This is a genomic window from Herbaspirillum sp. 1173 (assembly GCF_031455335.1).
In the GTDB taxonomy this organism is placed as follows: Bacteria; Pseudomonadota; Gammaproteobacteria; order Burkholderiales; family Burkholderiaceae_D; genus Herbaspirillum; species Herbaspirillum huttiense.
On record NZ_JAVDSP010000007.1, the window covers coordinates 1 to 57671 of the forward strand.

The 57671-nt window shown below is 61.3% G+C and carries 51 protein-coding genes and 1 riboswitch (1 of these 52 running past the window's edge); of the genes, 19 read left to right on the plus strand and 32 right to left on the minus strand.

All coding sequences use genetic code 11. The features are described from left to right. Positions 1-664 precede the first annotated feature (664 nt). Positions 665-910 (plus strand): integrase core domain-containing protein, encoded by a 246-nt coding sequence (locus tag J2X56_RS20240; RefSeq protein ID WP_310162097.1) that lies wholly within the window; start codon positions 665-667, stop codon positions 908-910. Positions 911-1096: 186 nt separating this feature from the next. Here J2X56_RS20240 and J2X56_RS20245 read toward each other — a convergent pair whose 3' ends face one another. The 8 genes from J2X56_RS20245 to J2X56_RS20280 form a co-directional block, all read right to left on the minus strand. Beyond that, on the minus strand, positions 1097-1645 hold the full coding sequence (locus J2X56_RS20245; protein WP_310162099.1) for a TIGR00730 family Rossman fold protein: 549 nt from the start codon (positions 1643-1645) through the stop codon (positions 1097-1099). A gap of 49 nt (positions 1646-1694) precedes the next feature. Continuing rightward, positions 1695-3044, minus strand: a complete 1350-nt coding sequence (locus tag J2X56_RS20250; RefSeq protein ID WP_310162102.1) for a dCTP deaminase domain-containing protein — start codon at positions 3042-3044, stop codon at positions 1695-1697. Between the two features lie 18 nt (positions 3045-3062). Beyond that, entirely contained in the window at positions 3063-4337 is a 1275-nt protein-coding gene (locus J2X56_RS20255; RefSeq protein ID WP_310162105.1) for a DNA methyltransferase, read from the minus strand. After that, complete coding sequence (locus J2X56_RS20260; protein WP_310162108.1) at positions 4334-5656, minus strand: HD domain-containing protein; 1323 nt, start codon at positions 5654-5656, stop codon at positions 4334-4336. Before J2X56_RS20260 ends, J2X56_RS20255 begins: the two co-directional genes overlap by 4 nt. Beyond that, positions 5640-6857: an FAD-binding protein gene (locus J2X56_RS20265; protein WP_310162111.1), complete on the minus strand. Its 1218-nt coding sequence runs from the start codon at positions 6855-6857 to the stop codon at positions 5640-5642. Before J2X56_RS20265 ends, J2X56_RS20260 begins: the two co-directional genes overlap by 17 nt. A 501-nt stretch (positions 6858-7358) precedes the next feature. Continuing rightward, positions 7359-7526 (minus strand): hypothetical protein, encoded by a 168-nt coding sequence (locus J2X56_RS20270; RefSeq protein ID WP_166675557.1) that lies wholly within the window; start codon positions 7524-7526, stop codon positions 7359-7361. An 83-nt stretch (positions 7527-7609) separates the two neighbouring features. Further along, positions 7610-8389: a substrate-binding domain-containing protein gene (locus tag J2X56_RS20275; RefSeq protein WP_310162114.1), complete on the minus strand. Its 780-nt coding sequence runs from the start codon at positions 8387-8389 to the stop codon at positions 7610-7612. Positions 8390-8576: 187 nt separating this feature from the next. After that, positions 8577-9236: a hypothetical protein gene (locus J2X56_RS20280; protein ID WP_310162117.1), complete on the minus strand. Its 660-nt coding sequence runs from the start codon at positions 9234-9236 to the stop codon at positions 8577-8579. A gap of 389 nt (positions 9237-9625) precedes the next feature. On the opposite strand from J2X56_RS20280, the gene J2X56_RS20285 reads away from it, so the two are divergent. Continuing rightward, positions 9626-10729 (plus strand): SDR family oxidoreductase, encoded by a 1104-nt coding sequence (locus tag J2X56_RS20285; protein WP_310162119.1) that lies wholly within the window; start codon positions 9626-9628, stop codon positions 10727-10729. Positions 10730-10787: 58 nt separating this feature from the next. Here the strand turns inward: J2X56_RS20285 and J2X56_RS20290 are convergent, their stop codons facing one another. Together J2X56_RS20290 and J2X56_RS20295 are read right to left on the minus strand one after the other, a co-directional pair. Next, on the minus strand, positions 10788-11435 hold the full coding sequence (locus J2X56_RS20290) for an alanyl-tRNA editing protein (protein ID WP_310162121.1): 648 nt from the start codon (positions 11433-11435) through the stop codon (positions 10788-10790). 130 nt (positions 11436-11565) lie between these two features. Continuing rightward, positions 11566-14502 carry an HD domain-containing phosphohydrolase gene (locus J2X56_RS20295; RefSeq protein WP_310162123.1) on the minus strand — a complete coding sequence of 979 codons (2937 nt, stop codon included), beginning with the start codon at positions 14500-14502 and terminating at the stop codon, positions 11566-11568. Between the two features lie 479 nt (positions 14503-14981). Between J2X56_RS20295 and J2X56_RS20300 the strand changes: the two genes are divergently transcribed. Further along, positions 14982-15191: a cold-shock protein gene (locus tag J2X56_RS20300; protein ID WP_006461922.1), complete on the plus strand. Its 210-nt coding sequence runs from the start codon at positions 14982-14984 to the stop codon at positions 15189-15191. A 530-nt stretch (positions 15192-15721) separates the two neighbouring features. On the opposite strand, the gene tkt is transcribed toward J2X56_RS20300, so the two are convergent. Beyond that, entirely contained in the window at positions 15722-17725 is a 2004-nt protein-coding gene (gene tkt, locus J2X56_RS20305; RefSeq protein ID WP_310162124.1) for a transketolase, read from the minus strand. 130 nt (positions 17726-17855) lie between these two features. Then, a complete protein-coding gene (locus J2X56_RS20310; RefSeq protein WP_310162126.1) occupies positions 17856-18743 on the minus strand; it encodes a LysR substrate-binding domain-containing protein in 888 nt (295 codons plus the stop codon). A gap of 284 nt (positions 18744-19027) precedes the next feature. On the opposite strand from J2X56_RS20310, the gene J2X56_RS20315 reads away from it, so the two are divergent. Further along, complete coding sequence (locus J2X56_RS20315; protein ID WP_310162128.1) at positions 19028-19777, plus strand: SDR family NAD(P)-dependent oxidoreductase; 750 nt, start codon at positions 19028-19030, stop codon at positions 19775-19777. Between the two features lie 79 nt (positions 19778-19856). Then, the gene (locus tag J2X56_RS20320; protein ID WP_121042824.1) at positions 19857-20894 is read left to right on the plus strand and encodes a TRAP transporter substrate-binding protein; all 1038 of its coding nucleotides are present in this window, start codon (positions 19857-19859) and stop codon (positions 20892-20894) included. Positions 20895-21016: 122 nt separating this feature from the next. On the opposite strand, the gene J2X56_RS20325 is transcribed toward J2X56_RS20320, so the two are convergent. The 5 genes from J2X56_RS20325 to J2X56_RS20345 form a co-directional block, all read right to left on the minus strand. Beyond that, positions 21017-21169 (minus strand): hypothetical protein, encoded by a 153-nt coding sequence (locus J2X56_RS20325; protein ID WP_166675556.1) that lies wholly within the window; start codon positions 21167-21169, stop codon positions 21017-21019. A 123-nt stretch (positions 21170-21292) separates the two neighbouring features. Next, entirely contained in the window at positions 21293-21919 is a 627-nt protein-coding gene (locus J2X56_RS20330) for a trimeric intracellular cation channel family protein (protein WP_034331895.1), read from the minus strand. 81 nt (positions 21920-22000) lie between these two features. Then, positions 22001-22210 (minus strand): hypothetical protein, encoded by a 210-nt coding sequence (locus J2X56_RS20335; RefSeq protein ID WP_034331894.1) that lies wholly within the window; start codon positions 22208-22210, stop codon positions 22001-22003. A 184-nt stretch (positions 22211-22394) separates the two neighbouring features. Next, the gene (locus J2X56_RS20340; protein ID WP_121042826.1) at positions 22395-24047 is read right to left on the minus strand and encodes a PAS domain-containing methyl-accepting chemotaxis protein; all 1653 of its coding nucleotides are present in this window, start codon (positions 24045-24047) and stop codon (positions 22395-22397) included. Positions 24048-24443: 396 nt separating this feature from the next. Continuing rightward, positions 24444-25037, minus strand: a complete 594-nt coding sequence (locus J2X56_RS20345) for an attG domain containing protein (RefSeq protein WP_134135580.1) — start codon at positions 25035-25037, stop codon at positions 24444-24446. A 159-nt stretch (positions 25038-25196) separates the two neighbouring features. On the opposite strand from J2X56_RS20345, the gene J2X56_RS20350 reads away from it, so the two are divergent. The 3 genes from J2X56_RS20350 (at position 25197) to J2X56_RS20360 (ending at position 28329) form a co-directional block, all read left to right on the plus strand. Beyond that, on the plus strand, positions 25197-25631 hold the full coding sequence (locus J2X56_RS20350) for a nucleotide pyrophosphohydrolase (protein WP_121042830.1): 435 nt from the start codon (positions 25197-25199) through the stop codon (positions 25629-25631). 54 nt (positions 25632-25685) lie between these two features. Beyond that, positions 25686-27254: a methyltransferase regulatory domain-containing protein gene (locus J2X56_RS20355; protein WP_209568112.1), complete on the plus strand. Its 1569-nt coding sequence runs from the start codon at positions 25686-25688 to the stop codon at positions 27252-27254. Between the two features lie 250 nt (positions 27255-27504). Continuing rightward, positions 27505-28329, plus strand: a complete 825-nt coding sequence (locus tag J2X56_RS20360) for a diguanylate cyclase (protein WP_121042834.1) — start codon at positions 27505-27507, stop codon at positions 28327-28329. Positions 28330-28427: 98 nt separating this feature from the next. Here J2X56_RS20360 and J2X56_RS20365 read toward each other — a convergent pair whose 3' ends face one another. The 5 genes from J2X56_RS20365 to J2X56_RS20385 all read right to left on the minus strand — a co-directional run bounded on the left by J2X56_RS20365 (position 28428) and on the right by J2X56_RS20385 (position 32004). Then, positions 28428-28949: a hypothetical protein gene (locus tag J2X56_RS20365; RefSeq protein ID WP_034331888.1), complete on the minus strand. Its 522-nt coding sequence runs from the start codon at positions 28947-28949 to the stop codon at positions 28428-28430. Positions 28950-29080: 131 nt separating this feature from the next. Further along, positions 29081-29503 carry a DUF2325 domain-containing protein gene (locus tag J2X56_RS20370; RefSeq protein WP_034331887.1) on the minus strand — a complete coding sequence of 141 codons (423 nt, stop codon included), beginning with the start codon at positions 29501-29503 and terminating at the stop codon, positions 29081-29083. 115 nt (positions 29504-29618) lie between these two features. Then, positions 29619-30368 (minus strand): YafY family protein, encoded by a 750-nt coding sequence (locus J2X56_RS20375; protein WP_166675034.1) that lies wholly within the window; start codon positions 30366-30368, stop codon positions 29619-29621. Positions 30369-30491: 123 nt separating this feature from the next. Beyond that, complete coding sequence (locus J2X56_RS20380; protein WP_121042838.1) at positions 30492-30863, minus strand: VOC family protein; 372 nt, start codon at positions 30861-30863, stop codon at positions 30492-30494. A 127-nt stretch (positions 30864-30990) separates the two neighbouring features. Next, the gene (locus tag J2X56_RS20385) at positions 30991-32004 is read right to left on the minus strand and encodes a bile acid:sodium symporter family protein (protein WP_204726113.1); all 1014 of its coding nucleotides are present in this window, start codon (positions 32002-32004) and stop codon (positions 30991-30993) included. Positions 32005-32128: 124 nt separating this feature from the next. Between J2X56_RS20385 and J2X56_RS20390 the strand changes: the two genes are divergently transcribed. Beyond that, a complete protein-coding gene (locus J2X56_RS20390; RefSeq protein ID WP_034331884.1) occupies positions 32129-32977 on the plus strand; it encodes a LysR family transcriptional regulator in 849 nt (282 codons plus the stop codon). A gap of 21 nt (positions 32978-32998) precedes the next feature. On the opposite strand, the gene J2X56_RS20395 is transcribed toward J2X56_RS20390, so the two are convergent. Both J2X56_RS20395 and J2X56_RS20400 read right to left on the minus strand, forming a co-directional pair. Continuing rightward, positions 32999-33397, minus strand: coding sequence for a hypothetical protein (locus tag J2X56_RS20395; protein WP_121042840.1), 399 nt, complete (start codon positions 33395-33397; stop codon positions 32999-33001). Between the two features lie 111 nt (positions 33398-33508). Further along, positions 33509-35146: a DUF342 domain-containing protein gene (locus J2X56_RS20400; RefSeq protein WP_121042842.1), complete on the minus strand. Its 1638-nt coding sequence runs from the start codon at positions 35144-35146 to the stop codon at positions 33509-33511. A gap of 267 nt (positions 35147-35413) precedes the next feature. Between J2X56_RS20400 and J2X56_RS20405 the strand changes: the two genes are divergently transcribed. From J2X56_RS20405 to mntP, 4 genes are all read left to right on the plus strand, one after another. Then, positions 35414-36343 carry a cation diffusion facilitator family transporter gene (locus J2X56_RS20405; RefSeq protein WP_134135572.1) on the plus strand — a complete coding sequence of 310 codons (930 nt, stop codon included), beginning with the start codon at positions 35414-35416 and terminating at the stop codon, positions 36341-36343. A 190-nt stretch (positions 36344-36533) separates the two neighbouring features. Then, positions 36534-37886, plus strand: a complete 1353-nt coding sequence (locus J2X56_RS20410) for a DUF6402 family protein (RefSeq protein WP_134040273.1) — start codon at positions 36534-36536, stop codon at positions 37884-37886. After that, entirely contained in the window at positions 37862-38563 is a 702-nt protein-coding gene (locus tag J2X56_RS20415) for a hypothetical protein (RefSeq protein WP_121042848.1), read from the plus strand. The genes J2X56_RS20410 and J2X56_RS20415 overlap by 25 nt, the downstream gene beginning before the upstream one ends. 151 nt (positions 38564-38714) lie before the next feature. Further along, positions 38715-38895: riboswitch (yybP-ykoY riboswitch) on the plus strand. 8 nt (positions 38896-38903) lie between these two features. Beyond that, positions 38904-39485, plus strand: coding sequence for a manganese efflux pump MntP (gene mntP, locus J2X56_RS20420; RefSeq protein WP_121042850.1), 582 nt, complete (start codon positions 38904-38906; stop codon positions 39483-39485). A 2-nt stretch (positions 39486-39487) separates the two neighbouring features. Here mntP and J2X56_RS20425 read toward each other — a convergent pair whose 3' ends face one another. Both J2X56_RS20425 and J2X56_RS20430 read right to left on the minus strand, forming a co-directional pair. Beyond that, positions 39488-40408 (minus strand): LysR family transcriptional regulator, encoded by a 921-nt coding sequence (locus J2X56_RS20425; RefSeq protein ID WP_121042852.1) that lies wholly within the window; start codon positions 40406-40408, stop codon positions 39488-39490. A gap of 68 nt (positions 40409-40476) precedes the next feature. Beyond that, the gene (locus J2X56_RS20430) at positions 40477-41430 is read right to left on the minus strand and encodes a 2-hydroxyacid dehydrogenase (protein ID WP_121042854.1); all 954 of its coding nucleotides are present in this window, start codon (positions 41428-41430) and stop codon (positions 40477-40479) included. A gap of 409 nt (positions 41431-41839) precedes the next feature. Between J2X56_RS20430 and J2X56_RS20435 the strand changes: the two genes are divergently transcribed. Further along, positions 41840-43282 (plus strand): MFS transporter, encoded by a 1443-nt coding sequence (locus tag J2X56_RS20435; RefSeq protein WP_209568106.1) that lies wholly within the window; start codon positions 41840-41842, stop codon positions 43280-43282. A gap of 198 nt (positions 43283-43480) precedes the next feature. Continuing rightward, a complete protein-coding gene (gene ilvD / locus J2X56_RS20440; protein ID WP_121042856.1) occupies positions 43481-45343 on the plus strand; it encodes a dihydroxy-acid dehydratase in 1863 nt (620 codons plus the stop codon). A 104-nt stretch (positions 45344-45447) separates the two neighbouring features. On the opposite strand, the gene J2X56_RS20445 is transcribed toward ilvD, so the two are convergent. The 3 genes from J2X56_RS20445 to J2X56_RS20455 form a co-directional block, all read right to left on the minus strand. After that, entirely contained in the window at positions 45448-47331 is a 1884-nt protein-coding gene (locus J2X56_RS20445) for an AI-2E family transporter (protein ID WP_121042858.1), read from the minus strand. A gap of 145 nt (positions 47332-47476) precedes the next feature. Beyond that, positions 47477-47869 carry a VOC family protein gene (locus J2X56_RS20450; protein WP_310162158.1) on the minus strand — a complete coding sequence of 131 codons (393 nt, stop codon included), beginning with the start codon at positions 47867-47869 and terminating at the stop codon, positions 47477-47479. Between the two features lie 22 nt (positions 47870-47891). Further along, positions 47892-48848: a LysR family transcriptional regulator gene (locus tag J2X56_RS20455; protein WP_134135565.1), complete on the minus strand. Its 957-nt coding sequence runs from the start codon at positions 48846-48848 to the stop codon at positions 47892-47894. 129 nt (positions 48849-48977) lie between these two features. Here J2X56_RS20455 and J2X56_RS20460 point away from each other — a divergent pair, with 129 nt between their 5' ends. Beyond that, a complete protein-coding gene (locus J2X56_RS20460; RefSeq protein WP_310162163.1) occupies positions 48978-50432 on the plus strand; it encodes an MFS transporter in 1455 nt (484 codons plus the stop codon). A 327-nt stretch (positions 50433-50759) separates the two neighbouring features. Continuing rightward, on the plus strand, positions 50760-52406 hold the full coding sequence (locus J2X56_RS20465) for a methyl-accepting chemotaxis protein (protein ID WP_209579987.1): 1647 nt from the start codon (positions 50760-50762) through the stop codon (positions 52404-52406). 51 nt (positions 52407-52457) lie between these two features. Here J2X56_RS20465 and J2X56_RS20470 read toward each other — a convergent pair whose 3' ends face one another. After that, complete coding sequence (locus tag J2X56_RS20470) at positions 52458-53801, minus strand: nitrate/sulfonate/bicarbonate ABC transporter ATP-binding protein (RefSeq protein ID WP_121042868.1); 1344 nt, start codon at positions 53799-53801, stop codon at positions 52458-52460. 14 nt (positions 53802-53815) lie between these two features. After that, complete coding sequence (locus J2X56_RS20475; RefSeq protein WP_039789481.1) at positions 53816-55561, minus strand: ABC transporter permease subunit; 1746 nt, start codon at positions 55559-55561, stop codon at positions 53816-53818. A gap of 312 nt (positions 55562-55873) precedes the next feature. Between J2X56_RS20475 and J2X56_RS20480 the strand changes: the two genes are divergently transcribed. Then, the gene (locus tag J2X56_RS20480) at positions 55874-56125 is read left to right on the plus strand and encodes an AbrB/MazE/SpoVT family DNA-binding domain-containing protein (RefSeq protein ID WP_204726104.1); all 252 of its coding nucleotides are present in this window, start codon (positions 55874-55876) and stop codon (positions 56123-56125) included. Next, entirely contained in the window at positions 56119-56469 is a 351-nt protein-coding gene (locus J2X56_RS20485) for a type II toxin-antitoxin system ChpB family toxin (protein ID WP_204726103.1), read from the plus strand. The genes J2X56_RS20480 and J2X56_RS20485 overlap by 7 nt, the downstream gene beginning before the upstream one ends. A gap of 77 nt (positions 56470-56546) precedes the next feature. Here J2X56_RS20485 and J2X56_RS20490 read toward each other — a convergent pair whose 3' ends face one another. Then, on the minus strand, positions 56547-57671 hold the 3' portion of the coding sequence (locus J2X56_RS20490; protein WP_204726102.1) for an MFS transporter. It continues 225 nt past the right edge of the window; the window shows 1125 of its 1350 coding nt (coding positions 226-1350); its start codon lies off the right edge, out of view; its stop codon occupies positions 56547-56549.

Consider the following 57671-nt stretch of genomic DNA (forward strand, 5'->3'; position numbering starts at 1 on the left):
GCTCGCTGTCATGAGCAGGATTGTGGTCTAAACATGGGTCAACTTAGGATGCAAATTTCCTGAGAAAGTGGGTCAGATTTCAATGCAATTCAACATGGGTCAATTTGCATGCAATTGACCCACGTGCAAGTCGCCGGAGAATACCGGGCGTAGATCTCCGAGGGGAGGTATGTCCTTCGGAGATGGGAGTACTAACCTAAGGGAAGAGAGTGACTTGCCCCCTTGAAGTGATTTTGATGAGGACCATATTGTTACCTACATCGCTCCTCACAATTTCGGAGCGGATGATGTCGGCTGCAAGTGGCCTGCCGGAATGCTGTCCCAAGATTAAGTGTCTACGAGGACAGTCTTCGAGGACCGTACATAAGATTAGAACGTTCTTGTCTAGTGTGAATACTAAGATGGTAATTTGATTCGGCCAGACGCCCCAGTCCGCGGAGAAATCTTGGGAGGACGCGCAAATACGAGCGTAGAAGCCGCTTGCAAGCCAAGAGAATGAAATTGGGAAGCTTCTGCTCTACCATTGAGCTACACCCGCGGGACCAAGTATTTTACGCGGGATTAGCATAGGTGGGCAAACAGATGGCTTCATGCCTAGCGGCATATTTTCGATGGATAGCCATATGGCCCTTATGCAGGTGCATTGCGTTCTGAGCGCAGGGTTATGTCTGCGGTCAACAGCCGTTTCGCATTGTTTAATCACATCACGCCGCATTGGCCGCAGCAGAATGGTATGGTCGAGCGCGTCCTGAGAACTCTGAAGGAGCAATGCGCTCATCGGCATCTCTTCGAAACATTGCAGCATGCCAGTTGCATCATCGGCGACTGGATCAGCTTCTATAACCACCGCCGACAGCATCAGGCGCTGGGGATGGAGACGCCGGCTGAGGCGTTTGCTTTAGCCGCATAGTGTGAACAGGTCTGGCTGGGTCATTTCAATTCGGGGCAGATCAAGGCCGGTCAAGCCGCTTCTTTGCCGCATTGGTGAGTTGAGGCATTTCGAAAATATGATGTGATTTTTCGAAAAGCATCATTCTATCTTCCGTCGGAAGGCAACTGCCCTAACACTGTTCTCGAGGGGGAAAACGCTATCATTTTACTCTTGGAGACTATGGATAATGTCGCTTAACAGTTTCGTCGGATCATCACAAAACGATATCAAAGCCATATGCTTCTCCTTGATGAAATTTTGAGAAACCATGTTGTTTAGCATCGCAGCAATAGGCGAAAAAAAACTGTTCGTATTCAATAGAGCAATTGGTTTGGCGTGAACGCCCAACTTCGCCTGAGAATAAACATAAAAGAATTCATCCATCATCCCAACGCCCCCGGGTAGCACTAAGAAACCATCCGCCATTTCTTGGATCTTTCTTTTCCGATCACTGATAGTGGGCACGATTTGTACTTGGGTAACCCCTTTATTGACAGCTTCCTTGCCTTCCATTTCTTCAGGGACCACAGCTAAAACATTCCCTCCGCTTTCTAATACAGCGTCCGCAAGAGTCTTCATCAAACCAGTATCACCGCCACCGCAAATCAAACGAATTTTTAACTTCGCGAGTGCCCGGCCCAGTTCTCGTGCGCTTTCCCCATAACTCGGATCGAGGCCTGAAGATGACCCTGAAAATACCGCAATGGAAAGCATAAAGTCCCTCAACATAATGTGAAAATCATACCTAGACTGCCGTTTGATATTACTTTGCTCGACTCTTGCGAACGTCCATCGCGGAAATTTTTTCTTCGGCGGCCTTTAATGTTGCTTCAAATTTTTCGCTTTGTTTGGTTGCTGTCTCAACTACAGCTGCTGCTTTATCTGCGGCACTGCTAGCCTTATCAGCCATGAAATACGCATAACCTGCCGCAGAAATGGCAATTGTCAATAATCCACCCGTAAGCATCGTTGCCCATAGAGATGCAAATTTATGGAGTTCATCTCTCCCTTCCTTTGCTGTTTTAGTGACCTCATCTCGTAGTCCACCAAACATGCCTGTCAGTTTGGAATCAAGGTCGGTCATTCGCTCTAGAATCTTCCCGCCTGGACTATTTGCAGCCCTCGCTGTGACAAAATCGCGGAAGGTCTTTTTGTTTTGATACTGTCCGTCATAACCTTGCGCAATGCTCGCCGTCGTGCAGAATTGGATGGTGGCAAATCTTTTTCCTGGTGTGATTGGCACCACATTATCGCTAGTGTTGTAAAGCATGCAAAATAGAGCACCTCGGTAGCCTGGATCAACTTGCGGTCCATTAGACAGAATTACTCCATCGAGAAACATGGAAACCGCAAGGTCAAAATTGGCGGCGATAAAACGAGGGAGGCATGCTTCTTCTACGGATTGCGCCAGTACGAATGAATAGGGGGGAATAAGCACTGCGCCATTGGTATTTTTTACATCCAGATATTTTCCTTGGCACCAGTAAACGTCAGCAATACTGAGGTCGTAACTGGCGGTCTCCGCGCCGCTTAACTCGGCGTTTCTCAATAAGGTGCCGGCAGAAATCAATCGCTTGATCGACTCTTTTTCTAGCAAACCACCTCGTCCACAGACTGTTCGAATAACCGCATCGAGACCATCTTCGATTTGCACCATGTCGCCGGTTAAAACAACATCGCAATTGAGTACTACTTTGCGCTCAAGGTCGAATGTCCTTTGGTCTCTAGCAATCCTATTAGAGTCTTTGTTGACGCGAGTTTTTTGATCGTCCCAGTTTTCTAATGTATCTAATCCGATTGTAATAACCTCAAAGGCCAAAGTCGCTCTTAGTGACTCTAACTTTCCAATGCTGCCGGGATCAAAAACTGTGATGCCCGCCTCCCTAATTTGATCGAGTTCGGTTTGGCGCATTCCATATTTATTCACCCCTCGATCTATGGACCAAGCCATGTCGGTTGCTTGCCATTTACTTTCGAAATGGTATTCATCCGTTTCTCCCGCTCTTTTCGGCCTGGAGGTTGATGGCCGCAGAACCTGGATATTCTTCACTGACTTTAATGCCGTGGTCTTCCCCGCACCTTGTAAACCAACGAGTATTAGCAATTTTCTCATCGCAGCTCTGTTAAGTTTTTAATAGCTGTAAATTTGAATTATTTCTTTCTTGATGGAAGTCCACGATTGCCTTGCACGACCTTGAATAATTGATCGTTCAATTTCCATTATCTTCGGGCAATTTTTTGAATCCAAGAATTCCTCAATATTGGAAGGGCCGATTTCACGTCCAGAATCTTTATGTGGCAGGACGAATGCAAACGATCCGTCCTCGGACATGTAAGATGCTTGTTGTTCTAACGCCTCCACGAGATCATTCGCCCAATCATTTTTTGACGTTGCCAAAAATCGCTTGCGTCTTGCGCCAATCTCCAGGCCGCAAAGTTTCTTAACTTCTTCTTCTGTATAGCCAAGTAAGTAGAGCGATAGCCGCTGAGACAAAGTGTAGTCAATTGCGCCTGCATATGGAGGAGAGGTGATCAGAACACTGGCAGGTACACTTGGAGAAACTCTGGGCTTCTTGCCTTTCTGCCAGCAATGAGAGGAAAGCCAGAATACGATACCGCTTTGCGACTTTCCGGGATGATTGTCTATCACCGTTTTTTTTATAATCCCCTCAGTACGGCTCAACCAATTAAGACACAATTTATAAAAGTCTTTCTTCTCAAATTTTTTAGGCCAAACGTTGTCGGCAATGTGCCCCCAACTTTGAGTTTGCGAAGATGCTGGCCGAAGTACCGCTGAAATCATCGTCAGCGCAAGGAGTTGGCCAAAGCTACCTAAAGACTTGCTGTTAAGCGTATCAGTAAGCTTTCTTATGTCAGTAATGGTCTCTCTGGCGATCCAATTCTCCAAACTCTTCCAGTTGATCTCTCTATTTTGCGCCCTTAAAAATCGAGCTGGCGAGGGCTCTACAGTTTGAGTAAGAAAGCGATCAGAAATCTTAGGTATGTGCTCGTCAGTAGCTATTCGATCCGGTACCTCCGAGCTGTTGATGCAAGCAGTTATTTTCGTTCGTAACAGTTCGAAAAGAATCGACGGAATAGATTCTTCTTGTGATTTCAATAAAATTAGGCCGCATGCGGTGTATGCAATCAGACATCCCACCGGATTCGCTTCGACCAGCCACGCCTTTCTTCCTTGACGAAGGGCCTCTAGAGCAGTCGTTCCTACGCCACCATATGGGTCGAAGACTAGCTCGCCTTTTACAGAAAGAGCTTGAATTAAGGTTGTAGGTATCTCAGAAGGGAAGGTTCCAGGGTACCAATGTATTGCTTTGCTAGTGCCTTGCAGGTGTTCAGAAAAGTCCCAATCCAAGGTCTCTAGTTGCCGTTTGATTCTTGCAGAGATCATAGAAGGTCAAGTTGGCCTTTATCCAGTTTTTCGATGATCGGCTCACCCATCGGATCTGCGATGGGGGTAATGTTTCTTACTTCATAAGCTGCTAGTAGCTCCAAAATTTTTTGATTGAGCATATTCATTGCCTTTTCGGATAGGCCTTTTTTTGAAACGAAGACGCCGATAAGTAGCCTTTTACTCTCGCCGCCAATTTCTACAATGCCGTCGTGCGAGTCTCTGATTTTTACCTTGACAGAACGCCGAGTTTTTCCAACATCTAAAATCAAATGGAAAATAACGCGGATATTGATGCCAAGAATGTTTTTTCCAAACTCGATAAGAGCGGTTTCAACCCTCGCTTTTTCTTCAGCAGCGGAAAGAACTTTGTATTTATCTACTGACTCACTTTCTAGAAGGCAGATAGGTTCAAATAGGTCCCCTAGGCGAATCCTCTTAATAAGTTCTCCGACGAATTGATATTCCCCGATTCCTTTTTTTTCGAGGATAGATAAGAGTTCCGCATCCGTATGCACCCAGCTATTAGCACCTAATAGATGATCTTTTATCGCAAGTTCAACTGCTCTTGTAAACATCGCCTTTGCTGAGAATTCAGCCCAGTCCAGTAAGAGCAAGTTGTACAAATTCTTCCTTATCTCCTGCCATCGCTCAATTTTTTCTACGCTTGACATCGAGAATGTCAGAATTCCATCTGCCACATCAATGTCACCCGCGAGATGACGTGCGAGATTCGCATCAGCTTGTGTCGCAACGCCCACGTGATATGCCAATCGAACGACATTATCAATATTGTCCAGATCCATAGTTCCCGCAATCAACGGACCTAAGCGACCTTTCCCTTTTATTAGGGAGCTTACATTCACTAGGACGCTGCCTAAAAGCTCATTGGCGCCGAAGGTGCGTCCTGCAAAGGTCGCACCAGCACTTAAGTCTTGGTGAAATGAGTTGCGGCGGCCATGATCGATATCATCATGGATAAAATCACCATCGATTTCATTATCTTCAAGGACATATTGCAGCGAATGTCCGAATGGCCCAGTTTGCATGTCATGCAAAACTGCGGCCGCCCTGAAGGCAGCGCCGTCCTCATCTGATACATGGTGTTTTTTCAGCCATTCATTAGCTAGGTGAAGTACTCCGATCGTGTGTTCAAACCTAGATATCTCAGATGCCCCGGTTACCAGTAAAGAGTTTATATTGCACATCCGAACGTTACGTAGCCTTTGGACCTCCGGGAGCATGATCAATTTATATTCGTATCTTGAGAAATCAATTCGACCATATAACGGATCCCAAACCCTAGTTGGTATTTGCATTTAAATGCTCCTCTGCAGCAATCCATCCTGATAAGGCCGCCTGCATGAGACCGCGTGCATGTCCTGCGCTATCGCCAAGTGCAAAGACTCCCTCTAAGGTCGTGCGGTGTGAGCCCGGATGGCAAAAAACGTCCCAATGCCAATCAATGAGAGGCAGATGTATCTTATAGGGAACGGACCAATCAAGCATTCTTGATCTTTCAAGTTCAGCGGCGAAATCTTGCAGCTGGGAGGAAATTTCCCCGCCATATATTTGAGCGAGAAAATTTTTATCCTCGGGAGGAGGGCCTGTCCGCCACTGGTCCGAGTATGTAAGCAGTTCCATATAGGATCTTTCACACTTCTTTGCGACGTCTCCTAAGATCGCTTTGTCAGACACACGAGCCAATAATCCGACGTTCGCTTTCGTTTCTAGTTTGCCTGCGACCACTCCGCCAGGAATAGTTATGTTCCCGTACGGATAACGGTAGACTGAGCCCGGCACATTCAGACAGAAAGTTCTGCATTTGCCACTGATTAATTTGGCGTCTGGTCCTAACGTTCGCAAATTTGATAGAGCGCGAGAGTCGGCGAATTCGATCCTCATACCTAGATCGAGCCCTTTGCCGGATACGGTTGATGCGCCCGCGGCCCTCAGGATCGCAGAAGAATGGCGTCCTCCCGCATAAAAAACTGTGGAGGTAGAAATCGCAAACTTATTCGCATTGTTGTCGGAGACCGTTACTTCCCAACTGGTACCCCGCTTCATCAGTTTGACTGCTTGACCTTTTACAATCTGGACGCATTCTGCAAGAGCTGAGGTTAGACGCTGCAAAAGAGTGTCCATTTCGCTCGGTGATAGCAATACAGAACGGTATTGACGCAAGACGGTACCGAGGGGCAGACAAACAGTCTCTTCCAGGGAAAAATCAAGCGAGGTTCCCGCACTGTAGTCTGTCAGACCAAGAAGAGACCAAACTTCCCCTATTTTTTCTTGCAGGGTGTGCGGAGAGCCGGACACGGCCGGAAGCAAACCAAGACCTGCAGGTGGCAATGAAAATTTGGCCCCGGAGAACTTCGCGAAACCTCCCAAATTCCCCTTTGCGTCCGGTAGGCCGTGATCCACGAGTATGACTTTGTTTCCGCCCCTCGATAGACGTAAAGCGGCAGTCATACCCGCGAGTCCGCCACCGATTACTATAGTATCCGCCTTGCTGTTCATTGTATTTTTGTCAATTTTATCGGGCAGCCCGATCTTCTTTATGTGAATAGGTCGTTCTTGAGTGAACTTACCTCCCCTGAAGCTTCGAACATATCATGTTTGACATCCGAATATTCTCCGGGCGACGTCGATTCCATAGACAAAGACCCAGGGGGAGATCGAGTGCTGTCCGTGGGATTATTATTTTCGAATGGACGTAGAACAGGAAGGTGTGGTTTTGAAATATACGGGTGAAAGTCCGGAGGGAGTTATGCGCACCGAAGTAATCGATGAAGGGCAGGCTTTGCTATCTCGGACGCAGGTCTCGCGTGGAAAAGCGTGTCTGGCCCATTAAAAAAATTGGGAAGCTTCTGCTCTAACATTGAGCTTCACCCGCGAGGCCGCGAATTTTACGCGGGATTGTCCTGCTCCGGCAAACCGGGCCTTTGGGACAGGAGCAGCTGGGATGGGCGATGGATGTTGTCAGCGCGTTGCCACATCCCGGCAAATTCAGTCTCCGGCTTACTTATCCTGCTCCTTGGCCTCCCGCGCCTTCCTCTCCTTGGCATATTTCTCGGACATCTTGCGCCATTGATTCAGCTGCCTAAAATAAGTCCGTTTGACGCTGACCTCCGATAGCGGCTGTATGCCACGAATCGGACTGACGGGAGGGACGCGACGTTCGCTCATGATGCCTGGCTCCTGCTGGGGGATGTTTGTTCGCGGTATCTTACTCCCGGGATGGTCTGGTGTCCTTCGCAAGAACAGATGCGTCAGTCCCCCTCAGGCAGCAACCCATGCTCCACCATTGCCCTGCGCGCCGATTCCTCTCCGAACATGGTCAGAAACGCCCGCCCTGTCGCACCGGATGCAGTGCGCGCCCCCACCGCCCCCACATACACCGTGTAATTCTGAATGTCCGCCGGCAACGGCCCCACCAGCTTCGCCCCCTTGACCAGCAGAATCTCGCTCTGCTGATGCAATGCCAGCGCCGCACTTCCATCCGCCAGTTTTTCCGCCACCAGTCCACCAGGCACCAGCACTTCCTTGGCGTGCATCTGACCGGCGATGCCAAGCCGTTCAAACAATTTTTCCAGATAGATGCCGCTCGACCCGCCGGCCTTGGGATCGATCACTGCGACGGAAGGCGCGTCCAGCAAGGCCTTCCTGAATTGCGCCACGGTGGCGATGGCAGGCGAGGGCGCGCCTTGCCTGACCGCCACGGCAATCCCCACCCGTGCAATCGGCCGCTCGCTGGCCAGATTCAGATAGCCGTCCTTGCCCAGTCCGCGCAACACGCCATCCGGTGCCACCACCACATCCGCTGCCGCACCCGATCGCACACGCTTGTCCACGACGCCACCCGTTGCGTTGGCTACCGTGACGTGAATGCCGCTGCGCCGCTCAAAGTCGGCGGCCACCGTGCGCACGATGGGCGCGATGGCCCCGGCGGCGAGCACCCGGAGTTCGTCCGCACAAGCGGGCAGGGCAACGAAGGAAGAAAAAACGGAGAAGGTCGCAGCGAACAGCAGCGGAAGACGGAACGCACGCACGGTGACTCCAGGTGATGGAATACGGGGGACGGGAAAGTAGCGGCAGAAAAATACGTCGGCACCGATTATACGATGCGTGCAGAGGCCACGTTTGCGCCTGCCGGAGCGGCCCGCTGAGACGGCCAACCGCGCTTAATTATCGGTGATGAGGGTGATGAAGGATCTTGCTCAACCGCATCACCCGAACCTATCTGGGCGACCGCGACACCGCCCCCGCATCCCAATCCCCAAACGCCCGTGACCGCATCCCCGCATCCACCAGATAAGCCTTGACCAGCTTCAACAACACCAGCCCCGCCGCGAACAGCATCACCATCAACGCCACCAGCACCGCCGCCTCGCCCCACGCCGACAGACCCGGAGAGGCCCACGGCCAGCGCACCTGCCTGGCCTGCGCCGAGCGGATCGCCGCAAAGCACAGCCATCCCAGCATCGGCACAAACGGCAGCACCGCACGCCAGCGCAAGGACATGGGGCCGCAGAACACCAGCCAATAGCTGAAGAGGCCCAGCGGCAGCACCCCATGGCGCAAGGCACTCACCAGCGCCCCCGGCGCATTCCCGCGTTGTCCGTGGACCATTCCGGTGTCCGACAGCGCCGCCAGGAAAACGCACACGATCAGCGTCGCCAGCATCGTCGATTTCCGCGGTGAATCAGGGAGCCCGCATCGTTCGCGCACCAGCAGATGCGCAAAGCATCCGCCACAGAGCAGCGCCGTCAGCAACGTCGTGCAGGCGGTGTAGGTGGACAGCGAACGCGCCGCCAGCGTGGCCACCAGCAGCAGTACGCTGGCAGCGACGATGCCGCCTTCCATCCCCAGCCGCACGCGGCGATGGATGGGGAGCACATGGACGTGCTCCGTCACGGCCGACGACCTGGGAAGGAGAAGCGCGGGCGCAAGCGGCATGAGGAAACTCCTCGTTGCCATGAAGTGGCGGTCAGGTGGGGGAGGGAAATCGGGCGAGGCAACATCCACCGAATTCTAATGGCCGCACTCGCAAAAGAAATCAGTCCGTTTGGACTGAAATGCCTGATGCAGGATGTAAATTTTTTCCAGCTGGAAGCGGTACGCAGGCGCGCCCAGTCCAATTGGACTGGTTCAATTCCGTGATCGTCTCACTTATAATTTTTTGCCCCATTTTCAGGGGAAGAGGCACGGATTCGCGCCCTCATTTCACCGGCCGGCATGGGGGCTTGCCGGTCCTTGCTTCCTTATCTGTGGAACTCTCATCGTCTATGTTGTTGCTAACCGGAAGTACCGGATTCATCGGCGGCGCGCTGGCCGCTCGTCTCATCCGCACGCCACGCTGGGAGCGCTCGCTGTTCCTGGTCAGGTCGGCCAATCGCAACGAAGGGCGCGCGCGCCTGGCGGCCAACCTGCGCCTGCACGGCGTGAGCGAGGACGAACTGCAGCGCCTGTTGCCTGACCAGATCCTGTGCGGCGACCTCACCGGGGTGGAGCGCTGGATCGATGATCCGCGCCTGCTGCAGGTCAGCGATGTGGTGAACTCGGCGGCTCTGGCCTCCTTCGGCAGTCATCGTTCCATCTTCCCCACCAACGTCGACGGCGTGCTCGCCATGGCGCACGGCCTCTCGCGCGGACGCCCGCTGCGGCGCTTCATACAGATCGGTACCGGCATGTCCTGTGGCCGCAACGCGCCGCGCCCGGTGTCGGAAGACTATTCTCCTGCCGATGACGTCGAGCACTACCTCGATTACACCGCCAGCAAATACGAGGCCGAACAACGCCTGCGCACCGAACTGCCGGAATTGCCGCTGGTCATCGCGCGGCCGTCCATCGTGGTCGGCCATACCGAACTCGGATGCGCCGCCTCGGGCAGCATCTACTGGGTCTTCCGCCTGGCGCGCGCCTTGCAGGCCTTCCCCTGCGAGCTGGACCAGAAGATCGACGTGATCCCGGTGGACTATTGCGCCGAAGCCCTGCACCTGCTGCTGGAAAAACCGACGCTGAAATACTCGGCCTACAACATCTCGTCCGGTCCCAATCATGCCTGCACCTTCGGCGAAATCGATGAAGCCATCAGCGTCGGCACCGGTGAGGAAAAGATGTCACGCTACCGCCAGACCCACTACGACAGCTTCCTGCAGATGCAGGACCGTTTCAAGGACCTGATCGGTCCCTGCAACAAGCGCATCGTGTTGAAGGCGATTCGTTCGTATGGCTATTTTGCGGCGGAGGAAGTGCTGTTCGACAACCAGCGCCTGATCGAGGAGGGCATGCGGCCTCCGCAGCCGCTCACCGATTACGTGACCCTGTGCGAACGCACCAGCAAGGATATCCTCATCGCGCAGCAGATGAAGTACGACTACAAGACCTGAGCCTTCCGCTCAGTCGTCGTCCTCAAGCGAGGCGAAAAATTCCCCAGGCTCAGCGGCATCACGCGGGCGCATCGAGCAGGATCTCGATGCGTTCCTTGCCGCGTCCGGTGTTCTTGCGTTTGAGTCGCAGTGTTCCCACTTCGGCGGTGGTGCGCGGATGCGTGCCGCCGCAGGCCATGCGCGCAAATCCTTCCACTTCCCAATAACGCCGGCCGGCGGCTTCATCGCTGAATGCGGTGACGATGGGTAATCCCGCCGCCACCAGCTCCTGCGCCGCCGCCTCGATGGCGGGGAACAGCGGCGCCAGGCTGGTGTCGCTGGCGAAGTCCACGCGCGCCTTGTCCATGGCGATGTGTGCGCCGATGCGTTCGATCCCCGGCCGCATCTGATAGACCAGCTGCAACACCATCTCGGCCGCAAAGTGCAGGCGCATCAGGCGATAGCGGCGTGCCCAGTCAATCTGCAGGTGAACCGCATCACCGACCCGCAGGCCATGTCCGGATGGCAGCGTGTAGACGATGGTCTGGTCGCGTTTCTCGGCCTGCAGCACGGGATGGCCGCCCAGCGTGCCGGCATCGCTCTCCTGGCCACCGGAGAAGGCGAAGAAGATGGTCTGCGCGATTTGTACCTGATCACCATCGACTGCCGTGACGGTCGTGTCGAGTTCAGTCTGATAGGGGGCGGACCAGAATAACTTGTGCGTCATGTTGTCAGCGGGCAGGGATAGCAATAGATGATCAGCGGTAGCATCGGCAGGTCATGAGCCTGCCGATGCATTCAAAAACGTGAGCAGAGATTCTACGATAAAGGCGGACTTCAGCTTCGCATCGCCTGCCTTACGCGGGATGCGCTTCCAGCAAGTCTTCAATCGCCGCAATATCCACCGCATCGCGCTGCCCCGGCCGCAGCAATTCATCCGCATAAGTCCGCCACAAGCCACTGTGCAGGAAGTAGCGGAACAACTCCGTATCCAGATGCTGTTCCCGGCACATCCTGGCCATGATGCGCAGCGATTCCGACAAGGTCTTGGCCGGCTTGTACGGACGGTCCGCCGCCGTGAGTGCTTCGAACACATCGGCCAGCGCCATCACCCTGTCCTGCAAGGGCAGCCCGGATGCGCGCAGGCGGCGCGGATAGCCGGTGCCATCCATTTTTTCGTGGTGATTGGCGGCGGTATCGGGCACGCTCTTGAGCGAATCCGGCCACGGCAGGCTCTTCAACATCACCAGCGTCTGCACGATGTGATTGTTGATGGCGAAGCGGTCTTCTTCGGTCAGCGTGCCGCGCCGCACGGTCAGGTTGTGCAGCTCGCCCATGTTCTGCCGGACCTGCGGCAGCTGCATGTCAAAGCCCAGCACATTGCGCGGGTCGCCGCGTTCAACCGGCGGCCGGTGTCCGTCTTCCCAGGCGACCTTGTGTTCCGGCTTGTCGGCCAGCAAGGTCTCGGTGCAGGGCAGTTCCTGCTGCCTCTGTCCACCACGCGCCGCGGCGAGCCGCCGGCTTTCTTCATCGGCCAGGCCCAGGCTGTCATCGAAATGCCGCTGCCAGGTCTGCATGGCGATCTGGCGCAGCCGTGCGATGGCGTCGTCCGACATGGCTTCGCCCCCGACATTGCATTGCGCGACAAAGGCAAAGTCCTCGCGCAGCTGATGCCGGCGGCGCTCCAGCTCTGCGCGCCAGGATTCGGCCCGGGCTGCAGGCAAGGCAGCGTAGAGCTCGCGCAGCAGATCCAGTTCGGCATCGCGCCACAGCACTTCAAAACGCATGCGCACTTCGTGGATGCGGTTGTGGATCACCTCCAGCTTGGTCGCCTTGTCGACGATGTGTTCGGGACTGGTGACCTTGCCGCAATCATGCAGCAGCGCCGCCAGCTGGAAGGCATAGCGCTGGTCCTCGTTGAGGGTGAAGCCGGCGTAGCGGCCTTCACTTTCCTGCGCCAGGCGGTCGACCAGCTGGATGGCCAGGTGCGGTACGCGTTCGCAATGGCCGCCGGTATAAGGACTCTTGGCATCGATGGCGTCAGCCATCAGGCGGATCAGGGATTCCAGCAGGGCCTTCTGCGCAGCGATCAGCTGGCGCGTTTCGATGGCCACCGCCAGCATGCCCGACAGACGCCGCGCAAAGGCCAGGAAGCGCGGATCCTCGTGCACGCTGTCATGGGCATGCATCAGCACCAGCAAACCTTCGAGTGAACCGTTGCGGCCGCGCAGATCCAGTTCCACGCGCATGCGGCCATCGTCGGTCGCGCGTGCGGCGATGGTGTCGGCAGGGCCTGCACCTGTGCCTTGTGCGTCATACGCCATGCTGTCGGTCAATCCGCATTGCTGGCCGTAGGCCGCCGCGCGCTGCATCTGGCCGTCTTCGCGCTGCCACAGATAGACGGCACCGCCGTCGCAGCGCGTGGCCTGCACGAATTTCTCCAGCACCTGCTGCAGCATCTCCTCGACATGCGTTTCGGTACTGAGGATGGCGCTGATGTCGAGGAAGGCTTCTACCGTCAGGCTCACGTGGTCCACCATGTCGGTGAGCATGTTGATTTCGCGCAGGGTACTGCGCCGCCGGTCCTGCGTGCGGAAGTCGAAACGCGACATGCGTCCGGCCCGCACCGCCAGCCGCTCCATGCTGCGTCCGATGGCGCGTCCGGCCCACCAGCCCAGCGGCAGGAACGCCAGCACCACCAGGAAGGCCACCAGCACCAGGGTCTTGCGATTGCGGTCGAGCTGGCCCAGCAGTTCGTCGCCGGGCGCGGCAATGAGCAGCCTCAGTGCATGGCCATCGATGACGTCGAAGGGCAGCGACAAGCCCAGCCACTCACGCCCGTTCACGCTGTAGAGCGCGCTGGTCTCGCCGGCCAGCGCACGTGCGGAGAGTCGTGACAGGCTCGGGACTTCCAGATCCTTGAGACTGCGGAAACGGAAACTCTCGCCCTCCTGTTCCAGTACGCGCGCCATGTCGCTGTAGGCAATCACGCGCTGGTGTTCGTCCACCAGTGCCAGTTCGCTGTTGGGCGTCAGGCGCAGGTTGCCGAGGCTGGCGGCGAGGTCGTCCAGCGTCATGTCGATGGCGACCACGGCCTCGCCGTCGCGCGCACGCTGCGAGAGGCTGATGCCGATCTGGCGCGTGGTGAAGAAGACGTAAGGGGCCGAGATGGAAGGGATGAGCGAGCGGTCCGCCGTGGCATACCAGGGGCGCGTGCGCGGATCGAAGAGATAGTCCGCCTCATCGCGCAGGGCCAGCAGTTTCAGTTCGGCATCATAGAAACGGTATTGCCCGTGCTGCGTGCCATCGGCATCGCGCACGATGCTTTGTACCAGGAAGGCCGATGCCGCCGGTGCCGAGAAGAAGGCGCGCTGGTCGGCACCGCGCAGCGAGCGCACCAGCAGGAAGTCGCCATTGGGGTAGCCCACGTAGACTGCCGACACCAGCGGATTGGCGACCAGGTCGATGGAGAAGGCGGCGATGCGCGTGAGGCGCTCATCGAGTTGCGTGGCTTGCGTGATCGGATCGAAGGCCAGCTGGCGCAGCGTAGCCACGGCCGGATCGATGATGCGGCGCGAGCGTTCGGTCATGATGCGCCCGGCATCCTCGGCTGAGCGCTCGGCCATGTCCAGCAGCACCTGGCGCGCGCCCCACCAGCCTACCGAGACCAGCACCACGGCCAGCAGGACCATGCCCGCCATCACCAGGGCGGAAATGCCGAAGCGTACCGGCAAGCCAGGCACGGTGGCATCGTCGTCGGACGGATCAAACAAGGGGCGTTCGGGAAGGGGCATCGAGCACGCAGTGACTGGGTGACATGCAACGGAACCCGCGATGCCATCAGCGCCGCCCACCTCCGGCGCACAACGGGACACGGCCTCTTTTTTCTTCGGGCCAATATACCGGAATTACGTTGGGCCAGCAAAAAGCGGTCAAGTCACTGTCGGCGGCAATGCCGGGCGTCTTGATGGCGTGACGCTCCTTGCCGGTGGCGACGCAGTAGCCGGGCGGAGCCGCCCTGCCGGGGCGGCCAAGCGGGCGATGCCTACAGAAAAACCACACATTTATCAACAGATACCTGCAAGATGTCGCATGTGGTGTACAATACGACCTGTACTTGCATCAAGTTGTATTCTTGTTGGTTCCAATTCCGCCTGACTGTCGTTCCCTCCTCGGTCGTTCTGTTTTCTTTCCTTCGGTTTCAGTTCTTGGTTTCAAGTGCCTATCAGGCATCTGCCTTCATTCGTCCCAAACTTTTCCAAAGGAAACAAACATGAGCACTCAAACCGGCGTAGTCAAATGGTTCAACGATGCCAAGGGCTTCGGCTTCATCACTCCTGATGCTGGCGGCGCTGACGTCTTCGCGCACTTCCAGGACATCCAGTCCAACGGCTTCCGCAGCCTGTCGGAAAACCAGCGCGTGTCCTTCGACCGCGGTGTCGGCCCCAAGGGTGAAAAGGCCACCAACATCAAGGTCATCTAAGACCAAGCTTTTCGCGCAAGCGAAGCAGAACATCCTCGCTGACCGCGCCTGAACGCCTCCGGAATTCCATACGCTCCAGAGGCCAGGCCGGCAGACTCCGCAGTCCTTTCATGTCGGCGCGATTTTGTCGCAGACTCTCACCTGGCAGATAGCCAGGGAGGGCCGGTACCGAAGGTCAGGGCAGCGCAGGACGTCGTTCCTGCCAGAGACTCAGCTGTGGCCGTGCAGATAGCGCGGGCAGGTGAACCACGAAGGCAGGAGCGCGTCAGTCACGGCGCAAACCGTGTAGCAAATAGTTAATTAATCGCTCGTAGAGCGTGACACCGGCCCGCACCAACGGCGGCCTCCGGACCACAACACGAACACCTGGATTGAGTCCAGCACCGGCCAGATAGGCCGGGCAGGACACCTTCGCAGCACCTGGCAGATCGCCAGGGTCATGAGGGAATCCAGCGTTAATCAATGAACGGCCCATCTGGTTTCAGATGGGCTTTTTGCGTTCTGGAACCGATATAAATCATATAAATGGTTTATGTCGTCTGGCTGTGCGGACTGTCCAGCAGCTGCAAAGCCTGCGCCACCACCGCCTCCGGCGTGATGCCGAAATGCCGGTACAGCACATCCGCTGGCCCCGGCGCACCGAAGCCCGCCATGCCGACGAAGCCGCCGCGTGCGCCCAGGTAGCGGTCCCATCCAAAGCGTACCGCAGCTTCCACCCCGATACGGATCGTGTCCTTGCCCAGCACGGCGTTGCGATAGGCGCTGTCCTGCTGATCGAACAATTCCCAGCACGGCAGCGATACCACGGCGGTGGCCACGCCCCGCGCTTCCAGCAGGTCGCGCGCAGCACAAGCGATGGCCACCTCCGAACCGGTGGCCAGCAAGCTCACCTGGCGCGGACCGCATTGCGCCTCTTCCAGCACATATCCCCCGCGCGCACTGAGATTGCTCACCTCGAAGCGCTTGCGCACCGGCGGCAGGCTCTGTCGTGCGAAGACCAGGCTGACCGGTCCGCTGCGGTGCTGCATGGCGACTTCCCAGCATTCCACCGCCTCGCTGGCATCGGCCGGACGCATCACCAGCATGTTGGGCATGGCACGCAGCGAGGCCAGGATTTCCACCGGCTGGTGTGTCGGCCCGTTCTTGCCGATGCCGATGGAGTCATGACTGAACACGAATTTCACCGGCAAGCCCATCAGCGCAGCCATGCGCATGGCCGGGCGTTCATAGTCCGAGAAAGCCAGATAGGTCACGGCCAGCGGAATCACGCCGCCATGCGCGGCCATGCCATTGGCCATCGCACCCATCACGTGTTCGCGCACACCGCAGTGCACGTAGGCACCGCTGCGGTCGCTGGCGGTGAAGGCCTTGAGCGAACCCTTGTGCGCCGTGGGCGCTTCGAGATCGGCACAGCCCACCATGCGTTCCGGGATCACTTCGGCCAGCAGCTGATTGAGCGCGGCCGAGATCAGGATGCCGCCCTGCGCCTGCGCAGGCTCGTGCGCGCTACGCTTGAATTGCAGCAACACCTCCTGCCACCCATCGGGCAAGTCACCCCGCAGGACACGTTCGAATTCGGCGCGCTGCGTGGGCGGCAGGGCCTGCAGGCGCTGATGCCAGGCGGCATGTTCATCGCGATTGCGTTGGCCGAAGTTGCGCCACGGCGTGAGGATGTCCTGCGGGATCTCGAAGGGGGCATGCGGCCATTGCAGCAGATCGCGTGCGGCTTGTGCATCCTCCGCGTGGAGCCGTGCGCTGTGGCCGCCGCGCTGGCCCTGCACACGCGGGATGCCACGGCCGATGATGGTGCGGCAGGCGATCATCGAGGGACGGTCCGAGGCGCGTGCGGCATCGAGTGCGCGCGAGACTGCCTCGATGTCATGCCCGTCCACCTCCACCACGTGCCAGCCGGCCACGCGGAAACGCTCGGGCACGTTCTCGCTGATGGAGAGTTCGGTGGCGCCGTCATCGGTGATCTGGTTGTCGTCCCACAGCAGAGTCAGTTTGGCGAGGCGCAGATGGCCGGCCAGGGAAATCATTTCCTGTCCGATGCCTTCCTGCAGACAGCCATCGCCGACGAAGGCGTAGGTGCGGTGATTGACGATGCCATCGCCGAAGCGCGCATTCAGGTAAGCCTCGGCGACCGCCATCCCGAAGGCATTGGCGATGCCCTGGCCGAGCGGACCGGTGGTTACTTCGATGCCGAGTTGCGGATCGTATTCCGGATGGCCGGCACAGTGCGAACCGAATTCACGGAAGTTGCGCACCTGCTCCAGCGTGATGTGTTCGTAGCCGGTGAGGTAGAGCAGGCTGTAGAGCAGCATCGAGCCATGGCCATTGGAGAGCACCACGCGGTCGCGGTCCGGCCAGGTCGGATCGGCCGCATGAAAGCGCAGGTGGCGGGCGTAGAGGGCGGTGGCGATCTCGGCCATGCCCAGCGGCACGCCTTGATGGCCTTCAGTGGCGCGCACGATGGCGTCGATGGAAAGAAAGCGGATGGCATGCGCCAGCGGCTGCAGGGGATGTGGGGTCATGACAGCAAGACGCATCTGCCCGGCAGAACAGGGCGATGCGTCAGTCTCCGTTGTAATGGTGGAGACTTATTCTTGGCGGTCGGTACGGGTACAGGCAAGCGATGAAAATTCAGGCTTGGCTGAATTGGCGTCAAGTAGACGCAAGTTTCCCGCTCTCTTCACGCAACCACTGCAGGAACAACACCACCTCCGGCCGCGACTTGTTGCGTGCCGGACAAACCGCAAAGTGCTGCGTGATCTCCAGCGCCATGCCATTCGAAAACACCGGCTGCAGCCGTCCGCTGGCCAGATGCCCGGCGCCGAAGGCATCGCTCTCGAAGACTACGCCCAATCCCTGTACCGCTGCTTCGATGCTCATCATGGCGCGGTCGAAGCGCAGGGCGATGCGTTCCGGACGCAGGTCCGGCGCGTAGCGGGCAAACCATTCCGGCCATTGCAGCAGGCTGCCGCGCGACTGGATCAGCGGGGCCAGCACCAGGTCTTCCGGGGTCTCGATGCGATGGCGCGCGAGAAAATCGGGACTGGCCATCGGGATCACCTGCTCCGACAACACCGGTTCGATTTCCAGATCCGGCCAGTGCGGTACGCCGCAGCGGATGTCCAGATCCACCTGCCCGATCTCGAAATCGGAAATTTCCGGCGAGGCCGACAAGCCGAAGGCGATCTCCGGATAGCGCTGCGTAAAGCGTCCGATGCGCGGCATCAGCCACAGGCTCGCGAAGCTGGGGCTGGAATGGATCTGCAGCGAATTTTCCACGCCATGCCGCAAATCGTCGGTGGCCGAATTGATCGCCCCGAGCGCACCGGCCACGCGGTTGAGATAGCTCTGTCCTGCCGGCGTGAGCTCCACCCCCTTGGTGGAACGCTCGAACAGGCGCAGCCCCAGCAGCTTTTCCAGACGCGCCACCTGGTGGCTGATGGCCGACGGCGTGAGATGCAATTCAGCCGCCGCAAGATTGAAACTCTTGCGGCGTGCGATCGCTTCGAAGGCCATCAGAGAGGTCAGTGGAGGAATCATGGTGTCTCGGTTTTTGGTCTTGTGAATGTTTCTGCTGCGTCACGGCATGCGCGGGCGCGGGCTCGCGGCCGATTTTAGCGCATCGATCCGGCAGATGAAGCTTCGTCACATTTTCATGACAAAGCATCACTTGTCGCAGCCGGATGAAAGTTCGAAGATCGCCGCCAGAACAACAGGGAGACATCCGTCCATGCGCGCTATCTGGCGCGGCATCCGCTCGCAGGAGGACTGCGCGGAGGTCTTCACCGTTGCTCATTCGCATGCCACTTTCAGGAGACCACACCATGCTGCTCAAGAACAAAGTTGCCGTCATTACCGGCGGTGCCGGGCTCAACGGCCTGGGATTTTCCACCGCGCGCCTGATGGCTGCGCAAGGCGCGCGCGTCGTCATCCTCGACCTTGAACGCGCCGAGCCTTCCACCGCTGCTGCCCGTCTGGGCGAGGGCCATCTCGGCCTGGTGGCCGACGTCACCGACAAGGCCTCCTGCGAGGCCGCAGCGCTAGCGATCCTGCAGCAGTTCGGCCGCATCGACATTCTGGTCAACAATGCCGGCATCACCCAGCCCGCCAAATTCCTCGACATCAGCGGCAAGGACTATGACCGCATCCTCGATGTCAGCCTGCGCGGCACGCTCTACATGTCGCAGGCAGTGCTGCCGGCCATGCGTGCGCAGCAGGGTGGTTCCATCGTCTGCATCTCCTCGGTCTCGGCCCAGCGCGGTGGCGGCATCCTGGGTGGTCCGCATTATTCGGCGGCCAAGGCCGGCGTGCTGGGTCTGGCGCGGGCCATGGCGCGCGAGTTCGGACCGGACGGCATTCGCGTCAATTGCGTCACGCCCGGCCTCATCTCGACCGACATCAACAAGGACATCCTCAGTGCCGAGAAGAAAGCCGAGATCGCCCAGACCATTCCCCTGGGCCGCCTGGGCGGGCCGGATGACGTGGGCGGCGTCTGCGTGTTCCTGGCCAGCGACCTGTCGCAGTACTGCACCGGCATCACGCTGGATGTCAACGGCGGCATGCTGATCCATTGAGTTGTTCACGCGCCGCTCGGTCGTGTGGCCCGACGCGGTTTCATCGATTCCCACCATAAAAAATGCCAGGAGACAAAAGATGAAAGACGAGATCGCATCAAAGAAGATGAGCCGTCGCCAGATCCTGAAGGCAGGCGCTGTCGGCGCTGCACTGCCGCTGTTTTCCATCCTCACGCGGCCCGCCAATGCAGCCGAGTTTACTTATAAATTCGCGACCGGCCAGGATCCTTCGCACCCGGTCAACAAGCGCGCGCAGGAAGCCATCGACCGCATCCGCAACGCCACCAACGGGCGCATGGAGATCAAGCTGTTTCCGGCCAACCAGCTGGGTTCCGATACCGACCTGATGTCGCAGATCCGCAATGGCGGGGTGGAATTCTTCAACCAGGCCAATACCGTGCTCTCCACGCTGGTGCCGGCCGCCGGTATCGTCAATACCGGTTTTGCCTTCCAGGATTACGCGGCCGTGTGGAAGGCCATGGACGGCCCGCTGGGCGCGCACGTGCGCGCGCAGATCGAGAAGGTGGGACTGCTGACCATGTCCAAGCCATGGGACAACGGCTTCCGCCAGATCACCACCTCGACCAAGGCGATCAGGAGTGCCGCCGACGTCAAGGGCCTGAAGCTGCGCGTGCCGGCAGCACCGATGCTGACCTCGCTGTTTTCGGCACTGGGCGCGAGTCCCACGCCGATCAATTTCAACGAGGTCTATTCGTCGCTGCAGACCAAGCTGGTGGAAGGGCAGGAAAATCCGCTCGCCATCATCAGCACCGCACGGCTTTACGAAGTGCAGAAGTTCTGCACGCTCTCCAATCACGTCTGGGACGCCTACTGGATTCTCGGCAACCGCCGCGCCTTCGACAAGCTGCCCAAGGACATCCAGGAGATCGTCCGCCGCGAACTCGATCAGGCCGCCACCGATGAGCGCGCCGACATCGCCAGCTTCTCCGGCATGGCCCGCAATGACCTGGCCGGCAAGGGTTTGCAGATCGTCGATGCGGACAAGGAGTCCTTCAAGCAGGCGCTGGCACAGGCCAATTTCTACAAGGACATGCGCGCCAGGTTTGGCGAGGAGGCGTGGAAGCTGCTGGAATCCAGCGTCGGCACACTGGGCTGAGGAGCTGCATCAGAACTCCGCAGAGGGAATACGTAATTCAGAATACAAAATATAGAATGCGGAAAAGAGAAGGCCGGAGTCAGTTTGCTCCGGCCTTCCGTGTCTGTCACCGGGGAAAAATCTCAGCGTGGACCACCGCCTGGTCCGCCATCGCCCCAGCCTCCACGTGGTCCGCCGCCGCCCGGGCCGGGTCCGCAGAACCAGGGCGCGCAGACGCAGCCCCCCAGCGTGGTCAGCAGCAGCGCTGCAGCCAGCAGCGTCGTCAATCGTTTCATGGTCAACCTCATGCAAAGAAATGGAAAGAGATGCAGTGAGGCAGCATTGAACTACGTGAGTCTGCTAAGCGCAGTCAGGCAATTGCAACAAAGGATGTCATTTGCCAAGGGAGGGCGTTCGCTTCAGTCGAAGCCGCGTACGCGCTCCTTGTCCATGCGCGGCAATTCCCAGTGAAAGCGGATCGCCAGCAGGCGCACCGAAAAGCCCAGCAGCAGGGAGCTCAGGGTGGCGATGCGGCCATCGATCTGCCAGTGCAGGATCAGCACATACAGGCTGCCGGTCAGCAGCGACACGCTGGCATAGATCTCGCGTCGCAGGACCAGCGGAATCTCGTTGCACAGCACATCGCGCAGCAAGCCGCCGAAGACACCGGTGACCATGCCCAGCATCACCACGATGGCCGGGTGGAAGTTGTCGAAGCTGCGCGCGATATCGCAGCCAATGATGGTGAAAGCCACCAGCCCCAGTGCATCCACTACCAGGAAAGCGGACTTGAAATGATGCAGGGCGCGCGCCGCGACTGCTGCCACGATCGCCGCGCAGATGGTGAAGCCCAGATATTCGGGATGCGCCACCCAGCCCAGCGGATAGTGGCCGATCAGGATGTCGCGCACGGTCCCGCCACCCAGCGCCGCCACGGTGCCGATGAGGCAGATGCCGAAGATGTCCATGTCCTTGCGGATGCCCATGAGCGCGCCCGAGATGGCTTCGGCGCAGATGGCGATGAGGTAGATGGTATGCAGCAGCATGGCAGGGTCCGGGCTGGCGGTAGTCGCGAAGCCCGAATTATTGCATGGCGCGGTCCGGGCGCCATGCTGCGGCACCCAAGATCAGGCGGAGGTATCGATGATGTTGCCGATGGCCTTGACGCCCGAGGTCACGCTGTCGGCCACCGAATGCGCAGCCGAGGAAACCGCATCGACCGTGGTGTCGTAGGCGCTTTCAATCTCGTCACCGACTTCGGAGGCGACGTTCTTGATGGGCTGGATGATGGTGTTGTAGAAGCTGCTGTTGCCGGAGGAGACCGAAGACACGCTCATGTGAAACTCCCTTGTAGTGGTAGGCAGCCAGCATCCCCCTCTGATGAGGAAGATGCGGACAGGAGTTCATCATAGGCAAGCGCGGTGGCCGTGCAAAGATGCGGACACCCCCTTATCGGGTAAAGAAATGCAATGCCTTGTAAAGCGGTGTAGGCATGCCGCTTGCACGGCGTGCCAGCGGGCCTTACTGCGCCAGTGCCAGCGTGTTTTCCTTCTGGCGCGTGGCAGTGTTCGCGCTCGCAGAGGCCGGTGAGCGCGGGCCGCTGTAGCTGATCTTGAACACCGACATGGCCTGGCTCAGTTTGATCGACTGGTCGCGCAGGTTCTCGGCAGCGGCGGCAGCCTGTTCCACCAGGGCGGCATTCTGCTGGGTGGTTTCGTCGATGGCGTTGACGGCCTGATTCAATTGCTCGATGCCGCCGCTCTGCTCATTGCTGGCCACCGTGATCTCGGCCATCGTGACGGCCATGTTTTCCACCGCGCCCCCGAGGTCGCCCATGGCTTGCGCGGTTTCGCGGACCAGTTGGTTGCCGCTCTCGACTTTCGCGCGCGAGTCGTCGATGAGGCCTTTGATGTCCTTGGCGGCGGCCGCCGAGCGTTGCGCCAGCGTGCGCACTTCCGCGGCGACCACGGCAAAGCCGCGTCCCTGCTCGCCGGCACGCGCCGCTTCCACGGCGGCGTTGAGCGCCAGGATGTTGGTCTGGAAGGAGATGCCGTCGATCAGCCCGATGATGTCCACGATCTTGTGCGACGCCGCGTCGATCTCGTCCATGGTCTTGCCCATGCGCTGCACCGAGTGGCTGCCACGCTGCGCAATGGAGGAGGCCGATTGCGCCTGGCGATCGGCGTTGGCCGCCGAGTCGGCATTCTGGCGCACGGTGGCGGCGAACTGCTCGACGCTGGAGGCCGTTTCTTCCAGTGCCGAGGCCTGCGATTCGGTACGGCTTGAGAGATCCATGTTGCCGCTGGCGATCTCGCCGGTGGAGATGGTCATCGATTCCACGTTGCGGCGCACGTCGCCGATGATGGCGCGCAGGTTGACGTTGAGCTGCTGCAGGGCTTGCAGCAGCAAGCCCATGTCGCCGCGCGCATCGGTATCGATATGCAGGTCGAGATCGCCGCCGGCCAGGCCATGGACGGACTTGATGGCGCGCTGCAAGGGCGCCACGACGCTCGCATGCAGCACCGCCCACGAGCCCAGCAGCAGCGCAGCGCCACCAAGCGTGCCGAGCCACACCGCATAGGGGCTGCCTCCGGCCGTCTGCACGGCACTGCCCGCGACCGCACCGCCGAGGATGAACATGAGCGTGAGCACGCCCATCATCCAGCCCAGCCGCTTGGCCAACGGCAGATCACGCAGGCCCTGCAGCCAGCCGATGAAGCCGGTGCGCGCCACTGCGCCGCGACGGATGCGCAGGCCGCGTGCCTGCCCGCCGACGAAGGCACGATAGGCGCTGTCGGCCGCCTGCACCTGCTCCCGCGAAGGACGCGTGCGCACGGACATGTAGCCGACCGCGCGGCCGTTCTCGCGCACCGGCGTGACGTTGGCCTGGACCCAGTAGTAATCGCCATTCTTGCAGCGGTTCTTGACCAGCCCGTTCCAGGGCAGGCCTTCCTTGAGCGTGGCCCACATGTCGGCGAAGGCCTCGCGCGGCATCTCGGGATGGCGCACGATGTTCTGCGGGGCCCCGATCAGTTCGGCTTCGTCGAAACCGCTGATTTCCACGAAGTAAGGATTGACGTAGGTGATGTTGCCCTGCAGGTCGGTCTTGGAGACGATGGACTTGCCATCCTCCAGCAACCGCTCGGTGGTGGTGATCGGTAGATTCGTGCGCATGCTTGCCCCCGTTGCCCTGACCGTTGCTGACCTTGCGGGGTCACGGTCCTGCCGCTGTTGTAGAAAGCCGCCGTGCTTCGTCCCCAAGCGCGGCGACCCCGTTTTCATACCGGGCCGCGTGCGGCCTGGTGTGGAATTGCGTGTCGGTGTCATGGCGTTCCATGGCATTTCCGCGAAAGATGTGCGACGCCAGCCTGTATCCGGCTTGGGCGGCGCGACACGGAAACCATGATGACCAGAATCTAAACGCTGTACCGCGCTTTCAATCGGTCAAAAAGGCGGGACTTTCCATGGGTGAACCAGAAACGGGAGCAGCATTCCTGCCGGGCGGGGCAGGGGCAATGATGAACGGAAACTGTTTCCGCTCATCATCGTCATCGGCATTACGGTGGTCGCTTATTGGCGCGGCTGTACCTGAAACAGCACGCCTTGCGGCACCAGCTCTACCGAGAGCAATTGGTCGGCCACCACCTCGGTCATGCGCTGGCCGGGATTGTCCAGGGCGACCGTGGTGAGGCGGGTAATCAGGGGCAGCAGCTTGTCCTCGCTGCCGGAGATGAAACTGCGCGCGGCACTGGAGGCGCAGATCAGGAATTCGTCACGGGCACCGGGCACCTTGTTGGTCATCATCACGCCCACGTTGCGCAGCTCACCCTTCTTGTTGAGCGTGCCGATGAGCGTGGTCCGGGCCGGGCCGACCTGGGTGTCGAGCACGTATTCATATTTGCCCGGATGGAGGCGCGACGCGTCCAGCATGTAGAGGTGGGCCATGTGCTCGGGCTCTTCCACTTTCATGTCCCTGAGCACGTCAGCCAGCCGGTTGTTGAAGCGATCGGCAAATTGCTTGGGTGTGAGGCCCAGCGTGGTCTGGGCGGCTTCGTGGGCCGCCAGCTCCTGGTCGATGTGGCGGTCGCAGCCGGTCGCCAGCAGCGTGGTGGCCAGCAGGGTGCAGGACAGAAGACGCAGCGGAGATCGTAAAAGTGTCAGCATGTTCGTCAGAATGTCGTGTGTTGCGCTACATTGTGCATCATTCCTGTGGGATACAAGCTGTCGCAGATCAAGTGTGGAGGCCGGTTTGTGTGGGTTGGTGATAAAGTACCTTGCCGACAACAAGGCCAAGACGACAACATCCAGACCCACGCCAAGCCCATGACCGCTTCCCCCTCCGGCCAGCCCGCTGCTGCCCCCTCCGATCTGCACGAATTGCGCGAGATCATCCGTAGCTTTTCCAGCGAACGCGACTGGCTGCGTTTCCATACGCCCAAGAACCTGGCCATGGCCCTCTCGGTGGAGGTGGCCGAGCTGATGGAGCACTTCCAGTGGCTGCCGACGGGTGCCGATCATGAACTCGATGACGCCGCGCGCGAAGGCATCCGTCATGAGATGGCCGATGTGCTGGTCTATCTGATCCAGCTGGCCGACCATACCGGCGTCGACCTGCGCAGCGCCGTGCTGGAAAAAATGGAACTGAATCGTCGCAAGTATCCGGTTGAATTGGCCCGTGGCAATGCGCGCAAATACAACGCGCTGGCCGGGCCGGCTGCCGGTACCGACGCCGGCGATGATGCCTCCGGTGCCGGCTGAGGCTGGCGCTGTCCTTGCTTTCCTCCCTCTCATGTTCGCTGCCCGGAGCTCGCCTTGACCAATTGGAATGACGGTTACGTCGTCGACATCGCCTACACCTACGGCTATTACCCCGGCATGAATCCGGCCCGCCTGCCGCTGGCCTTCGCCTTCCACGGCCTGCAGGCACCGGCCATCCAGACCGCCTGCGAGCTGGGTTTCGGGCAGGGCCTGTCGACCAATTTTCACGCAGCGGCATCCACCACGCGCTGGTGGGGCAATGATTTCAATCCCTTGCAGGCGGCCTTCGCCCAGGAACTGGCGGCGGCCAGTGGCAGTGGCGCGCAGCTGGAGGATTCCAGCTTTTCGCATTTCTGCCGCCGCGACGATCTGCCGGATTTCGATTTCATCGCCCTGCATGGCATCTGGAGCTGGGTCTCCGAGGACAACCGCGAGATCATTCTCGACTTCATCGACCGCAAGCTCAAGCCGGGCGGCGTGCTCTATCTGAGCTACAACACCCAGCCGGGCTGGTCGGCCTTCATGCCGCTGCGCGACCTGCTGGTGCAGCACACGCAACTGGCCGGCAACGAGGAACGCGGCCTGCCCACGGCCGCTCGCATCGAGGCCGCGCTGGCCTTTGCCACACGGCTCTTCGAGACCGACCCGGTCTATGCCCAGGCCAACCCCTTCATGCGCGACCGCTTCAAAATGCTGCAGCAGCAGTCGCGCAGCTACCTCGCGCACGAATATTTCAATCGCGACTGGCACGCCGAGCCCTTCGCCGAGATCCATCGCCGCTTCTCGCAAGCCGGTCTGCAGTTCGCCTGCCCGGCGCACTACATCGATCACCTCGACATGGCCAACCTGACCCCGGCGCAGCGCCAGTGCCTGGCCGAGATCGACGACCCGGTGCTGTACCAGAGCACGCGCGATTTCATGGTCAACCAGACCTTCCGCCGCGATTACTGGGTGCGCGGCGGGCAGGTGCTGGATGAGCGCCAGCGCGTGCAGGCGCTGGCGCTGCAAAGCGTGGTGCTGCTGACCGAGCCGGACAAGGTGCCGCTGACGATTCAGAACGTGGCCGCCGAGATCACCCTCAACCGGCTCATCTACGAACCGATCCTGCAGGCGCTCTCGGACTACCAGCCGCACACGCTGGTGGACCTGGCGGCCTCGCTGGCGCATCGCAACCTGAACCTGTCGCAGGTGATCGATTCGGCGCTGATGCTGATCGGCACCGGCCACGCGGCCCCGCTGCCTCCCGAGCTGGATGCCGCGACCCAGGCCCAGATCGCGCGCCGCACGGCCGACCTCAATGCCTATCTCCTGCAGCGCGCAGCGCTGGTGCTGCCGGAGAGCCAGGAGGGCGACATCGCTCATCTGGTCAGCCCGCTGACCGGAGGCGGGGTGAAGGTGGAGCGGGTCGAGCAGTTGTTCCTGCTGGCGCGCGATGTCTGCGGCGACGATGTCGAAGCCTGGCCCGCCCAGGCCTGGCAGCACATCGCTGCGCAGGGCAAGCGGCTGGTGCGCGATGGCGTGCGGCTGGAAGCCGAGGACGAGAACCTGGCTGAACTGGCGACGCAGGCGCGGCTCTTCGCGCGTACCAGGCTGCCCTTGCTGCGGGCGCTGCAGGTGGCGTGATGCGCGTGCCGATGCCATGGATGAGCTTGCCGCCGCGTTTGTCGTGAATTCCTCACACCCGGCCTGACGTCCTCATGACAGCGCCCTGACAAGCACGCCTATCCTGCGTGCAGGGCGGCAATCGCGTTGCATCGCAGCGAACTAGCCTGTACGATTTCGCGTGGCCATATTGCCGCCCATCACTGCCGTGCCTGCCGCGCCTGTCCTGCCGGTGCCGAACCTCTCTTTTAGGAAAGTCGGTTTTCAGCTTATGTCCCTGTCCCGTCAACTCCAAACACGCCTGACCCTGTCCGGCACCGCCGCTGCGCTGCTCACCGCCATCGTGCTGACCGCCATGGCCATGAATGGCAGCACGCAGGGCCTGGCGGTCGCTGCCGTGGTCCTGGTGCTGGTGTCGGCCCTGCTGTCCTGGGTGCTGGCGCGGCAACTGCTGCAACCGCTGTCCGGTCTGGAGGCCGGCATGCAGCAGCTGCAGGAAGAGCACAAGCAACTGGTGGAGCAACGCGATGATGCCCGCACCCACCTGGAAGAAATGGAAAAGACCCTGGCCCGCGTCGGCCTGGAAGATGCGCTGACCGGCCTGGCCAACCGCCGCCAGTTCGAGCGCGGCCTGCTGGAAGAATTCAACCGCGCGGCGCGCACCAACCTGTCGCTGGCCATCATCATGATCGACATCGATCTCTTCGATGAATACAACGCCAGCTATGGCCGCATGGCCGGCGACAAGGTCTTGCGCCGGGTCGGCAGCGCCATCCGCGATACCAACGTGCGTCCGGAAGATCTGCTCTCGCGTTTCGGTACCCAGGAGATTGCCGTGCTGTTGCCGGGTTCGCGCCTGGACGGCGCACTGATCGTGGCCGAACGCATCCGCAAGTCGATCGAACAGCTCAACATCGAGCACAGCGCCAGCCCGACCGGCCGCGTGACCATCAGCATCGGCATCGCCGCCGTGGCCCCGCAGCGTCAGGTCGACGAACCCGATACCGTGCTGCGCGAATCGGAAAAGGCGCTGGCCCTGGCAAAGGCAGCGGGGCGCGATTGCATCCGCACCACCGACGATTTCCGCAAGGCTTGAGCTGCATAGCGCTAGCCGCTACCCGCTGCCCCAATGAAAAATGCGGCCCGTGGTGTCCCACCGGGCCGCATTTTTCATGGTTCTTCGACGCTCCGCGTTCAGGGCTGCTCGGGCCCCGGCACCAGGAACTTGGACTTGGCGCAATACATCTTGGCGTTGGTATCGTTGTAGACGATCTTGCTGCCGGCCTGCGACTGCCTCATCGGATAGGCTGAATCATCTTCGGGAGTGAAGCGGATGCCCAGTGCGCCCTTGATGGCATCGGTCAGCTTGACCGGCGTGGTGTTGAAATACGCGCCGATGAAGTCGGCCTGGCTGCTGCTGTCATTGACCAGGAAATCGGTGGCCTGCATGCCCCACAGCGTGACATTGGTGGCCTTGAACCAGTAGGCTCCGCCCTCGGTCTTGTAGGGCGGGCCGAAGGCGGCCACCAGGTAATCGAAGAAATACTTGCTGTTGAGCTGGTTGAGGCACAGCAAGGCATTGCCGACCTCAATGCCGAAGCTGGGTTGTGGCGCGGCCTGCGCCGCCGGTGCGCCGGCCACGGCACCGGCCAGCGTCAGCACCAGCGCGCACAGGCGCGGGCGCAGGCAGGTGCGCAGGCGAGATACGATCTTCAAACGAACTCCCGGAAATTGCCGTCTTGGCATGTTGTCGGTACGGCACGCAGGGCGGGCCGGGGAGTCGATTGTAGGGGGGATTTGAGATTTTTTCCAAACAGCAGGATATTTTTGTTGTCGGCAGGAATCACCTAGCGCTTGCCGCGCAACACCCGGTCGCCGCGGGCCGAGCGTCCTTCCTGCGGTGCTTCGCTGGCGGCCAGGTGGCCCAGGCCATCGAGGAAAGAGGCGATGCCGGTGCCCTTGACCAGCACGCAGGGCTTGCCCAGCTTCTTGCAGGTGCTTTTGACCAGGTGGTAGGCGTTGTGGCTGATGTTGCCGGAGGCGCAGATGACGATGTCGGCGGCGGCCAGCATGGGCGTGAGCCGGTGCAGGTTGTCCTCGCGTCCGCCATCGTGATGCAGGAAGCGCCCGGCGCGGGTTTCGATCTCGGCCCGGTAGTGATTGCGGGCACCGGTCAGGCCGCCGACGCAGAGCACACAGCGGTCACCGAGGGACAAGGCGATGGGGCCGGCCGTGGAGGCCGAAGCGGAAGCAGAGGCAGCAGCACGCATGAAGGGACTCGCAGGAAGTGAGTGACGGTCCCAGCCTAACCCCGGTGCCCCGGCTTGCGAACGAATCAATTTGCAGCAGCATATGCGCTTTGCGTTGGCGCAGCGCCACGCCCGGTCAGGCAGCGGGCGGCGGGGCGGCAGGCGCCGGTGGTGTTGCCGGAGCCGCCGCGGAGGATTGCTGTGCGCGCACCTGGCGCTGCATGGCCCGCACGAAGTCCGGCAGGCGGCGGCCATTGCGGTCAGGATAATGGCCTTGTTCGCTCATCTGCCGGACGCGGTCCAGGCGGAAGGAGCGGAAATCGTCACGCGTTTCGCACCAGGCGGCCAAGAGCCAGGTGCCGCCGAAGAAGGCCAGCGCCAGCGGCCACACCACCCGCTGGCTGCTGCGTTGCTGGGCATCGGTGTAATGCAGCAGCAGTTTGTGACGGCTGTTGATGGCCTGGCGGATGGCTTCCAGCCGCTCGCCCTGGCCGCAGTCGTCCTGCATGGCCGGCGCAAAGAGCGGCGTGGCCTCGACGAAATCGCGTTTTTCCTTGGGCAGGGCCAGCACCACCTTGGCCAGTGCCGAGGCCGCCGAGGCGCCCAGCTGCGGGCCGCCCCAGGCTTGCACCATCCGCATGCCGATCACCAGCGCATCGATTTCATCGGCGTTGAACATCAGCGGCGGCAGGTCATAGCCAGGCTTGATGCGGTAGCCGACCCCGGCTTCGCCATCCACCGGCACGCCCGACAGCGAAAGATCGCGGATGTCGCGATAGACCGTGCGTTCCGACACCGACAGCCATTGCGCCAGCTGGCGCGCCGTGGTGAGACGGCGTCCGCGCAGGTACTGGGTGATCTGGAACAGGCGGTCGGCTCGACGCATGACAGGCAGAGGAAAAAATGATGCGCGCCATTCTGGCACGCATGCTCCCGGCCCGCCACGAACTTCGATGCTGCTGTGCAAGATGCGGGCATGGCGCTGGCCTGGCGAGCCGATCCGGTCCGTTCAATGCATCGCGTGCAAGGCCAGGCGATTGCCTTCGCTGTCGATGAACTGGGCGATGTAGCCGATATCGTTGGGCAGCTGGAAGCGCTCCATGGTCACTTCACCGCCGGCCGCCTTGACGCGGTCGAGCACGGCCTGGATCGAGGGGCCGGCATCGAGGTAGATCAGCGTGCCCTGGCGGGTCGGCTCCAGCCAGCCGGGGCCGGTCAGGCAGCCGATGGACTGGCCGTCATCGCGCACGAAGATGGCCATCGGGCCTTCCTCGGACAGCTGCTCCTGGCGCAGCCTGGTGGCAAAGACGGCTTCGTAGAAGCGGGTGGCGCGCTGCAGGTCCTTGGTGGCGATCTCGAACCAGTTGACTTGGGTTTGCATGATGTTCTTCCTTTTCTTGGGAGGGGAGCGTTGTCTATGCCGGCTGGCATGGAACGCATCATGCGCGAGGGCTACTGACACCGTCCTGTCAGTAGCCCTCGCGCCCGCGGGAAGAAACGGTCAGCAATCAGCGCGTCGCCGCCGCTGGTACGCCCTCCTGCTGCGGGTGCTCGCCGCTTTGTTCACTTTCCTTGCGAGCCGCATAGCGCCGCGCCAGTACCGCGCACAGCATCAGCTGCATCTGGTGGAACAGCATGATCGGCAGCAGCACCACCGCTGCCCCGCTGCCGGCAAACAGCACTGAAGCGATGGGGATGCCCGAGGCCAGCGACTTCTTGGAGCCGCAGAAGACCAGTACGATTTCATCGCCGCGCGGCATCTTCAGGGCGCGGGCGCCATAGGTGGTCGCCAGCAGCACGGTCCCCAGCAGCACCGCATTGACCAGCACCAGCAAGGCCAGCTGCCCCGGCGGGAACAGGTGCCACACACCCTGCGCCACGGCCACGCTGAAGGCGGCATAGACCGACAGCAGGATGCCGCCGCGATCGACGACATTGACGATGACCTTGTGGCGATTGATCCAGTCACCGATCCAGGGACGCATCAGGTTGCCCAGCACGAAGGGCAGCAGCAGTTGCAGCAGGATGCTCAGCACCTGCGACATGCCGTTGGCTTCGTGATGACGATGCAGCAGCAAGGTCACCAGCAGCGGCGTGATGACGATGCCCAGCAGGTTCGATGCAGTGGCACCGCAGATCGCCGCCGGCACGTTGCCGCGCGCGATGGAGGTAAAGCCGATCGAGGATTGCACGGTGGAGGAGAGCGTACAGACGAACAGTACGCCCATCCACAGTTGCGGCGTCAGCAGATCCGGCACGATGCTCTTCAAGGCCAGGCCCAGCAGCGGGAACAGGAGGAAGGTCGAGGCCAGCGTGAGCAGGTGCAGGCGCGGTTGCTTCAGTCCGGACAGGGCCGCCTCGCGTGAGAGCTTGGCGCCATGCAGGAAGAACAGCAGCGAGATGGCCGCATTGCTGGCGATGTGCATGAAGTGCTCGAAGCTGCCGGTGGCCGGGAAGAAGGTGGCCAGCAGCACGGTGCCGATGAGCAACTGGGTGAAGCGGTCGGGAAGAAAGCGGTTCATGGCGCGCTCGCGGAAAAAATGAAGGGACGATTCGGGTTTGCCCTCATGATAGGAAAGCGCACGGCCATCGGGAACCCCTCTGATCACGTTGACTGTCATCGGAAACTCCGATGATAATGGCCTCATGCTCAATCCGCTCTGGCTCCAGACCTTCGCTACTGCCGCGACCTCGTCCAGCTTCACCGAGGCCGGGCGCCAGCTCGGGCTGACGCAATCGACGGTGAGCGACCACATCCGCCGCCTGGAAGAGAGCTTGGGCCGTCGCCTCTTCGTGCGCGATACGCATTCGCTGGCACTGACCGCTGATGGTGAAAGCCTGCTGGTCCATGCGCGCCTGATCCTGCAGGCGCATGCCCGCGCCGAAGCGCAGTTCAGCGCCCCGCGCCTGCGTGGCAGGGTGCGCTTCGGCACCTCCGACGACCTCGCCATGGGCCCGCTGCCGGACATGCTGGCGGCCTTTCGCAGCCAGCATCCGGAAGTCGAACTGGAAATCACCATCGGCCTCACCAGCGAGCTCTATGCCTCGCTGGACCAAGGCAAGCTGGACTTGCTGGTCGGCAAGCGGCGGGCCGGCGAATCGCGCGGGCACAGCATGTTCTCCACGCCCATGCAGTGGCTCACGCGGCCCGATACCTTGGTTGACCTCACCGAACCCTTGCCGCTGATCCTGCTGCCCGAGCCCAGCATCACGCGTGCGGCCACCTTGCAGGCACTGGGCAAGTCAGGCCATCACTGGCGCATCGTCTGCACCAGCGGCAGTCATGCGGGCTGCATGGCGGCGGCACGCGGCGGGCTGGGGCTGGCGGCGTTGCCGCAGCATCTGGCCTCGCGTGATCTTGTGGTGCCGTTGAATCATGCGGCGCTGCCGCGCCTGCCGGATGTGGAATATGTGGCGCTCACCGCGCGGCGCTTGTCGCGGCCGGCGGATACGCTGTACCAGATCCTGATGGCCAGCCGCTTGAGCCGGGGCTGAACAGCACAGCGGGAGCGGTTTTCAGGCCGCCTCGACGATCAGCGCCGGAGCATTCAGTGAACGGATGCGGCGATCCACGAAATAACCACCGGCTTCCATGTAGCGCAGGTAGTGGCGTGCACATTGCGTGCAACGCGCGATATTGCAGCGGTTGTACGGATACCAGGCCGGCGCGATGGGAGCCTCGGGCGAGGCGTAGCGGGTGCCCTGCGGATGGTATTCGGTGAAGGTCGGTTCGTCGTAGGGATCGGCAATGAGCGTGGCCACGTCCACCAGTTGCGTTTCCGGCAGCGACAGCGGCAGGCTGATCCAGCCGCTGCTGTCGGCCGCGCGGCAATTGCAATCGATAGTGATGGCCGCACTGTCGGCCGCCAGGGCGCGCAGTTGCGCCAGGTCCGGATGGGGGAGCAGGTCTTGCATGAGCGGGAGCTATCAGTGCGTGAGCGCGGAACGGCCTGTGGATAACCGAAGTGCAAATGCTATAAACGATTTATCCACAGGCTGGCGGAAAACAAGAAAAACCTTGGAAAACTACTTTTTCGGGTTGTAGCGGATATCGCCTTCGAACAGCTGTGCGGTGCCGCCACCCAGGTCGGATTGCACCGGCCACACTTCGTGCCCGATGCGCAATTCCGTACCTTCGTAGACGGCCTTGGCGACGATGATGCGTGCGTCCTCGGCAGCGACCATGCCTTCCTTCATCTGGCTCACTTCTTCCAGCAGCACCTTGACCTCGTAGGCCAGCGCCTTGCGCTTGTCGCTGGTCTCATGCAGCAATTCGGGGGTGGCCTTTTCGGGATTGAGCTTGTAATAGCTCTGCTGCTTGATGGTGCGATCCAGCTCGGCCACCTTGCGCGTGTATTCCTGTTCCTTGATGGCGATCTTCTCTTCCAGATACGGATCGAGGCCGACCTGGACGCGCGTATGCGTGGTGGTGGACGCACCGATCACGTTGGCGCGGATGATGTTGGTCGCTTCCACGCGGCCGCCGATGATGTGGCCGGTACGCGGATTGCCCTTGCCGACCGTGATCTCGTTGCCGGCCAGCAGCTCGCAGTGACGGGCGTTGCCGAGTACCAGGATGTCGTCGGCAGCTTCGATGTGGGCGCTCTCGGCAAACATCACCTGCACCGATTTCTGCGAACTGATGCGCGAGGCAATGGCGGTGGTGCCGGCTTGCGCGGTGACGCCTTCGCTGTGGCCGATCACGCCGCCCTTGACCGTGACGCTGCCGCCGGCCACGATCTCGGCCGCTTCCACGGTGCCGTTGATGACCACGTCGCCGCCCACATTCATCTTCATGCCGGTAAGCACGTCACCGGAGACGCGCACCGTGCCTTCGAAGCTCAGGTTGCCGGTGGAGAGGTCGACGTTTTCCACATCCAGCACCGGGTTGACCTTCACGCCATTCTTGATGACCGTGGGCTGGCCCGGCACGATGGCCACCAGCAGGTCGGGGTCTTCCTCGCTCGGTTCGGCACCGATGCATTCCTTGGCGAAGGGCACGTCGGCAATCGGCCGTGCCGGCACCTTGCCGCCGCGGATGTCGATGCCATCCTGGCCCGGTACCGGTGGCGTGCGGCGCATCAGCGGATCACCGACCTTGACCAGCAGGATGTGGCCCATGTCGGCATAGGAGACCACGGCATCTTCGTCGATGTCGGCCAGCTCTTCTTCCTTCTCTTCCAGCAGGCTCTCGAAACGGGCCGGCTCGGCAGGCGTGGGCATCAGGCCTTGCGCCACCACCAGCTTGTTGCAGAAGCCGGCCGAGAGCGCGCCGCGCAGCTGCTCGTGCAGGATGCCGTAAGTGATGCCGGCGGCGCGGATGGCGTTGACCACTTCCACGCTCTTGGCGCGGCCACCGTAGGGCGGCACCAGGGTCAGCGAGGCCATCATCAGGTCATCGGACACATCCAGCGAGAATTCGCCATCGCGCCGTTCGGCGATGACCTGGGTGACGGGTTCCTTGGCATCCTCGGCCTTGCGCACGAAGCCATTGAGGACCGAATCCTGGAAAAACAGTTTGGTCAGCCCATGATCGGTCATGGCCTGTTTCAGGAAGGCCAGCGTCAGCGGCGGGAATCCCTGTATGGGTTGCCAGGTGGCGCTCAGTTCGCCGCTGGCCCTGTCGAACGCAAACGACAGCGGTTGCGGAGTTGCTTGGTTCATGCTGTTCCTCGATGTAAGGCTGCACCGGGTCTGTCTCGGATCGCTCGCGTGTCATGGCGCCAGCCAGGTACGCGGGGATGTCTTGTCGTGCGATGGAGGTGCGGGCCGTGATCCGGCGCGTTGCTGACCGCACCGGCAAAAAAGCGGCGGCAGTCCCCCTGACGCAATACGGATGACATTGTAATGTGGCAAGATGATCCAGTAATTTGTTCGATAGCACAAGTTTTGCCAATTTTGGCTCTAGATTAGGCTCTTATCGTTAGTTTTATGTTAAGTACCCAAATAGAAGACTTCAAGGGGGAAGATCCTCGCGATGAGGCATTGAGTGCGGCCCGTTATCGCGCTGGCCGCACCAGTACGCTGGTGAGCATCGTGGTCAACATCGCGCTGGTGATGCTGCAGGTCACGGCCGGCGTGTTCTCCGGATCGCAGGCCCTGATTGCGGACGGCATTCATTCGCTGTCCGATCTCATTTCCGATTTCGTGGTGCTGCTGGCGGGCCATCACAGCCGCAAGCAGGCTGACGACGATCACCAATATGGTCACCAGCGTTACGAAACGGCGGCCTCGCTGGCGCTGGGTGCATTGCTGCTGGCGGTGGGCCTGGGCATGCTGGTGTCGGCGGCCCAGAAGATCCAGCACTATGGCGAGACGCCGCCGGTCCATGTGGCGGCCTTGTGGGTGGCGCTGGCGGCCTTGCTGGCCAAGGAACTGCTGTTCCGCTACATGCTGCGCATCGCCGAGCGCGTGCGTTCCAGCATGCTGGTGGCCAATGCCTGGCATGCGCGTTCGGATGCGGCTTCCTCTTTGGTGGTGGCGCTGGGCATCGTCGGCAGCCTGGCGGGCTTCACCTTGCTGGATCCGGTGGCCGCGGCGGTGGTGGGCTTGATGGTGGTGCGCACCGGCTGGGGATTTTTCTGGAGCGCGCTGCATGACCTGATGGACCGCGCCGTGTCCGCTGAAGAAGGCGAGGCCATCCGCGCTACCATCCTCGCCACGCCCGGAGTGCAGGGGGTGCATGACTTGCGCACGCGGCGCATGGGCGATCTCACGCTGGTGGACGTGCATCTGGAAATCGATGGCACGCTCACCGTCACCGAAGGCCATGCCATTGCCATCGACGCGCGGCGCCGGGTGCTGGAAGCGCATCCTGTGCTGGATGTGATGACGCATGTGGATCCGGTGGAACAATCATGAACGGGGTACCGCTGCATCTGTTTCGTTTCGCTTGAACCGATCCATGAATTTCTCATGCATCAGGTTGCCTGATATGACACCTGGCAAATGGGGGCTACCCAAAACGTTCATTTCTGGCGACCTTCAACTACCTTGAATTGGCTATCTGCCAAGAAATACCATCGCAAATTCTCTTCTTTCGAGAATTTCCATGGGTTCAAGAAAATTACCTTACTTCCAGCTCGATGCTTACTCTCGCGGTTCCGGTGGAAATATTTTGCGCTTTCGTCGCACTGAGCGCGGATGTGTTCCCCTTGATTCCCCTTCGGGCGTGAGTCTGGACCGCCTGCCTCCTGGTCGCGAAAAGAAATCTTCGGTGCCTTCCTCTCGAGAGGGGCAGCAAAAGAAACAACAGGCCCCAATGACGAAAGGCCAAGAAAAAGAGCTGGCTGACCGCAGCCGGAAGAAATCTTCCGAAGTATTGCCTGAAGCGGTATCAGGCCGAGAAGACTCTATCGAGACCTGTGATAAGCCCCCCGTGTTTGATCTTCAGGATGTCCCCATCGCGATGGAGAACATACGATGGCCCGTCGCAGCTGCATTGGCACGAAGCTGGTTTGGTCGGGAGCGACATGTCTATGACGATGACAGTTCTTCGATACAACCCATCGACGATACGACCGTCACCCTGGATTGGGTCTTGGGATTTGGAAAGGTCAGGCAGCGGTATGAAGAGTTGCTTTCCACGGGGATTTACAGCGAAAACAGTTTGCTGGTACTTCGCAAGAAAATCAGCCGTTATCTAAGGGAGGCATTTGCAGAAAAGAGCATGAGCGCAATGAGCTTCAACACAGGCGATCAAACCAAGGACTTGAGACAGTTTGCCAACGACTGGCAATTCCAGTTCGTCGCGGTGTCGACCTCCGATACGGCAAATGGAAATGCCATGTCGGATTTGACTGGTGCTTTGGCCAACTTCAATATCTATGCTGCTGTGGGTAATTTCACAGTGACCGGCGAGCGGTACCATCGATATGACAACAAAGGAAGAACCAAGACGTTTTGTATGGATCCCATCGTGGAGATCACCCACGTCTTCGTCTATGTCAAAGATAACTATTCATTCAATGACGCTGATGGCAAGGTCAAGTCACAGTATCTCGGCCACTGGAATAAAACCGGCGTCATCGTTACCGTGGGTGGCATGTTCAGTGATCGGGTCGATGGGAGATATCTGGCGCAAGTGATTCCACCTACGTGGAATCTTCATGTGGACGTACAAACAGATTTAGGGAGTGCCAAACAAGATCGCAGCGGTTTGCACACTCCCTATCTCACCGATAAAGGAATCGAAATGCTGGTTGATACCCGGCAAGGGTGGATACGCAGGCAGCGCGCGAAAGACATCTATTTTCCCGTGTTCAACCGAACGTATAACGAATGGCGAGAACGGCACGAGCAAGGTGGCGATTTCATGGTGTATTCAAAACCGAAGTATCTGAAGCTGAAACAAGCTATTCGATTCAAGCTGGAGACGCTATGTTGCGCCCCGGAACCTATGTGAGGCGTTTGCTGCTAGGTACCCTTTGCACGGTACTCTTCGTGGTTGCTGTGCCACCGGCGATCCTGATTTTGCTTTTCATCGTCCCACCGCTGTTCGGTGTCAGGACTCCCGTCCTGATGTGGCACCTCAGCGAGGATGCAAGCTGGAATCTCATGGCGATCAGTCAAGCGGGTGCATTGATCATTGCGCTCTTAGGCTTCCTGGCGTGGATCGCAAGGGAAACGTCCGTCGTGGCATCACCCTCTCTGCGACGTGGATATCGGACCGCGACCGTTGCGTATGCTCTGTTGCTTTCGTATGGGCTGATCGTCTCTGCTACCAGTTTGTTCGGCCCGCAATATGGCCGCTGCGAGTTCTACAATTCTCCCACTACGCTCAATGCAGGCCGCAAGGACTTCAACGGCGTTACTTATGAGATCCGGATATGCGGTTCCAATCCGCGCCCCCAGGATGGTGACAATGACCAGCTCGAACTCAGCGTGCTGGACGAGCACGGGGAAACACTGGCGCGGCGGCATTATTCGGTTAATTGGCAAGCCGGTATTTCATTCCATGAGCCCTTGCAATTCGACGATGAGGAGATCATTGCGCCCAATGCGTTTGGGCCGGATATCCGCATCCCGATCCCGCCTTCACGCTTCGATTGGATTCGTGCGCGCATTCCTTTGCTGGACTGAACCATTCACGATCTGGTGCGCGTGCTTGTGCGAGTCGCGTCGTACATTTCATCAAAATGTCCATGTGGCAATACATTGTGTAGCGTACGCCGCAGCATTCTGACGAACCCGGCACGACAACTTGTCTAGCTCGGCCGTCTTCGTTTAAAATCCGGGCTTCTCTTTGGGGAGTAGCCAGCTTCCGGGTCATCCGGAAGAGCCCGTGTCAACATTCTCGGCAGCATCGCTGCCGTGGCGCGGGTAGCCATCCAGGTAGGCGAGACCATAGACGTATCCTGCGGCCAGGCTGGGCGCGCAGGCGCGTCCATGGACTTTTCGCCCGGCCAAGGAATCCCCGCTCATGAATTTCCCCGCTCTCCTTCTCCTCGCGCTGGCGATGTCCACGGACGCCTTTGCGGCCGCCATCGGCAAGGGCGCCGCCATGCAGAAGCCTCGCTTCCTGCAGGCATTGCGCATCGGCCTGCTGTTCGGCGTGATCGAAGCCATCACTCCGCTGATCGGCTGGTTCGCCGGTTCTGTCGCCACCAAGTGGGTCTCGGAATGGGATCACTGGATCGCCTTCGTGCTGCTGCTGGTGCTGGGTGCGCGCATGATCCGCGAAGGCTTGAGCGACGATGATGAGGAAGAAGAGGCCAGTGCTACCCCGCAGAAGCAATCCGTGGTCATGCTGGCCCTCACTGCGGTGGCCACCAGCATCGACGCCATGGCCGTGGGCGTGGGCCTGGCCTTCATCGACGTCAACATCCTCGAAGCCGCGCTGTTGATCGGCCTGGCCACCACCACCATGGTCACCATCGGCGTGATGGTCGGCCGCGTGCTGGGCCACCTGATCGGCAAGCGTGCCGAGATCATCGGTGGCGTGGTGTTGATTGGCGTGGGTGCGGCGATCCTCTATGAACACCTGAGCCGCGCGGGCGGCTGATATCAGGCTGGTGCCGCCGGACGCAGCCTGGCTGCGCGTTCGGCACAGTAGTCGGCGGCCATCAGGCGGAAGGCCGTGACCGCCGGATTGTCCTGGTCCGCACGCCAGGCCATGCTCATCTCGGCACGCGGCACTTCGCCTGCCAGCGGACGGAATTCCACCCGGTCGTAATGGAAGCGCTGGGCCGAGGCCGGCAGGATGCCTACGCCCAGCCCGGCACGCACCAGCGACAGGATGGTGTGGCTCTGGTCGATGTATTGCGTGAAATCCGGTTTGACGTCCGCCGCACCCAGCATGGCCATGATGCGTTCGTAGAAATATTTTCCATGCGTGGGCGAATGCATGATGAAGGGCTGGCCATCGAGCTGGGCCGTGGCGATGCGCTCATGCGCGGCCAGCGCGTGGCCTTGCGGCATGGCCAGCACCAGTGGCTCGTCATCCACCAGTTGCAACTCCAGCGGCTGGCGTGATGAGACCGGCCGCAGGAAGCCGATGTCGATGGTGTTGGCGGTGAAGGCTTCCAATTGCGACACCGAAATCAGTTCGAACAGCACCACGTCGATCTCGGGCAGGCTCTTGCGCGCCTGCATCAGCAGCTCAGGAATCAGCTCATAGCCGGCCGCACCAGTAAAGCCGACCCGCACCCGCCCGGTCTTGCCCTGGCTGGCGCGGCGCACCGTGCTCTCGGCCTGTTCCGACAATTGCAGCAGGCGTGAAGCATCGGCCAGGAACACCCGGCCTTCGGTGGTCAGGCGCACGGTGCGTCCGACCCGTTCAAACAATTGCACGCCCAGCCTGTGTTCCAGCAGATGGATCTGCCGCGACAGGGGCGGCTGGGTCATGTTCAGCAGCGCCGCTGCACGACGGAAATTGAGTTCGGTCGCAGCGACCACGAAACAACGGACTTGAGCCAGATCGAGCATGGGGATTCGCCGGTAAGGGGAGCGTGCATTATAGGCAGTTACGCTCCCGGCCACGGCCATGATCCTGTTCAGGTGGTGAGGCTGCCCTCCGGCCGCTGTCCGGCCAGACCTTGCGCCAGGCTGGCCAGCACCATCTCGCCCATGGCCGTACGCGATTCCACGGTGGCGCTGGCGCGATGGGCTTGCAGAACCACCTGGTCCATTTGCAACAAGGCCGCCGGTACGTTGGGTTCATCCACGAACACATCCAGACCCGCACCGGCGATCACGCCGCGCTGCAGGGCATCCACCAGATCCTCTTCAACCACCAGCTTGCCGCGCGCGATGTTGATGAGGACGCCTTCGCGTCCGAGCGCATCGAGCACGGCGGCGTTGATGATGCCTTGCGCCTTGTCGGCGGCGGCCGCCAGGACCAGCACATCGCTCTCGCGCGCCAGTTGCAGCAGCTCGGCCTGGAAGGTGTAGGGAAGGTCCTCCATGGCGCGCAGGTCGGTATAGGCGATCGGGCAGCCGAAGGCCGCTGCGCGCTGGGCGATGGCGCGGCCCACCTTGCCCATGCCGACGATGCCCACGCGCTTGCCGCTCAGGCGGCGCGACAGTGGAATGGCCGTCGGCGAAGGATGGCGCACCCAGTCACCGCGCTGCACGAAGGCATGGCCCGGACAGATCTGCCGGCTCACCGCCAGCATCAGCCCCAAGGCCAGGTCAGCCACATCTTCGGTCAGTGCGCCGAAGGTGCCGGTCACCGGCAGGCCCTTGCTGCGCGCATGGTTGAGGTCCACCGCATCGGTCCCGACACCATTGACCGCCACCACCTTCAACGCCGGCAGGCGATCCATGAGCGCATTGCTGATGCCGGTGTGGCCGCCGGTGATGACGCCTTCGATCACCGCACCATGGCGCTCGATGTAGGCCTCCTTGTCGTCCTGCTCGAACAGGCGGTGCATGTGATAGAGGCTTTCCAGCTTGTCGTTGATGGCCGGGACCAGGATGGGATTGAGCTGCAGCACGTGGCGTTTCATGGGGGGACTCCTTCTCGTTCGGTGGCAATGCCGGCGGATGATGCGGGCATTCGGGCAGGGCGTCCAATCCGAAAAGGCTATCAATTGATTCACGAAATGGTGACTGATTCGGTATCAGTATCGATTCAATCCGCACATCACCTGATAGCCAGAAAAGATTGGACGCCATGCAGGGCCGCCGCCATGATTCCCAGCGTCGGCCACCGAGACACGCAGGGGCCGCAAAGAATGCCGGGCGTCAACAGATCCCTCAAGGGACACACAACAAAGCCCGCCACCCGCACAGGAGACAAGCATGAACCTGGGATCACCCCGGACCGGCCGCACGCTGCCGTCCTGAGCGCGGCAGTGCCACGCCATTGCCGCCATCCATAACGATAAACACGAGACACGCCCAAGGAGTCCGACGATGAATCACGTCGACGCCGCCGACCCGGTCGGCCGCCGCAGTTCCGCCGCATCCGCCTCATCCGCAGCCCCGGCCGCCAGCGCGTCCGCACCGCTGGCCCAGCAGAAACCGACCCGCTATCGCTGGGTGGTGATGGGCCTGATCTTCATGATCTGGGCCATCGCCTGCGCCGATCGCGCCAATTTCGGCATCGCCCTGCCGTACATGAAGAAGGAATACGGCATCTCCAATACCGAAGCCGGGCTGATCGTGAGCCTGTTTTCGTTTGCCTACGGCATCGTGCAGATTCCGGTCGGGCTGATGTACAAGCGCCTGAGCGAAAAGACCACCGGCATTCTGTTTTCGGTCTTCATGCTGCTGACCTCGCTCTTCACCGGCCTCATGGGCACGACCTCCTCGGTGCTGCTGTTGCAGCTCTACCGCGTCGGCCTGGGTTTGTCGGAAGGTCCGCTGGGCATCGGCTGTACCAACGTCATCAACCGCTGGTTCCCGCCCGAGGAAAAGGGCACTGCCACCGGGCTCTGGATTGCCGCCTCCAAGCTCGGCCCGCTGATCGTGCCGACGGTCTGCATCATCGTCATCCAGCTCTGGGGCTGGCGCGAAATCTTTTACGTATTTGCGGTGCCGGGCATTTTCCTGGCGATTCTGTGGTTCTTTCTGGTGACCAATTCGCCGGCCGAGAATCGCTTCTGCAATGAGGCCGAACGCCGCTACATCACGCAGGACCTGTCGGCCGGTCCGGCCAGCAGCGGCGCACGCCCGGCCCAAGGCGCGCAAGTGACACCGATGCCCTGGCTGGACGGCATCAACCGCACCCGCCGCGTGCCGCGTCTGGAAACGCTGCGCCAGGTCTTCACCTCCTGGAACGTGATCGGCGTGGCCATCGGCTATGGCTGCATGATCGGCATCAGCAACATCTTCATGTCATGGATCCCGACCTACCTTGTGACGGTCAAGGGGTTTGCCTCGGTGAAGATGGGTTTCCTGGCCTCGGCTCCCTTCATCGGTGCGGTGGCCGGCAACATGCTGGGCGGGATCATCTCGGATCGCCTGCTCGGTGGCCGCCGCAAGCCCATGATGCTGCTGGGTGCGCTGGGCACGGCCGTGATGACGCTGATGCTGGTGGAAGCGCCGGACAGCGTGCTGTATCTCGGGGCCATGCTGATGCTGTCGGGCCTGATGCTGGGCATCGGCTTTGCCGGGTATTCCGCCTATCCGATGGGGCTGGCGACCAAGTCCACCTATCCGACCGCGTTCGGCATCGTCAATTCGCTGGGGCAGATCGGTGGGGCTTGCGCCCCCCTGGCGGTGGGCATGCTGCTGGATCGCTATGACTGGACCAGTGTCTTCCTCTACATGGTCGGCACCTCGCTGCTGTGCCTGGTGCTGCTGCTGAGCGTGGTAGAACCGATTACCGTGAGGAAGGCCGAAGAGGAAGCCTGAGTCTCATCTGAGCCGTGAAAGCGCTGAGGGCCCGCCATGGTGCGGGCCTTTTGCTTGCCTGAAGAGGCTATCCATGTTGTTTTGGAATAATATCCAACGGATATTAATAGGCATCGAATTATATATTGGACAAACACTCTCCCCGAAGGCACTCTTGTGCTCCCTTTTTCCCTAAGCAGCCCTGAGGAGACACCCATCATGCCGACCTACCGTTCCTATACCACCACCCAAGGCCGCAACATGGCCGGCGCGCGTGCGCTGTGGCGTGCCACCGGCATGAAGGATGGCGATTTCAGCAAGCCCATCATTGCGGTCGTGAACTCCTTCACCCAGTTCGTGCCCGGCCACGTGCACCTGAAGGACCTGGGCCAGCTGGTCGCGCGCGAGATCGAGGCGGCCGGCGGCGTGGCCAAGGAATTCAACACCATCGCCGTGGATGACGGCATTGCCATGGGCCACGACGGCATGCTGTATTCGCTGCCCTCGCGCGACCTGATCGCCGACTCGGTGGAATACATGGTCAACGCCCACTGTGCCGACGCCATGGTCTGCATCTCCAACTGCGACAAGATCACCCCGGGCATGCTGATGGCCGCCATGCGCCTGAACATCCCCGTGGTCTTCGTCTCCGGCGGGCCGATGGAAGCCGGCAAGGTCATCAAGACCGTCAACACCGACAAGAAGGTCATCAAGCTCGACCTGGTCGACGCCATGATCCAGGCCGGTGACAAGAACATCTCCGACGCCGACGTGGCCGAAGTGGAACGCTCGGCCTGTCCGACCTGCGGTTCCTGCTCGGGCATGTTCACCGCCAACTCGATGAACTGCCTGACCGAAGTGCTGGGCCTGTCGCTGCCGGGCAATGGCACCGTTCTCGCGACCCACGCCGACCGCAAGGAACTGTTCCTGCGCGCTGGCCGCCTGATCGTCGAACTGGCCAAGCGCCACTACGAACAGGACGACTACAGCATCCTGCCGCGCAACATCTGCACCAAGGAAACCTGGGAAAACGCCATGGCCCTGGACGTCTCCATGGGCGGCTCCACCAACACCGTGCTGCACCTGCTGGCCGCAGCCCACGAAGCCAAGGTGGAATTCACCATGGCCGACATCGACCGCATCTCGCGCAAGGTCCCCTGCCTGTGCAAGGTCGCGCCGATGACCAACAAGTACCACATCGAAGACGTGCACCGTGCCGGCGGCATCATCGCCATCCTGGGTGAGCTGGCCCGTGCCGGCCTGCTGGACACCTCGCGTCCGACCGTGCACAGCAAGACCCTGGGCGAAGCCATCGAGAAATTCGATATCCGCGTCACCAGCGATCCGGCCGTGCACAAGCTGTTCCGCGCCGCCCCCGGTGGCGTGCCCACGCAGACGGCCTTCTCGCAGGAAGAGCGTTTTGAAGATAGCGACCTGGACCGCGCCAACGGCTGCATCCGCGATCGCGAACACGCTTACTCGCAAGACGGCGGCCTGGCGGTCCTGTACGGCAACATCGCCGAGAAGGGATGCATCGTCAAGACCGCAGGCGTGGATGAAAGCATCCTGAAGTTCTCCGGCACCGCACGCGTCTTCGAGAGCCAGGACGCGGCTGTGGAAGGTATCCTGGGCGACAAGGTCAAGGCCGGTGATGTGGTCATCGTGCGCTATGAAGGCCCCAAGGGCGGCCCCGGCATGCAGGAAATGCTGTACCCGACTTCGTACATCAAGTCCAAGGGCCTGGGCAAGGCCTGCGCGCTGTTCACCGATGGCCGCTTCTCCGGCGGTTCCTCGGGCCTGGTGATCGGCCACGCGTCGCCGGAAGCGGCCGAAGGCGGTGCCATCGGCCTGGTGGAAGAGGGCGACATGATCGATATCGACATCCCCAACCGCACCATCAACCTGCGCATCTCCGGTGAAGAACTGGCCAAGCGCCGTAGCGAGATGGACGCCCGTGGCGATGCCGCGTGGCAGCCGGGCAACCGCCAGCGCGTGGTGTCGCAGGCACTGCAGGCTTATGCGGCGCTGACCACGTCGGCTGATCGCGGTGCCGTGCGTGATTTGTCGCAGTTGAAGCGTTGATACGTGCGACCTCACTGACCGCGACGAAACGACGCTGCAAAAGCAAAACCGCCCGGTGCGAGCCGGGCGGTTTTTTTTCTCCTGCGCATTGAGGTTGCGCGGGCTTACGCCTTGATCGCCGGCCGCATATGCGTAGACGCAAACGCCAGCCCTTCTTCGAAGGACGACAGCACCATGTCCACCTGTTCTTTCACGGTCGTGGCCTCTACCTCTTCATTGAAGAATGAGGGGCGGATGGTGACCAGCAGCGCATGCGGCAGGTTCTCGCGCAGGTCATGCACCACCGCCATCCACGCCTCCAGCTTCTCGCGCACCGGATAGACCAGGAATACGATGGATACCAGTTCCGCCTTGCTGGTATCTGGCTGTTCTTCCTCCGGCTGGTCCAGCGTGATGCTGCGGGCATCGATGCCGGTCACGCGCAGTGCATGCACCAGCAGTTCGGAGAGCAGGTCATCGCGCTCCCCGCGCAAGCCGCCGCACAGCACCACCGAACCCTGCGGTACATCCAGCGACCCCTGCCAGCGGCCCAGCCGCGCCTGACGCAGTTCGCGCAGGTGCGCGCCCACGCCGCTGTTGAGCAGCGGCACTTCGCGCCGGCGACGCAGGCTGCGTGGCGCCCCCGGGCTCTGCGTGAGCACTTCGGTGAGTTGCGACACCGAATGCAGCAGCCGTTCTTGCTGCGCACCCTCGATGCGGCCATGGCGCAGGTCCAATGCCGCCAAGGCCAGGCCCGGCAGCAGGATCTGGTCGCAATACTTGGCGAAGCTCTGCTTCTGAAGATGGCCGCGTGCATCACGGATGATGGCCTCGGATTCACCGGCCAGGGCGCGCTGGTAGAAGCGCTCCGCGTGAGTCATGTCGGGCGCTTCGCCCAGCAGGATGGTGATCGGTTCGAGTGCGGCCACGTGGCGTCCGGCCACCACCAGGCACAGCGTCAACGGGGTGGAAAGCAGCAAGCCGATGGGGCCCCACAGCGTGCCCCAGAACAGCGCCGAGACGATCACCGCCAGCGGAGAGAGACCGGAGCTGTGACCATACACGCGCGGCTCGATGAAGTTGGCCACGATCACTTCCAGCCCCACGTAGAAGGCCAGGAAGGACAGCGCCAGCCACCAGCCCGGATCAATGGCGGCGATGAAGACCGAAATCATCAGTCCGGACGCCAGCGCGCCCAGGTAAGGAACGAAACGCAGCACCCCGGCCAGCGCCCCCCACAGCACCGCATGCGGCACGCCGCCGGCGGCCAGCACCGCGCCCATGATGAGTCCGAACACCAGGTTGACCACGAACTGCGAAAAGAAGAAACGCGACACGCCCTCGGCGGCATCGCCCAGCGCCTGCATGGTGCGGCTCATCTCGGTCAGCCCGGCCAGGCGGATCAGGCGTTCGCGCAGGGACTCCTGTTCCAGCAGGATGAATACCAGCAGCACCAGCACGATGCCGGCCTGGCCGATCGGCCCCCAGGCCAGCGCAAACAGCCGCCGCAAGGCACCGCGCACCGACATGCGGGTATCGGCTTCGGGCGTGGCCGCCGCTGCAGCGGCGGCGGCTGCGGTCCGGCTGTTTTTCTTGCCGCTGCGCGCACTCTCCGGAACCGGCTGCGGGATTACCGCGCTCAGTTCGGCTTCCAGCCTGGCGAAGGGGCGCTCGGCCATGGCGCGCACGCTTTCCACCTTGTCCTGGATACCTTCGCGATATTGCGGCAGGTCGCTGGTCACGCTCACCAGCTGGAAGGTCAGCACCACCGCCAGTGCCACCAGGCAGCCACCGACCAGCAGCACCGAGACCATGGCCGCCGCCGCCCGGTTCAGGCCCAGGGCATCGAGTTTCCTCACCAGCGGCAGGATGATCAGGCTGGCGATGCCGGCTACGGCCAGCGGAGCCAGGATGTCGCGGCCGAAGTAGAGCATGCCCAGCACCACGGCAGCCCCCAGCAGGGTAGTGGAGCTCAGGCGCGAGAAGGCGGAAGTCTTGAGGTTTTGCATGGCGTGGATGTGGGCAGGAAGGCAGGCCGGTCAGGAATGCAGCGCGAGTATAGCCGTTGCCCTTGCGCTGCGCGCATGGCGGCTTGACGTTTTCTGCACCATGCCGCGCAAGCTCAGCTGTGGCGCGGCTTGCGGACGGGCCAGTTCAGCGGATCACTTCATACAGTTCCAGTGGCAGCCCATCCGGATCGGCGAAGAAGGTGAAGCGCCGGCCCGTGTATTCATCCACGCGGATGTCTTCCACCACCACGCCACTGGCCTCCAGCTCAGCCTTGCTGGCAGCCACGTCGGCCACGGCAAAGGAGAGATGGCGCAGACCGCAGGCCTCGGGGCGCGAAGGACGGGCCGGTGGTGCAGGGAAGGAGAACAGCTCGATCTGGCTGCCATCGGGCAGGCCCAGGTCCAGCTTCCAGGAATCGCGCGCCTGGCGGTAATGTTCGGCGATCACGCGCAGACCCAGCAGGTCCACATAGAAGGCCTTGGAGACGGCATAGTCGGAACAGATGACGGCCACATGATGAATGCCTTGCAGTTGCATGGAATGCTTTCAGGAAAAGGGTTCAGCCGGGACGGCCTTTGGCACCCGCACCGTGCTGCGCCAGCCCGGCACAGACCGCGCGCACCTTGTCGCGCAGCCAGCGATGTGCCGGGTCCAGCTCCACGCGCGGATGCCACATCAGCGAGACGATGATGGGAGCGGTCGCGATCGGCAATTCGAACAGATGGATGCCGGACGCGCTGCCATCCTTGCGCGGTGCGCCGGCCGTGGTCAGGAAGGAGCGGGGCACCATGGCCACCAGGTCGGAGTTGCGCACCACCGACAGCGCACCGGGAAAGCTCGGCACCACCGCCACCACCTTGCGCACCAGACCGCGCTCGGCCAGCGCGGCATCGAGCGGACTGGCGCGGTCGCCGCGCGGCGAAGCGCTCACGTGTTCATAGGCGCAATAGCGCTCGGCACTCACGCGCCGCAGGGCCGCCAGCGGATGCCCCACCCGGACTGCGCCCACGAAGCGGTCACGGAACAGGGTCTGCAGGCGCACCTCCGGTCCCATCTCGCTGGCCACGCCGATTTCGAGATCGGCACTGCCTTCACGCAGGGGCAGCGGACTGCGCTCCACCTTGGGCGCGAAGCGCAGGCGCACCAGCGGCGCTTCGCGGGTGACGGCACGGATGAGCGCGGCACCACAGGCTTCGATGAAGCCCTCGTTGGCGCGGATGGTGAAGTCGCGCTCCAGCCGCGCCACATCCAGTTCCGGTACCGACGGACGCAACACCGAGCGCGCTTCATGGACCACGTTGCGCACACGCTCCTGCAGCGCTTCCGCGCAGGGTGTCAGGACCATCTGCCGCCCGGCCCGCACCAGCAACTGGTCGCCGGTCGCCTGGCGCAGGCGCGTCAGGGTGCGGCTCATGGCCGAGGCGCTCAGGCCCAGGCGGCGCGCTGCCCCGGCCACGCTGGCTTCGGCGATGAGGGCATCCAGGGCGATCAGGAGGTTGAGGTCGGTATCGGGCATGGGGGCATCCTAGCATGCGAGGGCTGACATGGCGTCCCGTGCAATGATCCAATGCAAGCCATGCGTCTTCCGCCTTGTCTCGCGGCTGGCTATATTGAAGACCTGATTCGATCTTCCCAAGCGATCCCCATGTCACTCTTTACCGACCTGCCCGGCGACGAAGGCCTGCCGGGCGTGCAGCGCCGCCGCGCCATGCTGGCTGTTATGATGGCCACCACCATGGCCGTGTTCGACGGCACCATCATCAACGTCGCCCTGCCGCAGATCAGCCTGGCCCTGCAGACTTCGGCGGCGGCTTCCGTGTGGGTGGCCAACGCCTACCTGCTGGCCACCGCGATGACGCTGGCCGCGTTTGCGGCCCTGTCCTCACGGCTGGGCTTTCGTACCCAGTTCACGGCCGGGCTCGCCGTGTTTACGCTGGCGTCGCTGGGCTGCGCCCTGTCGCGCTCAGTGGATCTGCTCATCGCCATGCGCGTGCTACAAGGGCTGGGCGGCGCGGCCATGCTGAGCATCGCGCCGGCCATCCATCGCACCGTCTTTCCCAACCGCCTGCTGGGCCGCATCCTTGGCTTGAATGCCGTGCTGGTGGCCGCCAGCACCGCCGTCGGTCCGGTACTGGGCGGCACCTTGCTGGCCGCGCTGGGCTGGGAGTGGATCTTCCTCATCAACGTGCCGCTGGGCATCGTCGCCGTGCTGCTGTCCTGGAGTGCCATTCCGGAAACACGCAAACCGGCCCAGTCACCCTTCGACGTGGCCGGTGCGCTGTGGTCGGCGCTGGCCATGGGTGCCATCATCATGGCCGCCGATACCTGTGCGCGCTTTGCCGAACCGGGGCAGGGCACGCATGCCATGCTGGAGGCGGCAGCCTACGCGCTGGTGGCGCTGCTGGCCGGAGCCGCGTTCGTGCGCGGGCAGCGCCGTGTGCCGGAGCCCCTGTTGCCGCTGGACATCTTTGCCAATGCGCGTTTCTCGCTGGCCGCACTGACCTCGCTGGCGTCCTTCGTGGGGCAGGGCATCGCCTTCGTGGCCTTGCCCTTCCTGTTCCAGAACGGCTATGGCTATACCGCGTTTGAATCGGCGGCGCTGTTCACACCCTGGCCGCTGGGCATCGTGCTGGTGGCGCCGCATGCGGGCAAACTGGCGGACCGTCATTCACCCGCGCTGCTGTCGAGCCTGGGCCTGGCGCTCTTTACGGTCGGCCTGGCTTTGCTGGCGCTGCTGCCCGATCATGCCCAGGCCTGGGACATCGGCTGGCGCGCGCTGGTGTGCGGCATGGGCTTCGGTTTCTTCCAGAGTCCCAACAATCGCGAGATGTTGTCCAACGTTGCCCGCGAACGCAGCGGCAATGCCTCCGGCGTGCTGGCCATCATGCGCACCTTCGGCCAGTGCCTGGGCGCTGCCTTGCTGGGCACGGTCCTGGCGATTTACACCGCCGGTGCCGTCGCGCAAGGGGAAGTGCGCATGAGTGCGGCGCAGGATGGCGAGGCGATTCGTCTCGCACTGTGGATCGCGGTATTGGCCACGGCGCTGGCGACTGCGGTCAGCGCCAGCCGTCTTCGTCGCAAGGCGCAATCGCCCGCCTGATCTGGCCTGGCGGGCCATGGTGCAGAAAACGTCAACGCTCGCCGAGCTCATCAGTGACTGAAATGTACCTAAATTGGTAACTTTTTAGTGAGCCGATAAATCCTCGCTGATTCTCGCTTTGTCACGGCAGGCAGGAGCATAGACTGGTTCTGCTTGCCGGCGGACTGACTGCATCAGGGCGAACCACAATCACAACAGCGTCCCGCTTCATCCCTCCTCGCCCACTCAAGCGTTCAGGTCCCGCAGTCCTTCCCGGGCAAGCTCCGTCAAACTCTCTCCGGCCTCACCTTCCATCGGCCGGGGGATACCGCAAAAGGGGGCAATACCATGGGCAAGTTGAAAGTCGTGACCAGGCTGGCGTTGGGCTTCGGCCTGATTCTCGTGTTTCTGCTGGGCATCTCCGTACTCGGCGTGGTGGGCATGTCGCGCATCAACGATGCGCTCACCGACATTACCGCCATCAACAATGCGGAAACCAAACTGGTCACTGTCTTGCGCAATGCATTGAGCCAGCGCGCCATCGCGATTCGCAATATTGCCTTGCTGGAAGATCAGGAAAGCATGCGCGTGGAGTCGCAGACATTGGCGCGGCAGGAAAAGATTTACGCCGATGCCTTGCTTGCGCTCGACAAGATGTTCAGCACGGAAGCCGCTACCACCGAGCGCGAGAAGCAGCTGCTGTCGAAGATCAAGGCCGATGAAGCCGCCACCGTGCCGCTGATGGCCAAGGCGCTGCAACTGGGTCTGGACAACAAGCCGGCCGATGCCGTGAAGGTGCTCATCACCGAAGTGCGGCCCAAGCAACTGGCCTGGATCAATTCGCTTACCGAGCTGGCCGATTTTGAAGACCAGCTCAATGAGGAAGCTGCCGCCGATGCACGTACTACCTACGCCTGGCTGCGCACGGTGATGCTGACCGCCGTCGCGCTGGCGCTGCTGGTGGGTATTGCCGCCTCGGCTCTGATTGCGCGCAGCATCCTGCGCCAGCTGGGAGCCGAGCCGTCGGAGGCGCAGGCCATCGCGCGCGAGATTGCCTCGGGCGATCTCACCGCCACGGTGCGCCTGCGGGACGGCGACGGCTCCAGCCTGATGGCTTCCATCGAGCAGATGCGTTACCAGTTGAACGTGATCGCACACGGCATCAAGTCGGCGGCCGAGACCATTTCGGTGGCCAGCGGCCAGATCGCACAGGGCAACTTCGACCTCTCGCAACGTACCGAAGAACAAGCCGCCTCGCTGGAAGAAACCGCCGCCAGCATGGAAGAGCTGACCACCACCGTGCGCCAGAACACCAGCCACGCCGCCGAGGCGCTGCGCCTGTCGGGTGGTGCGGCCGAGACGGCAGCCACCGGCAGCGAAGCCTTCGATCGCGTGGTCTCGACCATGGACAAGATCTCGGCCAGCTCGGGCAAGATGGCCGACATCATCGGCGTGATTGAAGGCATCGCCTTCCAGACCAATATCCTCGCCCTCAACGCAGCGGTGGAAGCGGCCCGTGCCGGTGAGCAGGGGCGCGGCTTTGCGGTGGTCGCCTCGGAAGTGCGCTCGCTGGCGCAGCGCAGTGCGGTGGCGTCCAAGGAGATCAAGGACCTGATCGGGGAATCGATGGCGCATGTTGGCGCTGGCTCGCAACTGGTGGCCAGCGCCGGTCAGCAGATGAGCGGCATCGTGGCCTCGGTGCAGCGCTTCGGCGAGATCATGAACGAGATCGCCACCGCGACCCAGGAACAGGGCAGCGGCATCGAGCAGATCAACACGGCCATCGTGCAGATGGATCAGGTGACCCAGCAGAATGCGGCACTGGTGGAAGAAGCCAGTGCGGCAGCGCAGTCACTGTCGCAACAGGCCAGTGGCTTGCTGAAGGTGGTGTCGATCTTCAAGATCCGCCAGGATGCCTCGACCATGCCCGGCAGTGGCCATGCATCGCCTGCTGCACCGGGCTTGCAGGGCGCGCCGCTGGCGGCCCTGCACTGAGACTGGCTGCGCGAAGCAGCTGCAGGCCGGCGCTTGCCGGCCCAGCGAGCCTCAGCCCTGGCCGCCGTCTTCCTCGTCTTCGTCCTTGGGGACGAAGACCATGCCGGTCTTGGCGTTGTAATCCATGAGACCGGCATAGCGGCCCCAGGCGATCATGGTCTCGAAAGTCTTTTCGGGATTGTCGTAGGGCAGGGCGCTGCCGATGTCCTTCAAGACGCGCTCGGCCTCGATTTCTTCCGCTTCGCCCAGCACCGCCAGGATGATGTGGAACAGGCGCAGCTTGTAGACCTGCTCGGCGAAGATGGCGCGCTGTCCCTTGCGGTCGGCGGCCACGAAGCGGCGGCCGAGGTCGGTCAGGTAGACCTCCTGCTTGGGCGTATCCACCAGTTCCAGGATTTCGGCGGCCTTCACGGTGCCGATGGTCTCGCCGAACTCCTTGCCGATCTCGTCCGAGATGTCGTAGATGTTGTTCAGTTCCGGCTCGTCGTGCAGCAGGCTCATCAGGCCCAGGATCTGGCCCACCGGGATCAGCGGGATGGATTCCATGCGCTTGCGTCCGCGCGAGATCGGTTCGCCCGGCACGTGTACTTCCGGCGGCAGGTCGGGCAGGGAGAGCGTGGTGATGGCTTCGTGGATGATGTTGACCAGGCGCTGGAATTCCGGGCTCTTGGAGTCGCGCGGATAGGGCAGCGGATTCTCCAGCACCAGGCCCAGGCGGCCCGGACGCGGGAACACCACCACGATGCGGGTGGCCATTTCCACCGCTTCCTCGATGTTGTGGGTGACCATGAAGATGGAGGTCAGGCCGCTGTCCGGGGCACGCCACAGGCTGATCAATTCCTGGCGCAGGTTCTCTGCGGTCAGCACGTCCAGCGCGCTGAAGGCTTCGTCCAGGCACAGCAGTTTGGGCTTGGACACCAGCGCGCGCGCAATGCCCACGCGCTGGCGCATGCCGCCCGAGAGCTCACGCGGATAGGCGCTGTGGTAGTTGCCCAGGCCGATCAGTTCGATGGCGCGGTCCACTGCCGCATCACGTTCCTCGCGGGTCGGGTTGTGCGACATCAGGCCCACGGCCACGTTCTGTTCCACCGTCAGCCACGGGTAGAGCGCGAAGGTCTGGAACACCACCGAGGCATCGCGATTGACGCCATAGAGCGGCTTGCCGGCGGCCATGGTGTGGCCCGAGCTGGGTTCGACCAGGCCGGTCAGGCAGCGCAGGATGGTGGACTTGCCCGAGCCGGACTGGCCCAGCAGGGCCAGCAGTTCGCCCTCGTGCACGGCCAGGTCGATGTTGTCCAGCACCTTGAGCTCGTGGCCGCCGGCGGTGTTGTAGGATTTGCTGACGGCGCACAGTTCAGCGACGGCGGGACGTTGTTGCGGAGAAGTCATGGTCATGGCGTGGCTCAAGGTCAATCGAGGCGGAAACGGCGTTCGGCGAAGGCATACAGGCGACGCCAGACAAACTTGTTCATCAACACGACGAACATCGACATCACGCCGATGCTGGCGATGATGAGGGGCGTGTCACCGGATTTGGTGACTGCCGAAATATAAGCACCCAGGCCATCGGCCTTGAGCGAGACATCGCCCCAGCTGGCCAGCTCGGCCACGATGGAGGCATTCCATGCGCCACCGGCGGCGGTACAGGCACCGGTCACCCAGAACGGGAAGATGGCCGGCAGGATCAGGGTCTTCCACAAATTCCAGCGCGACAGGCCATACATGCGGGCGGCTTCCTTCAGGTCATTGGGAATGGCCATGGCACCGGCGATGACGTTGAAGAGGATGTACCACTGCGTGCCCATGGCGATCAACAGGATGCTGCCCCAGTTCATGCTGACGTTGGCGGCCACGAACCAGCCCACCACCAGCGGGAAGGTCATGTTGACCGGGAAGGACGCGCCGATCTGCGCCAGCGGCTGGGCGAAGCGGGCGATGTGCGGCTTGGAGCCGATCCACACGCCCACCGGGGTCCAGATCAGGGTGGCAATCACGGTCATGGCCAGCACCCGCAGCATGGTCAGGAAACCCAGCCAGACGATGTGGCCGAACAGGCTCCAGCTCATGGCCCCGTGCAAGGCATCGATGGCGGCCACCAGTCCGCGCAGGGCTTCGAAGATCAGCAGGCCGCAGATCGCGCCGGTGATGACGCGCTTGGTCCAGCGCTCACGGGTGATGCGGGCCGGCGTGGGCGCGGCCGAGGTGGCCGGACGACGGCGCGCCAGCCAGTCGCCCAGCGGCAGCCACAGTTTTTCATCAAGCCAGGTAAAGACGTAGGAGCCGCGCAGCAGGTCATACACCCACGAGGTCGGCGGCGAGGTCGATTCGGTCAGTTCGATCTTGAACTTGTCGGCCCAGGCCAGCAGCGGCCGCCAGACCAGCTGGTCGCTCACCAGGATCAGCGCCAGCATGGCGATGACCGCCCACAGTGCCGCCGTATGGTCGCCCTGGTCGATGGCCTGTGCCATGTAGGAACCGAGGCCGGGCAGCTTCAGGTCCTTGTTCATGACGCTGATGGCTTCGCTCTGCGCGACGAAGAACCAGCCGCCGCCGAAGGACATCATCGAGTTCCAGATCAGGCTGTGCGCCGAAGCCGGCAGCTCGACCGTGCGGAAGCGTTGCCACGCGGTGAGGCGGTAGGTGGAAGCGGCTTCCTGCATGTCGGTCGGGATGGTGACCATGGAGTGATAGAAGCCGAAGGCCATGTTCCACACCTGGCCGGTGAAGATGGCGAAGATGGCCGCGCATTCCACGCCCATCAGGCTGCCCGGGAACAGTGCCATGAAGCCGGCCACGGTGGCCGAGAGGAAGCCCAGCACCGGCACCGATTGCAGGATGTCCAGCGCCGGCAGGATCAGGGCACGCGCGCGGCGGCTCTTGGCGGCCAGGTAGCCGGTGCCGATGGCGAAGAATAACGAAAACGCGAAGGCGATCCACATGCGCAGCAGCGTGCGGCCGGCGTAATAGGGGATCATGGCGGGCGAGCTGTCGACTTCGAGCTGGTCGGACGGATCGAAGTGCACCAGCATGCCCTTGCCGAAGTGCAGGGCGCTCCACAGCAGGCCGAACAGCACCGCCAGCACCAGCGCATCGATCCAGCCGAAGCCAGGCTTGACTTCTTCATAGGCCGTCAGTTGCGGCGAGGTGGTCTTCATTGTCATGGCGGCGAGGCTGGATGGCGGTGTTGGCGGTAAGTGCGGTTGTGGCGGTGTTGGCTTGGCAAGGCATGGTCAGGCGCGCCGAGACCGGTCGTGCACGATCCATTCATGACCGATCCGTCAGCCCCCGGGACCGGCGCGTCACTGTATCAAGGAATTCTGACAGTTTCTTGACCAGCATGTCATCGAGGTCCGGATTCGTGTAAAGAACCACGATCAGGTTGTTGCAAAGTAGATACTTTGTATATACGTGGTCATTGACTTGAAATGGGAGGTTTATACAATGTATCTACATCATGGAGAGAAATTATGGAACTATCGATTCAGAAATGGGGCAACAGCGCCGCTGTTCGGCTGTCGACTGAATTCCTGAGCCTGCTGAACGTAAAGCTCGGTGACAAGCTGACCGTTGATATCCGTCCAGAGGGTGCGTTGCTCAAGCCCAAGCGGCACGTCTATGCGCTGGAAGAGCTCGTAGCTCAATGCGATCTGGATGCGGCCGAACCCGAAGACATGGGCGCTTGGCGCAAGTTGAAGCCAGTGGGACGGGAAAAATGGTAAGGCGCGTCAAGTTTGACCGCGGCGATATCGTGGTCGTCAACCTTGAGCCGACTGAGGGGAGGGAGCAGAGAGGTGAGCATCGACCGGCTCTGGTGTTGTCGACCTCAGTATTCAACGTCATGGGAACGGCACTGATTGCTCCGATTACTCAGGGAGGAGATTTTGCGCGTCACGCTGGTTTTGCCGTCACCTTGAGCGGAGCAGCGACCAGGACTCAGGGCGCTGCGCTGGTCAACCAGATTCGCATGCTGGATCTGGAGGCGCGTGGCGCAAAGAAAGTGGAAACCGCTCCAGATTTCGTCATCGACGATGCGCTGGCACGGCTGCAGGCAATACTTGACTGAGGTGGAAGCGGTTCTTGCTTTTGCTTGAGCCGCTTCCATCTTCAGTTCCATGCCGCTGGCTGTAGGTACCGTTGAATTCAGTGTTTATCAGATTTTCGCGGGATCATCGTCCACATCGTCAAGCCGCTGAGCAACAGCAATCCCGCCAGGATATACAGCGCGATATCGATATTGCCGGTCCGCGTCTTGACCAGGCCGATCAGCCAGGGACTGACGATGCCGCTGGTGATGCCCACGCTGGAGATGAAGGCGATCCCGGGCGCGATGGTCTGGGACGGCAGCAGGCCCGGCGGCAGCGACCAGAAGATCGGCAGGGCCGCAAAGATCAGCACCGCCGCCACCGACAGCAGCCCCAGCGACACCGCAAAGCTCGACGGATGCAGCGTCAGCGCCGCCAGTGCCAGCGCACCGCCGGTGGTACATACCAGGAAGTGGCCGTGACGTTCATTGCGGCGATCCGAGCGGCGCGCGATAAGGATCAGGCCGATGGCGCCGATGGCGTTGGGGATCACGGTGTAGAGCGAGACCTGCACCACATCCTTGATGCCGAAGTCGCGGATCATCAGCGGCATCCAGAAGTTCAGCGTGAGCGAGCCGCAGGTCAGCGCAAAGTAGATGAAGGCGAACAGGTAGGTCGGCCGATGCGACAGCGCCTGCTTGAGCGCCGTCAGCGAGTGGGCGCTCACGTGATGCGTGCGCAGTGCTTCCTGGCTCTGGCGGTTCTGCAGGAAGCTGCGTTCTTCCGGCGTGAGCCAGGTGGCCTGCGCCGGTCCGTCGGCCAGCAGGAAGATCACCAGCACCCCCAGTACCACCGCCGGTGCGCCCTCGATGGCAAACATCCACTGCCAGCCATAGAGGCCCATCACGCCCGCCATGTCACGCATGATCCAGCCCGAGACCAGTCCGCCCAACACGCCCGCTACCGCCACCCCGGCAAAGAAGATCGCCATCACCGCCGCGCGGCGGCGTGCCGGGAACCAGTAGCTGAGATACAGCACGATGCCGGGAAAGAATCCTGCCTCGAATACGCCGAGCAGGAAGCGCAAGACATAGAAATGCGTCGCGTCGCTGACGGCCATCATGCCCACCGACGCCAGGCCCCACAGCACCATGATGCGCGAAAAGGTGCGGCGTGCGCCGAAGCGGGCCAGCAGCATGTTGCTGGGCACCTCGCACAGGACATAGCCGACATAGAAAACCGC

Coding starts and splice junctions, on each gene's coding strand:
- J2X56_RS20380 (WP_121042838.1), bottom strand. CDS start 30,863: ATGCAAACCCAAGTCAACTGGTTCGAGATCGCCACCAAGGACCTGCAG.
- J2X56_RS20470 (WP_121042868.1), bottom strand. CDS start 53,801: ATGACCATGACTTCTCCGCAACAACGTCCCGCCGTCGCTGAACTGTGC.
- J2X56_RS20250 (WP_310162102.1), bottom strand. CDS start 3,044: ATGAGAAAATTGCTAATACTCGTTGGTTTACAAGGTGCGGGGAAGACC.
- J2X56_RS20340 (WP_121042826.1), bottom strand. CDS start 24,047: ATGCGCACGAATCTACCGATCACCACCACCGAGCGGTTGCTGGAGGAT.
- J2X56_RS20400 (WP_121042842.1), bottom strand. CDS start 35,146: ATGAACCAAGCAACTCCGCAACCGCTGTCGTTTGCGTTCGACAGGGCC.
- J2X56_RS20485 (WP_204726103.1), top strand. CDS start 56,119: ATGGTAAGGCGCGTCAAGTTTGACCGCGGCGATATCGTGGTCGTCAAC.
- J2X56_RS20345 (WP_134135580.1), bottom strand. CDS start 25,037: ATGCTGACACTTTTACGATCTCCGCTGCGTCTTCTGTCCTGCACCCTG.
- J2X56_RS20255 (WP_310162105.1), bottom strand. CDS start 4,337: ATGATCTCTGCAAGAATCAAACGGCAACTAGAGACCTTGGATTGGGAC.
- J2X56_RS20315 (WP_310162128.1), top strand. CDS start 19,028: ATGCTGCTCAAGAACAAAGTTGCCGTCATTACCGGCGGTGCCGGGCTC.
- J2X56_RS20390 (WP_034331884.1), top strand. CDS start 32,129: ATGCTCAATCCGCTCTGGCTCCAGACCTTCGCTACTGCCGCGACCTCG.
- J2X56_RS20415 (WP_121042848.1), top strand. CDS start 37,862: ATGTTGCGCCCCGGAACCTATGTGAGGCGTTTGCTGCTAGGTACCCTT.
- J2X56_RS20245 (WP_310162099.1), bottom strand. CDS start 1,645: ATGCTTTCCATTGCGGTATTTTCAGGGTCATCTTCAGGCCTCGATCCG.
- J2X56_RS20475 (WP_039789481.1), bottom strand. CDS start 55,561: ATGAAGACCACCTCGCCGCAACTGACGGCCTATGAAGAAGTCAAGCCT.
- J2X56_RS20395 (WP_121042840.1), bottom strand. CDS start 33,397: ATGCAAGACCTGCTCCCCCATCCGGACCTGGCGCAACTGCGCGCCCTG.
- J2X56_RS20450 (WP_310162158.1), bottom strand. CDS start 47,869: ATGCAACTGCAAGGCATTCATCATGTGGCCGTCATCTGTTCCGACTAT.
- J2X56_RS20285 (WP_310162119.1), top strand. CDS start 9,626: ATGTTGTTGCTAACCGGAAGTACCGGATTCATCGGCGGCGCGCTGGCC.
- J2X56_RS20425 (WP_121042852.1), bottom strand. CDS start 40,408: ATGCTCGATCTGGCTCAAGTCCGTTGTTTCGTGGTCGCTGCGACCGAA.
- J2X56_RS20295 (WP_310162123.1), bottom strand. CDS start 14,502: ATGCCCCTTCCCGAACGCCCCTTGTTTGATCCGTCCGACGACGATGCC.
- J2X56_RS20240 (WP_310162097.1), top strand. CDS start 665: ATGTCTGCGGTCAACAGCCGTTTCGCATTGTTTAATCACATCACGCCG.
- J2X56_RS20430 (WP_121042854.1), bottom strand. CDS start 41,430: ATGAAACGCCACGTGCTGCAGCTCAATCCCATCCTGGTCCCGGCCATC.
- J2X56_RS20455 (WP_134135565.1), bottom strand. CDS start 48,848: ATGCCCGATACCGACCTCAACCTCCTGATCGCCCTGGATGCCCTCATC.
- J2X56_RS20435 (WP_209568106.1), top strand. CDS start 41,840: ATGAATCACGTCGACGCCGCCGACCCGGTCGGCCGCCGCAGTTCCGCC.
- J2X56_RS20385 (WP_204726113.1), bottom strand. CDS start 32,004: ATGAACCGCTTTCTTCCCGACCGCTTCACCCAGTTGCTCATCGGCACC.
- J2X56_RS20260 (WP_310162108.1), bottom strand. CDS start 5,656: ATGCAAATACCAACTAGGGTTTGGGATCCGTTATATGGTCGAATTGAT.
- J2X56_RS20290 (WP_310162121.1), bottom strand. CDS start 11,435: ATGACGCACAAGTTATTCTGGTCCGCCCCCTATCAGACTGAACTCGAC.
- J2X56_RS20300 (WP_006461922.1), top strand. CDS start 14,982: ATGAGCACTCAAACCGGCGTAGTCAAATGGTTCAACGATGCCAAGGGC.
- mntP (WP_121042850.1), top strand. CDS start 38,904: ATGAATTTCCCCGCTCTCCTTCTCCTCGCGCTGGCGATGTCCACGGAC.
- J2X56_RS20375 (WP_166675034.1), bottom strand. CDS start 30,368: ATGCGTCGAGCCGACCGCCTGTTCCAGATCACCCAGTACCTGCGCGGA.
- J2X56_RS20410 (WP_134040273.1), top strand. CDS start 36,534: ATGGGTTCAAGAAAATTACCTTACTTCCAGCTCGATGCTTACTCTCGC.
- J2X56_RS20270 (WP_166675557.1), bottom strand. CDS start 7,526: ATGAGCGAACGTCGCGTCCCTCCCGTCAGTCCGATTCGTGGCATACAG.
- J2X56_RS20480 (WP_204726104.1), top strand. CDS start 55,874: ATGGAACTATCGATTCAGAAATGGGGCAACAGCGCCGCTGTTCGGCTG.
- J2X56_RS20265 (WP_310162111.1), bottom strand. CDS start 6,857: ATGAACAGCAAGGCGGATACTATAGTAATCGGTGGCGGACTCGCGGGT.
- J2X56_RS20320 (WP_121042824.1), top strand. CDS start 19,857: ATGAAAGACGAGATCGCATCAAAGAAGATGAGCCGTCGCCAGATCCTG.
- J2X56_RS20360 (WP_121042834.1), top strand. CDS start 27,505: ATGTCCCTGTCCCGTCAACTCCAAACACGCCTGACCCTGTCCGGCACC.
- J2X56_RS20310 (WP_310162126.1), bottom strand. CDS start 18,743: ATGATTCCTCCACTGACCTCTCTGATGGCCTTCGAAGCGATCGCACGC.
- ilvD (WP_121042856.1), top strand. CDS start 43,481: ATGCCGACCTACCGTTCCTATACCACCACCCAAGGCCGCAACATGGCC.
- J2X56_RS20370 (WP_034331887.1), bottom strand. CDS start 29,503: ATGCGTGCTGCTGCCTCTGCTTCCGCTTCGGCCTCCACGGCCGGCCCC.
- J2X56_RS20465 (WP_209579987.1), top strand. CDS start 50,760: ATGGGCAAGTTGAAAGTCGTGACCAGGCTGGCGTTGGGCTTCGGCCTG.
- J2X56_RS20460 (WP_310162163.1), top strand. CDS start 48,978: ATGTCACTCTTTACCGACCTGCCCGGCGACGAAGGCCTGCCGGGCGTG.
- J2X56_RS20445 (WP_121042858.1), bottom strand. CDS start 47,331: ATGCAAAACCTCAAGACTTCCGCCTTCTCGCGCCTGAGCTCCACTACC.
- J2X56_RS20350 (WP_121042830.1), top strand. CDS start 25,197: ATGACCGCTTCCCCCTCCGGCCAGCCCGCTGCTGCCCCCTCCGATCTG.
- tkt (WP_310162124.1), bottom strand. CDS start 17,725: ATGACCCCACATCCCCTGCAGCCGCTGGCGCATGCCATCCGCTTTCTT.
- J2X56_RS20405 (WP_134135572.1), top strand. CDS start 35,414: ATGTTAAGTACCCAAATAGAAGACTTCAAGGGGGAAGATCCTCGCGAT.
- J2X56_RS20325 (WP_166675556.1), bottom strand. CDS start 21,169: ATGAAACGATTGACGACGCTGCTGGCTGCAGCGCTGCTGCTGACCACG.
- J2X56_RS20335 (WP_034331894.1), bottom strand. CDS start 22,210: ATGAGCGTGTCTTCGGTCTCCTCCGGCAACAGCAGCTTCTACAACACC.
- J2X56_RS20330 (WP_034331895.1), bottom strand. CDS start 21,919: ATGCTGCTGCATACCATCTACCTCATCGCCATCTGCGCCGAAGCCATC.